This is a genomic window from Bradyrhizobium liaoningense, assembly GCF_018130825.1.
Classification (GTDB): Bacteria; Pseudomonadota; Alphaproteobacteria; order Rhizobiales; family Xanthobacteraceae; genus Bradyrhizobium; species Bradyrhizobium liaoningense_B.
The window spans coordinates 115,343-171,561 of sequence record NZ_JAFCJS010000007.1; the positions used below are offsets into that span (position 1 = coordinate 115,343).

At 64.9% G+C, this 56,219-nt stretch carries 53 protein-coding genes (1 of these 53 cut by a window edge); 38 read left to right on the forward strand and 15 right to left on the reverse strand.

The features are described from left to right. Nucleotides 1–234 precede the first annotated feature (234 nt). From JQ603_RS28045 to JQ603_RS28095, 11 genes are all read left to right on the forward strand, one after another. Nucleotides 235–2,364 (forward strand): acetate--CoA ligase family protein, encoded by a 2,130-nt coding sequence (locus JQ603_RS28045; protein WP_212344050.1) that lies wholly within the window; start codon nt 235–237, stop codon nt 2,362–2,364. 130 nt (nt 2,365–2,494) lie between these two features. Then, complete coding sequence (locus JQ603_RS28050; protein ID WP_212344052.1) at nt 2,495–3,337, forward strand: IclR family transcriptional regulator; 843 nt, start codon at nt 2,495–2,497, stop codon at nt 3,335–3,337. Nucleotides 3,338–3,450: 113 nt separating this feature from the next. Then, nucleotides 3,451–4,419, forward strand: a complete 969-nt coding sequence (locus tag JQ603_RS28055; RefSeq protein ID WP_212344053.1) for a Bug family tripartite tricarboxylate transporter substrate binding protein — start codon at nt 3,451–3,453, stop codon at nt 4,417–4,419. After that, entirely contained in the window at nt 4,416–4,898 is a 483-nt protein-coding gene (locus JQ603_RS28060; RefSeq protein ID WP_212344054.1) for a tripartite tricarboxylate transporter TctB family protein, read from the forward strand. Before JQ603_RS28055 ends, JQ603_RS28060 begins: the two co-directional genes overlap by 4 nt. Beyond that, complete coding sequence (locus tag JQ603_RS28065; protein ID WP_145680303.1) at nt 4,898–6,397, forward strand: tripartite tricarboxylate transporter permease; 1,500 nt, start codon at nt 4,898–4,900, stop codon at nt 6,395–6,397. Before JQ603_RS28060 ends, JQ603_RS28065 begins: the two co-directional genes overlap by 1 nt. A 55-nt stretch (nt 6,398–6,452) precedes the next feature. Next, nucleotides 6,453–7,253: an NYN domain-containing protein gene (locus tag JQ603_RS28070; RefSeq protein WP_211410471.1), complete on the forward strand. Its 801-nt coding sequence runs from the start codon at nt 6,453–6,455 to the stop codon at nt 7,251–7,253. A gap of 85 nt (nt 7,254–7,338) precedes the next feature. After that, nucleotides 7,339–9,141, forward strand: coding sequence for an adenine deaminase C-terminal domain-containing protein (locus tag JQ603_RS28075; protein WP_212344055.1), 1,803 nt, complete (start codon nt 7,339–7,341; stop codon nt 9,139–9,141). 155 nt (nt 9,142–9,296) lie between these two features. Continuing rightward, a complete protein-coding gene (gcl, locus tag JQ603_RS28080) occupies nt 9,297–11,081 on the forward strand; it encodes a glyoxylate carboligase (protein WP_212344056.1) in 1,785 nt (594 codons plus the stop codon). 11 nt (nt 11,082–11,092) lie between these two features. Next, nucleotides 11,093–11,878, forward strand: a complete 786-nt coding sequence (gene hyi, locus JQ603_RS28085) for a hydroxypyruvate isomerase (protein ID WP_212344060.1) — start codon at nt 11,093–11,095, stop codon at nt 11,876–11,878. A gap of 12 nt (nt 11,879–11,890) precedes the next feature. Beyond that, a complete protein-coding gene (locus JQ603_RS28090; protein ID WP_212344061.1) occupies nt 11,891–12,793 on the forward strand; it encodes a 2-hydroxy-3-oxopropionate reductase in 903 nt (300 codons plus the stop codon). 99 nt (nt 12,794–12,892) lie between these two features. Further along, entirely contained in the window at nt 12,893–13,276 is a 384-nt protein-coding gene (locus JQ603_RS28095; RefSeq protein WP_130367836.1) for a DUF1236 domain-containing protein, read from the forward strand. A gap of 57 nt (nt 13,277–13,333) precedes the next feature. Here the strand turns inward: JQ603_RS28095 and JQ603_RS28100 are convergent, their stop codons facing one another. The 3 genes from JQ603_RS28100 to JQ603_RS28110 form a co-directional block, all read right to left on the reverse strand. Further along, nucleotides 13,334–13,696: a VanZ family protein gene (locus tag JQ603_RS28100; protein WP_212344062.1), complete on the reverse strand. Its 363-nt coding sequence runs from the start codon at nt 13,694–13,696 to the stop codon at nt 13,334–13,336. A 78-nt stretch (nt 13,697–13,774) separates the two neighbouring features. Then, nucleotides 13,775–14,383, reverse strand: coding sequence for a thiamine pyrophosphate-dependent enzyme (locus tag JQ603_RS28105; RefSeq protein WP_212344063.1), 609 nt, complete (start codon nt 14,381–14,383; stop codon nt 13,775–13,777). Between the two features lie 10 nt (nt 14,384–14,393). After that, on the reverse strand, nt 14,394–14,945 hold the full coding sequence (locus JQ603_RS28110; protein WP_212344065.1) for a thiamine pyrophosphate-binding protein: 552 nt from the start codon (nt 14,943–14,945) through the stop codon (nt 14,394–14,396). A gap of 242 nt (nt 14,946–15,187) precedes the next feature. Here JQ603_RS28110 and JQ603_RS28115 point away from each other — a divergent pair, with 242 nt between their 5' ends. From JQ603_RS28115 to JQ603_RS28125, 3 genes are all read left to right on the forward strand, one after another. Continuing rightward, nucleotides 15,188–16,237, forward strand: coding sequence for a hydroxyacid dehydrogenase (locus JQ603_RS28115; protein ID WP_212344067.1), 1,050 nt, complete (start codon nt 15,188–15,190; stop codon nt 16,235–16,237). 116 nt (nt 16,238–16,353) lie between these two features. Continuing rightward, nucleotides 16,354–16,794: a flagellar basal body rod protein FlgC gene (locus JQ603_RS28120; RefSeq protein ID WP_212344069.1), complete on the forward strand. Its 441-nt coding sequence runs from the start codon at nt 16,354–16,356 to the stop codon at nt 16,792–16,794. A gap of 280 nt (nt 16,795–17,074) precedes the next feature. Continuing rightward, nucleotides 17,075–17,287, forward strand: a complete 213-nt coding sequence (locus JQ603_RS28125) for a hypothetical protein (protein ID WP_212344071.1) — start codon at nt 17,075–17,077, stop codon at nt 17,285–17,287. A gap of 3 nt (nt 17,288–17,290) precedes the next feature. Here the strand turns inward: JQ603_RS28125 and JQ603_RS28130 are convergent, their stop codons facing one another. From JQ603_RS28130 to JQ603_RS28140, 3 genes are all read right to left on the reverse strand, one after another. Beyond that, nucleotides 17,291–17,866: a GNAT family N-acetyltransferase gene (locus JQ603_RS28130; protein WP_212344073.1), complete on the reverse strand. Its 576-nt coding sequence runs from the start codon at nt 17,864–17,866 to the stop codon at nt 17,291–17,293. A 6-nt stretch (nt 17,867–17,872) separates the two neighbouring features. Beyond that, nucleotides 17,873–20,230, reverse strand: coding sequence for an Orn/Lys/Arg decarboxylase N-terminal domain-containing protein (locus tag JQ603_RS28135; RefSeq protein WP_212344075.1), 2,358 nt, complete (start codon nt 20,228–20,230; stop codon nt 17,873–17,875). 82 nt (nt 20,231–20,312) lie between these two features. Continuing rightward, complete coding sequence (locus JQ603_RS28140; protein WP_211401110.1) at nt 20,313–20,792, reverse strand: Lrp/AsnC family transcriptional regulator; 480 nt, start codon at nt 20,790–20,792, stop codon at nt 20,313–20,315. Nucleotides 20,793–20,936: 144 nt separating this feature from the next. Between JQ603_RS28140 and ald the strand changes: the two genes are divergently transcribed. Then, the gene (ald, locus tag JQ603_RS28145; protein ID WP_212344077.1) at nt 20,937–22,052 is read left to right on the forward strand and encodes an alanine dehydrogenase; all 1,116 of its coding nucleotides are present in this window, start codon (nt 20,937–20,939) and stop codon (nt 22,050–22,052) included. A gap of 3 nt (nt 22,053–22,055) precedes the next feature. Here ald and JQ603_RS28150 read toward each other — a convergent pair whose 3' ends face one another. The 4 genes from JQ603_RS28150 to JQ603_RS28165 form a co-directional block, all read right to left on the reverse strand. Beyond that, nucleotides 22,056–22,691, reverse strand: coding sequence for a 2-hydroxychromene-2-carboxylate isomerase (locus JQ603_RS28150; RefSeq protein WP_212344079.1), 636 nt, complete (start codon nt 22,689–22,691; stop codon nt 22,056–22,058). Between the two features lie 191 nt (nt 22,692–22,882). Beyond that, nucleotides 22,883–24,793, reverse strand: coding sequence for a flavin-containing monooxygenase (locus JQ603_RS28155; protein WP_212344081.1), 1,911 nt, complete (start codon nt 24,791–24,793; stop codon nt 22,883–22,885). Continuing rightward, nucleotides 24,790–25,431 (reverse strand): TetR/AcrR family transcriptional regulator, encoded by a 642-nt coding sequence (locus tag JQ603_RS28160; RefSeq protein WP_212344083.1) that lies wholly within the window; start codon nt 25,429–25,431, stop codon nt 24,790–24,792. The genes JQ603_RS28155 and JQ603_RS28160 overlap by 4 nt, the downstream gene beginning before the upstream one ends. Further along, nucleotides 25,428–26,921, reverse strand: a complete 1,494-nt coding sequence (locus JQ603_RS28165; protein ID WP_212344085.1) for an AMP-binding protein — start codon at nt 26,919–26,921, stop codon at nt 25,428–25,430. The genes JQ603_RS28160 and JQ603_RS28165 overlap by 4 nt, the downstream gene beginning before the upstream one ends. A gap of 173 nt (nt 26,922–27,094) precedes the next feature. Here JQ603_RS28165 and JQ603_RS28170 point away from each other — a divergent pair, with 173 nt between their 5' ends. The 7 genes from JQ603_RS28170 to JQ603_RS28200 all read left to right on the forward strand — a co-directional run bounded on the left by JQ603_RS28170 (nt 27,095) and on the right by JQ603_RS28200 (nt 33,377). Further along, nucleotides 27,095–28,354, forward strand: coding sequence for an ABC transporter substrate-binding protein (locus tag JQ603_RS28170; protein ID WP_212344087.1), 1,260 nt, complete (start codon nt 27,095–27,097; stop codon nt 28,352–28,354). Nucleotides 28,355–28,437: 83 nt separating this feature from the next. Next, nucleotides 28,438–29,340: a branched-chain amino acid ABC transporter permease gene (locus JQ603_RS28175; RefSeq protein WP_211401104.1), complete on the forward strand. Its 903-nt coding sequence runs from the start codon at nt 28,438–28,440 to the stop codon at nt 29,338–29,340. Then, a complete protein-coding gene (locus JQ603_RS28180; RefSeq protein ID WP_212344092.1) occupies nt 29,337–30,356 on the forward strand; it encodes a branched-chain amino acid ABC transporter permease in 1,020 nt (339 codons plus the stop codon). The genes JQ603_RS28175 and JQ603_RS28180 overlap by 4 nt, the downstream gene beginning before the upstream one ends. A 2-nt stretch (nt 30,357–30,358) precedes the next feature. Next, nucleotides 30,359–31,114, forward strand: coding sequence for an ABC transporter ATP-binding protein (locus JQ603_RS28185; protein ID WP_212344093.1), 756 nt, complete (start codon nt 30,359–30,361; stop codon nt 31,112–31,114). Further along, the gene (locus JQ603_RS28190) at nt 31,111–31,824 is read left to right on the forward strand and encodes an ABC transporter ATP-binding protein (protein WP_212344095.1); all 714 of its coding nucleotides are present in this window, start codon (nt 31,111–31,113) and stop codon (nt 31,822–31,824) included. The genes JQ603_RS28185 and JQ603_RS28190 overlap by 4 nt, the downstream gene beginning before the upstream one ends. A 164-nt stretch (nt 31,825–31,988) precedes the next feature. Then, entirely contained in the window at nt 31,989–32,207 is a 219-nt protein-coding gene (locus tag JQ603_RS28195) for a hypothetical protein (protein ID WP_018647704.1), read from the forward strand. A 111-nt stretch (nt 32,208–32,318) separates the two neighbouring features. Then, nucleotides 32,319–33,377, forward strand: coding sequence for a YeiH family protein (locus JQ603_RS28200; RefSeq protein WP_212344097.1), 1,059 nt, complete (start codon nt 32,319–32,321; stop codon nt 33,375–33,377). A gap of 141 nt (nt 33,378–33,518) precedes the next feature. Here JQ603_RS28200 and JQ603_RS28205 read toward each other — a convergent pair whose 3' ends face one another. The 5 genes from JQ603_RS28205 to JQ603_RS28225 form a co-directional block, all read right to left on the reverse strand. Then, complete coding sequence (locus tag JQ603_RS28205) at nt 33,519–34,391, reverse strand: ABC transporter ATP-binding protein (RefSeq protein WP_212344099.1); 873 nt, start codon at nt 34,389–34,391, stop codon at nt 33,519–33,521. Further along, the gene (locus JQ603_RS28210; RefSeq protein ID WP_212344101.1) at nt 34,388–35,290 is read right to left on the reverse strand and encodes an ABC transporter permease; all 903 of its coding nucleotides are present in this window, start codon (nt 35,288–35,290) and stop codon (nt 34,388–34,390) included. The genes JQ603_RS28205 and JQ603_RS28210 overlap by 4 nt, the downstream gene beginning before the upstream one ends. Continuing rightward, on the reverse strand, nt 35,287–36,708 hold the full coding sequence (locus tag JQ603_RS28215; RefSeq protein ID WP_212344103.1) for an ABC transporter substrate-binding protein: 1,422 nt from the start codon (nt 36,706–36,708) through the stop codon (nt 35,287–35,289). Before JQ603_RS28215 ends, JQ603_RS28210 begins: the two co-directional genes overlap by 4 nt. Before the next feature lie 181 nt (nt 36,709–36,889). Further along, nucleotides 36,890–37,663, reverse strand: a complete 774-nt coding sequence (locus JQ603_RS28220) for a Crp/Fnr family transcriptional regulator (RefSeq protein WP_212344105.1) — start codon at nt 37,661–37,663, stop codon at nt 36,890–36,892. A 225-nt stretch (nt 37,664–37,888) separates the two neighbouring features. Further along, a complete protein-coding gene (locus JQ603_RS28225) occupies nt 37,889–38,194 on the reverse strand; it encodes a gamma-butyrobetaine hydroxylase-like domain-containing protein (RefSeq protein ID WP_212344107.1) in 306 nt (101 codons plus the stop codon). Between the two features lie 194 nt (nt 38,195–38,388). Here JQ603_RS28225 and JQ603_RS28230 point away from each other — a divergent pair, with 194 nt between their 5' ends. The 16 genes from JQ603_RS28230 to mmsB all read left to right on the forward strand — a co-directional run. After that, complete coding sequence (locus JQ603_RS28230) at nt 38,389–39,162, forward strand: ferredoxin--NADP reductase (RefSeq protein WP_212344109.1); 774 nt, start codon at nt 38,389–38,391, stop codon at nt 39,160–39,162. A 102-nt stretch (nt 39,163–39,264) separates the two neighbouring features. After that, on the forward strand, nt 39,265–41,007 hold the full coding sequence (locus JQ603_RS28235; RefSeq protein ID WP_212344111.1) for a fumarate reductase/succinate dehydrogenase flavoprotein subunit: 1,743 nt from the start codon (nt 39,265–39,267) through the stop codon (nt 41,005–41,007). A 31-nt stretch (nt 41,008–41,038) separates the two neighbouring features. Next, nucleotides 41,039–41,272 carry a 4Fe-4S dicluster domain-containing protein gene (locus tag JQ603_RS28240; RefSeq protein ID WP_007593252.1) on the forward strand — a complete coding sequence of 78 codons (234 nt, stop codon included), beginning with the start codon at nt 41,039–41,041 and terminating at the stop codon, nt 41,270–41,272. A gap of 2 nt (nt 41,273–41,274) precedes the next feature. Further along, on the forward strand, nt 41,275–42,252 hold the full coding sequence (locus tag JQ603_RS28245) for a HEAT repeat domain-containing protein (protein ID WP_212344113.1): 978 nt from the start codon (nt 41,275–41,277) through the stop codon (nt 42,250–42,252). A 133-nt stretch (nt 42,253–42,385) separates the two neighbouring features. Then, nucleotides 42,386–43,558, forward strand: a complete 1,173-nt coding sequence (locus JQ603_RS28250; RefSeq protein ID WP_212344115.1) for a fumarylacetoacetate hydrolase family protein — start codon at nt 42,386–42,388, stop codon at nt 43,556–43,558. A gap of 433 nt (nt 43,559–43,991) precedes the next feature. Then, nucleotides 43,992–44,957: a galactofuranose ABC transporter, galactofuranose-binding protein YtfQ gene (ytfQ, locus tag JQ603_RS28255; protein ID WP_212344117.1), complete on the forward strand. Its 966-nt coding sequence runs from the start codon at nt 43,992–43,994 to the stop codon at nt 44,955–44,957. 114 nt (nt 44,958–45,071) lie between these two features. Then, on the forward strand, nt 45,072–46,616 hold the full coding sequence (locus tag JQ603_RS28260; RefSeq protein WP_212344119.1) for a sugar ABC transporter ATP-binding protein: 1,545 nt from the start codon (nt 45,072–45,074) through the stop codon (nt 46,614–46,616). Then, nucleotides 46,613–47,605: an ABC transporter permease gene (locus tag JQ603_RS28265; protein ID WP_212344120.1), complete on the forward strand. Its 993-nt coding sequence runs from the start codon at nt 46,613–46,615 to the stop codon at nt 47,603–47,605. The genes JQ603_RS28260 and JQ603_RS28265 overlap by 4 nt, the downstream gene beginning before the upstream one ends. Continuing rightward, the gene (yjfF, locus tag JQ603_RS28270; protein WP_212344121.1) at nt 47,602–48,582 is read left to right on the forward strand and encodes a galactofuranose ABC transporter, permease protein YjfF; all 981 of its coding nucleotides are present in this window, start codon (nt 47,602–47,604) and stop codon (nt 48,580–48,582) included. Before JQ603_RS28265 ends, yjfF begins: the two co-directional genes overlap by 4 nt. Beyond that, on the forward strand, nt 48,579–49,355 hold the full coding sequence (locus tag JQ603_RS28275; RefSeq protein ID WP_212344122.1) for a FadR/GntR family transcriptional regulator: 777 nt from the start codon (nt 48,579–48,581) through the stop codon (nt 49,353–49,355). The genes yjfF and JQ603_RS28275 overlap by 4 nt, the downstream gene beginning before the upstream one ends. Next, a complete protein-coding gene (locus tag JQ603_RS28280) occupies nt 49,352–50,278 on the forward strand; it encodes a Gfo/Idh/MocA family protein (RefSeq protein ID WP_212344123.1) in 927 nt (308 codons plus the stop codon). Before JQ603_RS28275 ends, JQ603_RS28280 begins: the two co-directional genes overlap by 4 nt. A 2-nt stretch (nt 50,279–50,280) precedes the next feature. Further along, nucleotides 50,281–51,360, forward strand: coding sequence for an aldose epimerase family protein (locus tag JQ603_RS28285; RefSeq protein ID WP_212344124.1), 1,080 nt, complete (start codon nt 50,281–50,283; stop codon nt 51,358–51,360). Then, nucleotides 51,357–52,238: an SMP-30/gluconolactonase/LRE family protein gene (locus tag JQ603_RS28290; protein WP_212344125.1), complete on the forward strand. Its 882-nt coding sequence runs from the start codon at nt 51,357–51,359 to the stop codon at nt 52,236–52,238. The genes JQ603_RS28285 and JQ603_RS28290 overlap by 4 nt, the downstream gene beginning before the upstream one ends. 73 nt (nt 52,239–52,311) lie before the next feature. Further along, on the forward strand, nt 52,312–53,385 hold the full coding sequence (gene chvE, locus JQ603_RS28295) for a multiple monosaccharide ABC transporter substrate-binding protein (RefSeq protein WP_212344126.1): 1,074 nt from the start codon (nt 52,312–52,314) through the stop codon (nt 53,383–53,385). Between the two features lie 184 nt (nt 53,386–53,569). Then, on the forward strand, nt 53,570–55,141 hold the full coding sequence (gene mmsA / locus JQ603_RS28300) for a multiple monosaccharide ABC transporter ATP-binding protein (protein ID WP_245003907.1): 1,572 nt from the start codon (nt 53,570–53,572) through the stop codon (nt 55,139–55,141). Further along, nucleotides 55,138–56,219 carry the 5' portion of a multiple monosaccharide ABC transporter permease gene (gene mmsB / locus JQ603_RS28305; RefSeq protein ID WP_212344128.1) on the forward strand. It continues 109 nt past the right edge of the window, so 1,082 of the gene's 1,191 nt are visible here — the first part of the coding sequence; the start codon lies at nt 55,138–55,140; its stop codon lies beyond the right edge, outside the window. Before mmsA ends, mmsB begins: the two co-directional genes overlap by 4 nt.

The window sequence follows — 56,219 nt, forward strand, 5'->3', positions numbered from 1 at the left end:
CAAGCTGGCTATTTTTTGCGGCGTTCTAAGGTGCGCCGCGACTTGACAAGTTGGCTTCTGGCATACCAAATGCCATCGCCAGCCATTTTTGATCCAAGCCGGCGGAGTAGTCTCAGGCTTTATGCCACTCCGTTCCGCGGCATGGAACAGAGCGCGGCGAATGGCAAGCATCACGGGCGGCCGCAACACGCGCGCGCTTTGCAAAGAACGAACTCAGGTCAAGGGAGAAGCCATATGTCCAATTCCAAAGATGCCGTCCGCAAGGTGCTCGACCAGGTCAAGGCGGACAACCGCACCAGCCTGACGGCGCCGGAAGGCAAGCTGGTCTGCGACGCCTACGGCATTCCGGTTCCGAAGGAAGGCGTGGCCAAGTCGGCGGGCGAGGCCGGCAAGATGGCTTCGTCCATGGGCTTCCCCGTCGTGATGAAGATCGTCTCGCCGGACATTCTCCACAAGACCGAAGCCGGCGGCGTCATCGTCGGCCTCAAGACGGCCGAGGAGGCCGAGAAGGCCTACGAGACCATTCTCGGTAACGCCAAGAAGTACAAGGCCGACGCCAAGATCGACGGCGTCCAGGTCCAGCAGATGCTGGCCGGCGGCACCGAGGTCATCGTCGGCTCGATCACCGACGGCTCGTTCGGCAAGCTGGTCGCCTTCGGCCTGGGCGGCGTGCTGGTCGAAGTGCTGAAGGACATCACCTTCCGCCTCGCGCCCGCGACCAAGGAAGACGCGCTCTCGATGCTCGACGGCATCCAGGCGCATGAGATTTTGAAGGGCGTTCGTGGCGGCGAGCCGGTGAACCGGACGGCGCTCGCCGACGTCATCGTCAAGGTCTCGCAGCTCGTCACCGATTTCCCCGAGATCGTCGAGCTCGACCTCAACCCGGTGTTCGCGACGGCGAAGAGCGCGATCGCCGCCGACGTCCGCATCGTCGTCGACTTCGCCTATGTGCCGAAGCCCAAGCCGCGCCCGACCGAAGAGATCGTCGCGGCCATGAACCGCATCATGCAGCCGAAGGCGGTCGCCGTGGTCGGCGCCTCCGCGGAGGATGGCAAGATCGGCAACTCCGTGATGAAGAACCTCATCAATGGCGGCTACAAGGGCGAGATCTATCCGATCCATCCCAAGGCCGCCGAGATCCTCGGCTACAAGGCCTATAAGAGCGTCAAGGACGTGCCGGGCGTGATCGACACCGCGGTGTTCGCGATCCCTGCCAAGTTCGTGGCGGCGGCGCTGACTGAATGCGGCGAGAAGAAAATCCCGGGCGCGGTGCTGATTCCGTCAGGCTTCGCTGAAGCCGGCGCGCCGGAGCTGCAGGCCGAGATCGTCGAGGTCGGCAAGAAGTACGACATCCGCCTGATGGGGCCGAACATCTACGGCTTCTACTATACGCCGGCCAACCTCTGCGCGACCTTCTGCACCGCCTATGACGTCAAGGGCCACGCAGCGCTGTCGTCGCAGTCGGGCGGCATCGGCATGGCCATCATCGGCTTCTCGCGCTCGGCGAAAATGGGTGTGTCGGCGATCGTCGGTCTCGGCAACAAGTCCGACATCGATGAGGACGATCTGCTCGCCTTCTTCGAGCAGGACCCGAACACCAACCTGATCGCGCAGCACTGCGAAGACCTCAAGGACGGTCGCGCCTTTGCGGAAGCCGCCAAGCGCGTCTCCAAGAAGAAGCCGGTCGTCGTGCTCAAGGCCGGCCGCACCTCGGCGGGTGCGAAGGCGGCGTCCTCGCACACCGGCGCGCTCGCCGGCAACGACCGCATCTACGAGGACGTGTTCAAGCAGTCCGGCGTGATCCGCGCCCGCTCCCTGCGCCAGCTGCTCGAGTTCGCCCGTGGCGTGCCGGTGCTGCCGACGCCGAAGGGCGAGAACGTGCTGATCATCACCGGCGCGGGCGGCTCGGGCGTGCTGCTGTCGGACTCCTGCGTCGACAACGGCCTGTCGCTGATGTCGATGCCGCCGGATCTCGACGCGGCCTTCCGCAAGTTCATCCCGCCGTTCGGTGCGGCCGGAAATCCTGTGGATATCACCGGCGGCGAGCCGCCGATCACCTACGTCAACACCGTGAAGCTCGGCCTGTCGGATGAGCGCATCCATGCGCTGATCCTCGGCTACTGGCACACCATCGTCACCCCGCCGATGGTGTTCGCCCGCAACATGGTCGAGGTGAAGAAGGAGATGGAGGCCAAGGGCTTTGTGAAGCCCATGGTCGCCTCGCTCGCCGGCGACGTCGAAGTCGAGGAAGCCGCCGAATATCTCTATCAGCACGGCATCCCGGCTTATGCTTATTCGACCGAGCTTCCGGTCGAGGTGCTCGGTGCCAAGTACAAGTGGGCGCGCGGGGCAGGGCTGCTCTGAGCCTAACTCTCCTGTCATCCCGGGGCGACGCGCAGCGTCGAACCCGGGATCTCGAGATTCCGGGTCTGGTACGCCGGGCCCGCGCTGCGCGCAGTCCCGGCGCACCATCCCGGAATGACGGACGCACGCGATGAGCAAGAACGTGATCCGGCGCAAATCGCTCGAAGCCCGGCCGCCATCGGAGGCCGAGCACGAGGCGCGTGACGGCGGCGTGCAGTCTGTCGACCGTGCGCTGTCGATTCTCGAAACCCTGGCCGAGGACGACGAGGGCTACCGCCTCAGCGATCTTGCCGTCCGCACTGGCCTGTCGGCCTCGACCGTGCACCGGCTGCTGGCGACGCTTGAAAGCCGCCGCTTCGTGCAGTTCGACCGCGCCCAATCCAAATGGCATGTCGGCGTGCGCAGCTTCACGGTGGGCGCCAGCTTCGCCCGGCGGCGCAATTTCTCGGCGCAGGCCGTTCCTTACTTGCGCAAGCTGCGCGATCTCACCCGCGAAACCGCCAATCTCGCCGTCGTCGACGACGAGTTCATCATCGTGCTGACCCGCATGGAGAGCCGCGAGATTATGCGCTCGCTGACCAAGGTCGGCGGCCGCGTCCCCATGGTGACGTCGGGCGTCGGCAAGGCGGTGCTCGCGACCTATTCGGACGAGGATGTCGGCGCGGTGATCCGCCATCACGGCATGCCGCGCCTGACCGAAAAGTCGATCGTGCGGCCGAGCGACCTGTTCAGGGAGCTCGAAAAAATCCGCAAGCAGGGCTATGCGGTCGACGATGAGGAGGCCTCTATGGGCCTGCGCTGTATTGCCGCAGTCGTCTACAGCGACTGCGCCGAGCCGCTGGCCGCGATCTCCGTCTCCGGCATGACCAGCCGCCTGACCGACGACAGGCTGCCGGAAATCGGCCAAATCGTGCGCGAAGTCGCTGCCGAGCTGACCGTCGCGCTCGGCGGGGTGATGCCGACCTCCGGCTAACCGGGAACCCAGGCCTGTCGCTGGACAGCATCGGCCGTTTTGGCTGATATGCGACCAAACGACACAATGCGGCAAACGATCAACACGTCCGCACCAGCCTGGAGAATGCCCCCATGTTTCAATTTCCCGCGCGCCTTGCCGGCGCAGCCGTCGCGCTGACCCTTGCGGCAGCCACACCGGGGTTTGCCCAGCAGCTCGAGCTCAAGCTGATGGCGCCGGCGGCCCCGGGCGGGGGCTGGGACCAGACCGCGCGCTCGATGCAGCAGGCGCTGGTGGCGTCCGGCGTCGCGCGCAGCGTGCAGGTCACCAACGTTCCCGGCGCCGGCGGCAGCGTCGGCATCGCCCAGTTCGTCAACGGCGCCAAGGGCGACGGCAACCAGATGATGGTCAACGGCTTCGTCATGGTCGGCGCGCTCGCCATGAACAAGTCGCCCGTCACGCTGGAGCAGGTGACGCCGATCGCGCGCCTCACCGAGGAAATCCAGGTGATCGTGGTGCCCGCGAATTCGCCGATCAAGACTGCGCAGGACCTCGCCGCCGCGGTGAAGGCCGATATCGCCAAGGTGACCTTCGCCGGCGGTTCGGCCGGCGGCGTCGATCATGTGATGGCGGCGCTGTTCGCCGGCGCTGTCGGCGCCGACGCCAAGAAGATCAACTACATCCCGTTCTCCGGCGGCGGCGAGTCGCTCGCCGCGATCCTCGGCGGCAAGGTCACTGCAGGCATTTCGGGGCTCAGCGAATATGAAGGGCAGATCAAGTCCGGCAAGCTGCGCGCGATCGGCGTGACCTCGGAGAAGCGCATCGCAGGCAGCGACATCCCGACCTTCAGGGAGCAAGGCATCGACCTCGTGATCGCCAACTGGCGCTCGGTGGTCGCGCCTCCCGGCATCACGCCGGAGCAGAAGAAGACCCTGAGCGACGCGGTCGAGAAGATGGTGAAATCGGACGCCTGGAAGGAGATCCTCAAGCAGAAGGGCTGGGAGGACGCCTATCTCGGCGGCGACGCCTTCGCCGACTTCCTGAAGAAGGAAACGGTGCGCGTCACCGACGTGCTGAAATCGGTTGGCCTCGTCAAATCATGAGCTCAGGCGATCCTGCGCAGCCGCGGCGCGTCGATCGCGCCGGCATTGTCATCGCTGCACTGCTCGCCGTGCTTGCGGCCGTGCTGGTCTGGGACGCGCGCGGCCTGCAATCCGCCGCGATGTACGGCATGGGGCCGGAGGCGATGCCGGTCGTCGTCGCCAGCGGCCTTGCGCTGCTCGCAATCGGCAATTTCATCGATGCGATGCGCGGCAATTTGCCGGCGCGCGAGAGTGCCGATCCCGTACCTGTCGTCCTGATCCTCGTCGGCCTTGCGCTGCTGATCGCCATCATCGGCTTCGGCGGCGGCTTCATCCTGGCAACGTCGGCGCTGTTCGTGACGACGTCTACGGCCTTTGGGCGCCGCGCCGTCCTCGTCGACAGCGTCATCGCCCTCGTGATGTCGACCCTCATCTATCTCGCCTTTGACCGGTTGTTGACGCTGAGCCTTCCGGCCGGCCCCCTGGAGCGACTGCTGTGATGGACACTTTTGCCGCCCTGGCGCACGGCATGGCGGTCGCCGTCCAGCCGATGAACCTGCTTTATGCGCTGATCGGCGTGTTCCTTGGTACGGCCGTCGGCGTGCTGCCCGGCATCGGCCCCGCGCTGACGGTCGCGCTGCTTCTACCCGTCACCTACAAGCTCGACCCCGGCGGCTCGCTGATCATGTTCGCCGGCATCTATTATGGCGGCATGTATGGCGGATCGACCACCGCGATCCTGATCAACACGCCGGGCGAGAGCGCCTCGATGGCGACCGCGCTCGAAGGCAACAAGATGGCCAAGGCCGGCCGCGGCGGGCCGGCGCTTGCGACATCCGCGATCGGCTCCTTCGTCGCCGGCACCATCGCCACCATCGGGCTCGCGTTTCTCGCGCCGTGGCTGGTCGATTTCGCCGTGCGTTTCGGCCCCGAGGATTACTTCGCGCTGATGTGCGTCGCCTTCGTCACGGTCTCGGCGACCTTCGGCGATTCCCCGATCCGCGGCCTCACCAGCCTGTTTATCGGCCTGACGCTCGGCCTCGTCGGCATCGACAAGCTGACGGGGCAGGCGCGGCTTGCGTTCGGCGTCCCTGAGCTGCTCGACGGCGTCGAGGTGACGACGCTCGCGGTCGGCCTGTTCGCGGTGGGCGAGGCGCTCTACGTCGCATCGCGCCGGCACCATACCGAGGAGAAGCTGGAGCCGGTGCGCGGCTCGCTATGGATGACGAAGGAAGACTGGAAGCGGTCATGGAAGCCGTGGCTGCGCGGCACCATGTTCGGCTTCCCGATCGGCGCGCTGCCCGCGGGCGGCGCGGAGATCCCGACCTTCCTGTCCTATTCCACCGAGAAGCGTCTCACCAAACATCCGGAAGAGTTCGGCAAGGGCGCGATCGAAGGCGTCGCCGGACCGGAAGCGGCCAATAATGCGTCGGCCGCCGGCACGCTGGTGCCGCTCTTGACGTTGGGTCTGCCGACCTCGGCGACCGCCGCGATGATGCTGGCGGGCTTCCAGCAATACGGCCTCAACCCGGGCCCGCTGCTGTTCGCCGAGCGGCCCGACCTCGTGTGGGGCCTGATCGCCAGCCTGTTCATCGCCAACATGATGCTGCTGGTGCTCAATTTGCCTCTGGTTGGCCTGTGGGTGCGGCTGCTCGCGATCCCGCAGCCGTGGCTCTATGCCGGCATCCTCGTGTTCGCCACCATGGGCACCATCGCGGCAAAGCCCTCGGTGGTCGAATTGTCGATGCTGGCCGGCTTCGGCGTGCTCGGCTTCCTGATGCGGCGGTTCGATTTTCCGATCGCGCCGGTCGTGGTCGGCCTGATCCTCGGCCCGATCGCCGAGAGCCAGCTCCGCCGCGCGCTCGCCATCAGCCTCGGCGACCCCATGACGCTGTTGCAGAGCCCGATCTCGGCAACGCTGCTCGGCGTCGCGCTGATTGCGCTGCTGGCCCCCTTCGTGCTCAAGGGGCTCGGCCGGTTCAAGGCGAACGAGGACTAGACGTTCCGACGCGTTGCGTCTTCAAATGCTGCGTCCATCTCGTTGAGGAAACGCCATGCCGTCGGAACTTCGTTCGCCGCGTCTCGCCGTCCTGATCGACGCCGACAATGCCTCCGCAAAGATCGCGGATGGACTGTTCGAGGAGATTGCCAAGATCGGCGAGGCCAGCGTTCGCCGTATCTACGGCGACTTCTCCAATGCGCGATCAAGGGGGTGGGCTGACATCCTGTCGAAGCACGCCATTATCCCGCAGCAGCAGTTCGCCTATACGACGGGAAAGAATGCGTCCGACATAACCTTGGTCATCGACGCCATGGATCTGCTCCACAGCGGCCGGTTCGACGGCTTCTGCCTGGTGTCATCCGACAGCGACTTTACCCGTCTGGCCGCCCGCATCCGGGAGCAGGGCGTCGACGTCTTCGGATTTGGCGAGCAGAAGACTCCGGAAAGCTTCAGGCAGGCCTGCCGAAGGTTCGTTTACACCGAGAACCTGCTTGCCGTCCCGACGACCAACCAGGACGCCGCCTCAAGATCGACGTCGCTTCAGCCGCTTGATGCGGCGACCCCCATCATCAAGAAGGTGATCACCCAGATGGAGAGCGAAGACGGCTGGGTCGCGCTCGGTGAAGTCGGCCGGCAGCTCGCCAATCTTGCCTCCGATTTCGATCCGCGAACGTTCGGGTTCCGCAAGCTGAGCGACCTGGTGCGAAAGACGAACTCGTTCGAGATCGACGAGTCAAAGGGCCGCTCGATGCGGATTCGGGTCAAACCCGCGGCCGCAGCACCGCCGAGAAGGCGGAACCCACGCAGGCCTGCGAGGGCGGGGGCTGCGGGTGGTTCGGCGCCTAAGGCGTAAGCAGGGCCTGCCGTTATATTTGCGCTTGCCCGCTATGGCGCAGGGCGTAACCATCGCTGGGCCATAACGCCACGCGAGGGTCCCGATGACCAGACTTACCCGCTTCGCCGTCGCACCGCTGCATTCGATGACCCGGCGTTTGGCCGATGTCGCCTCCGCGCGCGTTGCGCCCGATCTCGTTATCACCGGCGCGCGGGTGCTCTCGACCTATTCGGAGCGCATCCACTCCGGTCGCGAGGTCTGGATCACGGGCGGCCGCATCGCCGCGGTGAAGCCGGCCGGGGCGGCGAAGAAGGTCTGGCCCAACGTGCCGCTATATGACGCCGCAGGCGGTATCATCGCGCCGGGGCTGGTCGATCCCCACATCCATATCGAATCCTCGATGGTGACGGCCTGCGCCTATGCAGAGGCCGCGCTGCTCAACGGCACCACGACCATCTTCTGCGACAGCCACGAGATCGGCAACGTGATGGATGTCGCCGGCGTCGAGGCGATGCTGGAGGACGCACGCGAGGCGCCGCTCTCGATCTTCCTGACGGTGCCGAGCACGGTGCCGGCGACGTCGGCCGAGCTGGAGACGGCCGGCGGCGACCTCACGCCCGACAAGATCGCCGGCCTGTTCGATCGCTGGCCTGAGGCGGTCGCACTCGGCGAGAAGATGGATTTCGTGCCGGTGACCATGGGCGACGAGCGCAGTCATGCGATCCTCGCGGCGGCTTTGAAGCGCGGACGACCGGTGTCCGGTCATGTCTACGGCCGCGAATTCGTCGCGGCCTACGCGGCATCCGGCGTTACCGACACCCATGAGGCGATCGACCGCGACATCGCCGACGATCTGCTCGATGCCGGCGTCTGGGTTTTCCTGCGCGGGGGGCCGCCGACCACGCCCTGGCATTCGCTGCCGCAGGCGATCCGGACGATCACCGAGCTCGGGGCCTCGCACAAGCGCACGGCGGTGTGCACCGACGACCGCGACGCTGACGATCTGCTTCTGTTCGGGCTCGATTGGGTGGTGCGCGAGGCGGTGAAGGCGGGGATGTCGCCGGAGCAGGCGTGGTCGATGGGCTCGCTGCACGGCGCGACGCGTTTCGGCATGGAGGGCGACATCGGCGGCCTCGGCGGCGGCCGCCGCGCCGATCTCGTGCTGATGGACGACCAGCTCAAGCCGCAATGCACCTGGTATGGCGGCGAGCTGGTGGTGGAGAATCGCAAGATCACGCCCCGTCTCGATCAGGCATTGTCGCAGCGCTATCAATATCCGAAGGCGGCCTATGTGACCGTAAAACTGCCGGAGAAGATGAAGTTGACGCCGGAGCTGCCCGCGAAGGCCTGCACCGTCAATGCGATCAAGACCGCGTTGCCCGGCATCACCCTGATCCACGAGAAGGTCGCGATCGAGCCGGCAAAGGACTGGCCGTCGTTGTTTGCGCGCTATGGCCTGTGCTTCGTCACGGTGGTCGAGCGCCACGGCAAATCGGCGGGCAACGTCGCCTACGGCCTGCTGAAGGATTTCGGCCTGAAGCGCGGCGCAGTGGCCTCCAGCGTCGGCCACGACAGCCACAACATCATCGTCGCCGGCATCAACGAGGGCGACATGCAGGTCGCGATCGCGGCGATCAGGGAGCAGCAGGGCGGCGTCTGCGTCGTGGCCGATGGCAAGGTGAGGGCGCTGGTTCCGCTGCCGATCGCGGGGCTCCTGTCCGACAAGCGCGTCACGGAAGTCGCCGAGGAGGTCAAGGCGCTGAAGAAGGAATGGGCGGAAGCCGGCTGCACCATCCCCTACATGGGCTTCAATTTGATTCCCCTATCGGTCATTCCGGAAATTCGCATCACCGACAAGGGCCTCGTGCTGGTGCCGCAAATGGAGCTGGCGCCGCTGTTCGAGTGAAGCGGCTTTCACGCACCGTTTCATCTAACCGATTGAGACATCCGCGATTTTTCCAGCGGTTGCCGCATCGTGGAAAATAAAATCGATCTCGTTGAGATCGCATTCTGCGCATCTGATGATCTCGCTCGCTGACTTAAACCCGAGCGAGGTCCGATATGGCGAAGATGCGAGCTGTCGATGCGGCCGTGCGTATCCTGGAGAAGGAAGGCATCTCGACTGCCTTCGGTGTTCCCGGAGCTGCGATCAATCCGCTTTACTCGGCGCTGAAGAAGCGCGGCTCGATCCGCCACATCCTTGCGCGCCATGTCGAGGGCGCCTCGCACATGGCCGAGGGCTATACGCGGGCGAAGGCCGGCAATATCGGCGTCTGCATCGGCACCTCGGGGCCGGCCGGCACCGACATGATCACCGGGCTCTATTCGGCGATCGCCGATTCCATTCCGATCCTCTGCATCACCGGTCAGGCGCCGCGGGCGCGGCTCTATAAGGAAGATTTTCAGGCCGTCGACATCGAGTCGATTGCAAAGCCCGTGACCAAATGGGCCGTGACGGTGCGCGAGCCGGCGTTGGTGCCGCGCGTGTTCAGCCAGGCGTTTCATGTGATGCGCTCAGGGAGGCCGGGACCGGTGCTGATCGACATGCCGCTCGACGTGCAGCTCGCCGAGATCGAGTTCGACGACGAGACCTATGAGCCGCTGCCGGTCTACAAGCCCGCCGCGACGCGAAAGCAGGTCGAGAAGGCGCTGGAGATGCTCAACGCCGCCGAGCGGCCGCTGATCGTGGCGGGTGGCGGCATCATCAATGCCGACGCGTCCGACCTGCTAGTCGAGTTCGCCGAGATCGCCAACGTGCCTGTCGTGCCGACGCTAATGGGATGGGGCGCGATCCCCGACGATCACGTGCTGATGGCCGGCATGGTCGGCCTCCAGACCAGCCATCGCTACGGCAATGCCACGCTGCTCGAATCCGACTTCGTGCTCGGCATCGGCAACCGCTGGGCCAACCGCCACACCGGTTCGGTCGAGACCTACACCAAGGGCCGCAAATTCGTTCACGTCGACATCGAGCCGACCCAGATCGGGCGCGTGTTCAATCCCGATCTCGGCATCGTCTCGGACGCCAAGGCCGCGCTCGAGCTCTTCGTCACCGTCGCCAGGGAGTGGCGCCGGTCAGGCAGGCTTCGCGAGCGCCAGGCGTGGCCCGCGGCCTGCCGCGATCGCAAGAAGACCATGTTGCGCAAGAGCCATTTCGACAACGTGCCGATCAAGCCGCAGCGCGTCTATGAAGAGATGAACAAGGCGTTCGGCCGCGACACCACCTATGTCACCGTGATCGGCCTGTCGCAGATCGCCGGCGCGCAATTCCTCGGCGTCTACAAGCCGCGCAACTGGATCAACGCGGGGCAGGCGGGTCCGCTCGGCTGGACGCTGCCCGCTGCCCTCGGCGTGCGCGCGGCGTGTCCGGAGCGCGAGATCGTCGCATTGTCGGGCGACTACGACTTCCAGTTCCTGATCGAGGAGCTCGCGGTCGGCGCGCAGTTCAATCTGCCCTACATCCATGTCGTCGTGAACAATTCCTATCTCGGCCTGATCCGCCAGGCCCAGCGCGGTTTTGAGATGGACTATCACGTCCAGCTCTCCTTCGAGAACATCAACGCGCCCGAGATCGGCGTCTACGGCGTCGACCACGTCACGGTCGCCGAAGGTCTCGGCTGCAAGGCGATCCGCGTGACGGATCCCAAGGACACGCAGGCGGCATTCGCGACCGCGCGCGAATTGATGGCCAAGCACCGCGTGCCCGTGGTGGTCGAGTTCATCCTCGAACGCGTCACCAACATCGCGATGGGCACCGAGATCGACAACATCGTCGAGTTCGAGGAGGTGCTGGATCTGCCGCTCGACGAAGTCGGCACCACACGCGTGCTGCAGCCGGCGGAATAGGGGAGATCATCATGCCGAAGTTTGCCGCCAACCTCACCATGCTCTTCAACGAGATGCCGTTTCTCGACCGCTTCGCCGCGGCGAAGGCGGCGGGATTTGCCGGGGTCGAGTATCTCTTTCCCTATGATTTCGACAAGGCGCAGCTGCGCGAGCAGCTCGAGGCCCATGGCCTGACGCAGGTGCTGCACAATCTCCCCGCGGGCAACTGGGCCGGCGGCGAGCGCGGCATCGCGATCCTGCCCGATCGCACCGCCGAATTCCGCGACGGCGTCTTCCGCGCCATCGACTACGCCAAGGCGCTCGATTGCGACCAGCTCAACTGCCTCGTCGGCATCGCGCCTTCCGATGCCGATCCGCGCGAGCTTCAGGAGACGCTGGTCGGCAACCTGCGCTTCGCCGCGTCGACGCTGGCGCGGGAGAACATCAAGCTGCTGGTCGAGCCGATCAACACGCTCGACATTCCCGGCTTCTACCTCAACGGCACCGAGCAGGCGGTGCAGCTGATCTCCGAGGTGCGGTCGAACAACCTCTTCATCCAGTACGACATCTATCACATGCAGATCATGGAGGGCGATCTCGCCCGCACGATGCAGGAATATCTGCCCCAGATCGCCCACATCCAGCTTGCCGATAATCCCGGCCGCCACGAGCCCGGCACCGGCGAGATCAACTATCCCTTCCTGTTCCGTCATCTCGACGCGATCGGCTATCGCGGCTGGATCGGCTGCGAATACAAGCCGCGCACCACGACGCTGGAAGGCCTCTCCTGGCACGCGGCACAGACGTTTGAGACGTGAGGACATCCTGATATGATCGACATCGGCTTCATCGGACTTGGCACCATGGGACGGCCGATGGCCGGCCACCTCCTGGCCGCTGGCCATCGCGTTCTCCTGCATGATGTCGCGCCGGTCGCGCCTGAGCTGATCTCGGCGGGCGGCATCGCCTGCAAATCGGCCAAGGAGGTCGCGGAGGAAGCGGACGCCGTCATCATCATGGTGCCGGATACGCCGCATGTGGAAGCGGTGCTGTTCGGCAAGGACGGCGTCGCAAGCGGCGTCTCCAAGGGCAAGATCGTCGTCGACATGAGCTCGATCTCGCCATTGGCGACGAAGGAGTTTGCAAAGAAGATCGAGGCGCTCGGCGCCGATTATCTCGACGCGCCGGTGTCGGGCGGAGAGGTCGGGGCGAAGGCTGCGAGCCTCACCATCATGGTCGGCGGTCCGGAGCGGGCCTTTGGCACCATGAAGCCGGTTTTCGACAAGATGGGCAAGAACGTCACCCATGTCGGCGCCAATGGCGACGGCCAAACCACGAAGGTCGCCAACCAGATCATCGTCGCGCTGACCATCGAGGCCGTGAGTGAAGCGCTGCTGTTCGCATCGAAGGCCGGCGCGAATCCCGCGCTGGTGCGCAAGGCGCTGATGGGCGGCTTCGCCTCGTCGCGGATTCTCGAAGTGCATGGCGAGCGCATGGTGAAGCGCAATTTCGATCCGGGCTTCCGCATCGAGCTGCACCAGAAGGATCTCAATCTCGCGCTCGAAGGCGCACGCGCACTCGGCCTCTCGCTGCCGAGCACGGCGGTGGCGCAGCAATTGTTCTCGTCCTGCACCGCGCATGGCGGCAAGGCCTGGGATCACTCGGCCATGGTGCGGGCACTGGAACTGATGGCGGGCCACGAGATCGCCGCCGCCTGCACTGTTACGCGGTAACAGTCGCCAGTTTTGGTGTGTCCTTCGGCAAGCGGGAACCGGAACAATGATCCGGTCCCGCGGTTGAAAGCGAGGGACAATCACTGGAGACATCAGGACATGAAAACCCGTCTTGCGATTACGTTGGCTGCCGCGTCGCTGCTGGCTTCGAGCGCAGCCTTTGCCCAGTCGACGACCGAACAGGGCGCCCGAGATGGCGCGCGCGCGGGCGGCGATATCGGCGGCCCGGTCGGCGCAATGGTCGGCGGCACCGTCGGTGCTGCGGTCGGCGCAGGCCTCGAAATTCCGAACGCGGTGCTAGGCGGGATCCCGCGCAATGACTCCGTCGTGATCCACGAGCGCGTCGTCGTCGGCGAGCCGCTGCCTCCGACCGTGGTTTTGCGGCCCGTGCCGAACTATACCGAGTATCGTTATGCGGTCGTGAACGATCGCCGCGTGATCGTCGAGCCGCGCACGCGCCGCGTCGTCAAGATCATCGATTGATCGGCGCGATACAGGCTTTGAGGACGTGGGCCCTGCGGAGCGTCGCTCCGCGGGGCCTCAGCTTGTGAGGGCCGAGCTTGTCCGAAACCGGGTCATGACCCAATCGGCGACGGCGGCGAGTGCAAAGCCGATGCAGGCGGTGCCGGCATCGACCAGAAAATCCTCCAGTCGCGCATGGCGCCCCGGCGCCCAGAATTGCATGAGCTCGAGTACGCCGATCAGGATCACTGAAACGACCGCCACTGCGAGCCGCCGCTGCCGGTAGGCGAGGCCGAAGGCCAGCCCGACCAGGATGAACGCCAGCGCATGCTCGCCGTCCTGGCCGAGATCGGAATGGGGCCGCAGGCCCGGAGGCCCGAGCGTTGCAAAGGTCACGGCGGCGGCAAGCAGCCAGGCAAAGGCGCGAACAAGAATGGACATTCGCGCCGCTTAGCACGGATTGGCAGGGGCCTGCCGCGGGATGCGGATCAGATCGCCGTGTAGTTAATGACGAAATGTTTAGAGTGGCTCGCGCACGCCGATGCCGTGCATGAAGCGCTCCCGGATCTGCACGGGGTCACGCCGCGTGGTGCCGACGCCCGGCTTGTCGTCGATACGGATCGCAATCAGGCTCGGCTCGTCAGCCGACATGGCCTCGTCGACCAGGCGCTCGAAATCCTCCTCGTCCGCGGCCCACGAACTCCTGGCGAGCCCCGAAGCGGTGGCGATGCCGACGATGTCGGCGACGCCAGCGGCCGGCGTCGGTTGTGCGCCGGTGATCTGGTAGATGCCGTTGTCCATCACGATCATGATCAGGTTCTTCGGCTTCAGCGCCGCGATCGTCGAGAGCGCACCGAGCTGCATCAAGAGCGAGCCGTCGCCCTCGAGCGCGAAGACGGGGCGGTCGGGTTGCGCCAGCGCCACGCCGAGCGCGATCGGGAAGGCGAGGCCCATGCTGCCGAGCATGTAGAAATTCTGCGGGCGGTGGCCGGCGGCCCAGAGGTCGAAATTGGTGTTGCCGATGCCGCCGATCACGGCTTCCTCGTGCTTGAGCTTTGCGATCAGCCGCGAGGTCACATCGAACCGGTTCATCAACTTGGTATTGCCAGTGTTCATATTTGAACTCATTTGGCGGCGCTCACTTGTCGAACGTCTTGCCGCCCGTGAGCAGCGGGTTGAGGATCAGGGCCACCGGCGCCTGCGTGGTGACGGCCTGCTTGATCGAACGGTCGGCGATGAATTCGAGCTCGTCGAGCCGGGTGATGGTGTGATGCTCCAGCGCCAGCGAATCCAGCACCGGGCGCATGGTGCGGCAAACCAGCGACTGGCCGTAGTTGAACTCGCCGAGCGTGCCGCGCTCGGAGACGAACATGATCAGCGGGATCTGGTAGGGCACCGCGAGCGAGGCCAGCACGTTGGCGAGCGTGGCAAAGCCGGAGGTCTGCATCAGCACCGCGCCGCGCCGTCCGCCCATCCAGGCGCCGGAGACGATGCCGACGGCCTCTTCCTCGCGCGCGGTGGCGAAAGTGGTGAAGAAGGGATCGGCGTGCAAATTCTTGATCAGCGGCGTCAGCACGCGGTCGGGCACGTAGGGGATCAGGCTGATCTCGTTCCGCTTCAGGGTCTGCAGGACGATGCCATGCCAGCTTCTGTCGCTGGTCCCCTGTGTCTGCTGTTCCGCAATCGCCATTGCGTTCTCCCTCGAGCCGCGCATGCTTCTTGGTTCTGGCCGTCGCGGCGGTCTGCCGAACTTGACGCAGGCAGCGGGATTGTCAACATGTCCGGGCCGGCACCGTGATCTGCGCCAGACGGCCTGCCGTGACCGGCGCCGCCATGGCATAAGCGGCTATAACCAGAAAGCGGGAGGGGCACGGACGGGCGCGCATCGCGCTGACCTTGCGGGTCTCCCACGATAGAGCCGGAAGAGTCCTGATGTCCGTCAACAGCAAGCGCGTCTTCTACGTCAAATATCTGGCCAATCCGATCTATGTCGACATCCTGAAGGCGCGGCCGGACGTCCGGCTCGATCGCATCGAGAACGAGAGCCCTGAAGATTTCTACGCGCCGATCCTGAGCGCGGCCCATGTCTATCAGATCGGCGCAGCCCGGGACGAACTGGCGCCGCATTTCCACGTCGACGCCGCGTTCCTGAAGCGCACGCCGAACCTCCTGCTTGTGTCCAGCAATGGCGCGGGCTTCGACCCCGTCGATGTCGAGGCCTGCACGGCCGCCGGCGTCGTGGTCGTCAACCAGTCCGGCGGCAACGCCCATTCCGTCGCCGAGCACGCGCTGGCGATGATGCTGACGCTGTCCAAGCGGATCATCCAGTCCGATCGCCGCCTGCGCCGCGAGCGCGACGTCAACCGCAACGAGCTCGTCGGCAACGAGGTCGAGCACAAGACCGTCGGCATCATCGGCCTCGGCAATGTCGGCCGTCGCATCGCCGCACTGTGCAAGGGCCTGCTCGGCATGAAAGTGCTGGCCTATGATCCCTATCTCACCGCCGAGGTGATGGCCGAGCGGGGCGGTGAGAAGGTCGAGCTCGACGAGCTGTTGCGCCGCGCCGATTTCGTCTCGATCTCCTGCCCGCTCGACAAGAAGAGCCGCAACATGATCAGCACGCGCGAGTTCGCGCTGATGCAGCCGCATGCCTACTTCATCACGACCGCGCGCGGCTTCATCCACGACGAGGATGCGCTGCTGCAGGCGCTGCGCGACAAGCGCATCGCCGGCGCCGGCCTCGACGTCTGGTCCAGGGAGCCGCCGCCGCCGGAGCATCCGCTGCTCCAGCTCGATAACGTGCTGGCGAGCCCGCACACGGCAGGCGTCACGATCGAGGCGCGCCAGAACATGGGCCGCATCGCCGCCGAGCAGGTGCTGGAGACGCTCGACGGCAAGCGCCCGCCTCGCATCATCAATCCCGAGGTCTGGCCGCGCTACGCCGAACGCTTCAAGCAGGCTTTTGGCGTGACGCCGGGGTAGGGCGCGCGAAGGGCTATTGCACGCCAGCTATTGGTTACCGCGAGGGAAATACAGAGGGGCGCATCTTATCGATGGCGTGAATGAACGCGTATGACTTGTCCTGTAGATCAGGGAGCATGAGCATACTTTCGATTGCGACATCCGGACTTTCTGCGGCGAGCCTGCGCGTGAGCGTGGCTGCGAGCAATATCGCCAACGTCAACACGACCGGCTCGCTCCCAGCATCAGGCGGATCGAGCACGCCGGCCAGTTCGGGCATTGCTCCGACGTTTCCCGCCGCTTATGTGCCGCTGCGAGTCGATCAGGTCTCCCAATCGAACGGCTCGACGCCGGGCGGGACGGTTGCGACCGTGTCGACGGTCTCGCCGAGCTATACCGCCCAATCCGACCCGAACGCTCCCTTCGCAAACCAGGACGGCCTGGTCGCCGCGCCGAATGTCGATCTCGCCAGCGAGTTCGCTGAGCTGGCGACCGCAAAGTACAGCTTCATCGCCAATGCGAAGGTGATTCAAGCCTACGCCGAGACGGAAGACACACTCCTCGATATCAAGGCGTGATGACTGAGCTTGGCCCGGTCTCGCGGTAGGTCGTTTACCCCAGCTTTGCGCCGCGCTGCTGGAACACGGCCTCGCAGGTCATGAGGTCGAGATGGCCGCCGCCCGACAAAGTGCAAGGCAAAATCCTCATGGGCGACCGGCATTTGCCCATAGACCCGCGCGGCAGGTTCCGCAACGAATCTTCCGCTCGGACGCGACAGCCCTTGATCCGCGTCAAAATCTCCTTCCCCTGTCCGGCCTAAATGGGATTAGAGTGCCGCCGGGGCAGCAGGGAGGTCCCATGACAACTTTTGTGGTCAAGTTCATGAAGGATGTGCTCGGCCAGTACGGCCGCGAGATCGAGGTCTGCCAAGGCACGCTCGAGATCGATGCCGCCGACGAGGACGAGGCCAGGGAACGAGCGAAGGCGAAGTTCTGCAAGGACCAGGCGTTGCACCATTGGTCGCTGCATGCCGATCGCATCCACGTCAAACCGGCTGACTTTCCGTCGTAAGGCCTACCGGCCCGGCGCCGTGACCGGCGGGGGCGCCGTCGTCCCCGCGCCGAGCGAGCGTTGCACCATGACGGTGTCGGACCAGCGGCCGTGGCGATAGGCGACGCCGCCGAGCAGCCCTGCGCGCGCGAAGCCGAACTTCTCGTGCAGCGCCAGCGAGGGTGCATTGTCGGCATCGATATAGCCGATCATCTGGCGGAAGCCGGCCGCCGCGCAGGCATCGATCAATTCCTGCAGCAGAAGCCGTCCGACGCCGCGGCCGAGCTGCGCGTGATGGACATAGATCGAGTGCTTGGCTGTGTAGCGATAGGCCGGGCGCTTGCGGAAGAGCACGGCATAGGCATAGCCGACGACCTCGCCGCGCCAGGTCGCAACCAGATGCGGCAGGCGGGTCTGCTTCAAATTCTTGCGGCGGTCGCGCAAGTCGTCCGGCTCCGGCGCACCGGTTCCCTCGACGTCGCGCGGCACGCCAGTGCGGACGTGATGGCGGTAGATCGCCAGCATCGCCTCGACATCGCTCTCGCGTGACGGCCTGACCAGGACTGGTTCATCACTCGCGCGCGCAGCTGTTTCGTTCATCGGCACCTACTCGGCAACGACGTAAGTATAGAGCCCGATGCGCCCCTGGGCGTCGATCTCCTTGTAGACGCCCTGGATCTCGACGTCGAAGCCCGGGAACGTGTTGAAGCAGGTCTCGAACATCTTGAGATAATCGATCATGGGCTTGGCCCGTTCCGTCAGCCGCTCGCCTGGCACGATGGTGGCGATGCCGGGCGGGTAGACCACGAAGGGCGTGGTGGCGATCCGGCCCGCGATCGCCTCGATCGGCAGATAGTCGACGTCGTTCTTGAACAGGTAGCGCGCGGCATCGCGCGGCGACATCGCGATCTCGGGCATGTGCTCGGGCATGAACTGCCGCGCCTGGAGCGCGCTGACATCGGCGGCGCGGAAGAAGCGGTGCATGTCGCCGCAGAGGTCGCGCAGGCGCACGCCGGCGTAGCGCGCCTGCCGGCGCTGATAGAATTCCGGGATCGCGTCGGCCAGCAGCGCATTGTCGTCATGCAGCCTCTTGAACGCGACGAGACCGGAGATCAGCGTGCCGGCCTTGCTCGCCTCGACGCCGGGGGTGAGCAGGAAGAGCAGGGAGTTGAGGTCGTTCTTCTCCGGGACGATGCGGTTCTCGCGCAAATATTGTGCGACGACCGGCGCGGGGATGCCGTGCTCGGCATAGGCGCCGGTGGCACGATCGAATCCGGGCGTGAGCAAGGTCAGCTTGTTCGGATCGGTCATGGCAAAGCCTTCCGCGAGATCGGGAAAGCCGTGCCAGTTGGTATCAGGAGAGAGCTGCCACAGCGCGGGATTGGTCGCGAGCTCGTCGGTGGAGAGAGTCTCCCAGGCGACGTTATGCGCCGCGCCGGGGCGGCTGACATCGGGAATGGCGATGCGATCGGGAACGAAGGGTTCGAAGAACCAGCGGCGATCCGGATTTTGCTCCTTCTCCTCGAACTCCCGGCGCATCGCGCGGACCTTCTTGCGCAGCTCGATGCCGAGGCGGATCGTGTCGTCCCACAGCACTTCGCCGGAGCGGCCCTTCATCATCTGTGCGCCGACGTCGAGCGAGGCGAACAGCGGATAAAACGGCGAGGTCGAGGCGTGCTGCATGAAGCTCTCGTTGAAGCGGCGGTGCTCGACGCGCCGCTTCTGGCCGCGGATGTGACGGTCCTTGATGTGGATCTGCGAAGCCTGCGAGAAGCTCGCGAGCTGCTTGTGGGTGGACTGGGTCGCGATGATACCCGGCGCTTCAGGGGAAAGGTTCGCAAGGCCCATGGCGAAGCGGCCGGCATAGAGCGGGTGGAATTTCATGAAGCCGGCCCAGGCCTCGTCGAACAGGATGTAGTCGCAGAGATGGCCGATGCGCTTGATGATCATCTCGGCGCTGTGGATCGAGCCGTCATAGGTGCACTGCTCGACCACGGCGACGCGGAACGGCCGCTCCTTGCGCCAGGCATCGCGATCTTTCACCAGCGGGTGGTTGCGGATCGCCTCGCGCAGGGTCTTCTCGTCGAGCATGTCCCAGCGCATCGGGCCGATCAGGCCCCAGGCGTTGCGGACGGTCGGGACGTAGACCGGGATGCCGCCATTGATCATCAGCGCGCCGTGATGGGCGGCCTTGTGGTTGTTGCGGTCGAACAGCACGAGATCGCCGTCGGTGACGAGGGCGCCGAGCACGACCTTGTTCGAGGTCGAGGTGCCGTTGAGCACGAAATAGGTCTTTTCCGCGCCGAAGATTGCGGCGGCTTCCTTCTGCGCTTTCAGCGCCGGCCCCTCATGGGTAAGGAGGTCGCCGAGGTCGAGCACGGAATTGTCGAGGTCGTCGCGGAACACGGACTCGCCGAGATGCTCGACGAACACACGGCCGATCGGGCTGCGGTTGTAGAACACGCCGCCATTGTGGCCCGGACAGGTCCAGAGCTGGTTGCCTTCCTCGGCATAGTCGACGAGGGCGCCGAAGAACGGCGTCTTCAGCGTCTCGGCATATTGCTTGAGCCGGCTGATCAGGTTCTTGGCGATGAAGGGCGGCGTCTCCTCGGACAGGAAGACGTAGCCGTCGATGAAATCGAGCACTTCGACCGGCAGGTCCTCGAACCGCTTGCGCCGGATCAAGAGGATGATCGGGAAGTCGAGGCCGCGGCGGCGCATCAAATTGATCAGCGCCGAGGTCTTGCCCTCCAGGCCCTTCTTGCCCCAGTCCACCACCATGCAACCGATCGCGGCATCGGTCTGCACCGCCATCTCGGCGTCCTCCAGCTTGCGGGCCCGGACCACCTCGAAGCCGGAACGCTGGATCTCCTCGATGATCTGGTTGAAGCGGACGCCCTCGAGGTCGTCGGCGTCGAACATGGGTGCTGCGAACAGGAAGTTGAAGCGCTTGAAATAGTCCATGGTCCGTCCCGAATGTGCCAGTGGATACAGCTCTCGGCACATTCGATGACAGTTGGATGACAGGGGTGCGGGATCGCGTCCGCTAGCGCTTCACCTCGCCGAACACCACGGTCGGCACCGTGCGGTTGACGATCTCGCGCAGTGCGAAGCTCGATTGCACCCGGGCGACGCGCGGCAGGCGTGACAGCTCGGTGCGGTGAATGCGCTCGAAATCCTGGATGTCGCGGGCGAGCACGATCAGGATGTAATCGTCGGTGCCCGACATCAGGAAGCAGCGCACGACGGAGGGGCACTTCCCCACTTCCGCCTCGAACGCCTTCAGCGCCTCGTCGCTCTGGCTTTCGAGTGCGATACGCACCAGCACCGTCGTGGTGAGGCCGAACTGCGTCAGATCGAGCGCGGCCTGGTAGGCCTGGATGTAGCCGTCGTCCTCCAGCGCCTTCTGCCGCCGCGCCAGCGCGGTGCTCGACAGCCCGACCTTGTTGGCGAGCTCGGTGTGGCTGGCCCGCGCGTTGGTCGTGAGTTCCGCGAGGATGGCGAGGTCTTTCCGGTCCAGGGCCAAAGTCTTGTTTCCAGCGTGAAAAGATGTTTCCACGCCGGAAACCGGCGCGGGCTCAGTCAAACTAGCGGATATTTGCACGAAACCAAACCGTCCCTCTCGCTACGATCAACAACGGAATCAATTTCGTTGGCGAAGGAGCGGAAGATGCACGTCGGTGTTCCCAAGGAGATCAAGGTGCAGGAATATCGCGTCGGGCTCACGCCGGGCGCGGTCCGTGAATATGTCGCTGCCGGGCACCAGGTGACGGTCGAGACCGGCGCCGGAAGCGGCATCGGCGCGTCCGACGAGGTCTATCGGAAGGCAGGGGCTGCGATCGCCGACAGCGCCCGCGAGATCTTCGCCAAATCCGACATGATCGTGAAGGTGAAGGAGCCGCAGCGAAGCGAATGGGCTCAGCTCCGCGAAGGCCAGATCCTGTTTACTTACCTGCATCTTGCGCCGGATCCCGAACAGGCCAAGGGCCTGCTTGCTTCCGGCTGCACCGCGATCGCCTATGAAACCGTCACCGACGCGGCCGGCAACCTCCCCCTGCTCGCGCCGATGAGCGAAGTCGCCGGCCGCCTCGCCATCGAGGCAGCCGGCGCCGCGCTCAAGCGGTCAGCCGGCGGCCGCGGTCTGCTGCTTGGCGGCGTCCCCGGCGTGCAGCCGGCGCGCGTCGTCGTGCTTGGTGGCGGCGTGGTGGGAACGCAGGCCGCGCGCATGGCCGCTGGCCTTGGTGCGGAAGTCACCGTGATCGACCGCTCCATACCCCGGATTCGGCAGCTCGATGATCTCTTTATGGGACGCGTGCGGACGCGCTTTTCGACGATCGAGTCGGTCGAGGAGGAGGTGTTCGCCGCCGACGTCGTGATCGGCGCGGTGCTGGTGCCGGGCGCCAGCGCGCCGAAACTCGTCACCCGCGCCATGCTCAAATCGATGCGGCCCGGCGCGGTGCTGGTGGACGTCGCGATCGACCAGGGCGGCTGCTTCGAGACCTCGCACCCGACCACGCATACCGAGCCGACCTACGAGGTCGACGGCGTCGTGCATTATTGCGTCGCCAACATGCCGGGCGCGGTGCCGGTGACGTCGAGCCAGGCGCTGAACAATGCGACGCTGCCGTTCGGCCTGATGCTGGCGAGCAAGGGCTTTGCCGCGGTGCTGGAGAATCCGCATCTGCGCAATGGGCTCAACGTCCATCGTGGGCGGATTACGAACAAGGCGGTGGCGGAGAGTCTCGGGCTGGAGTTTGCTCCGGTGGAGAGCGGGCTGGCGGCGTAATTGTTATACCGGCTTGCGATGGCGGCTACCGAGCGCCGCCTCGATCGTCTCGGGCTTCTTGATGCGCTCGATCAGCATGTCGATGCGGTCGCCGCCCCAGAACAACTCGCCGTTGAACACCATGGTCGGCACGCCGAACACGCCAAGTGCCTCGGCCTCGTCAATGACGCGGTCGTGCTCGGCGCGGGCGGGGCCGTTGACGTAGGCTGCGAACTCGCTGGCCGAGCCTCCGCACGAGGTGATGACTTCGGTGATCGCGGCGAGATCGTCGATCTCCAGCTCATGGCTCCAGAATTTACGGAACACCGTGTCGTGGTAGGTGCGGAAGAAGCCGTGCCGCTGGGCGAACAGCATACCGACACTGGAATAGAAGGCGTCGTAGATTCGCCGCGGGCCCTTCATGACGAGCCCTTGCGCATTGGCATAGCGCCGTGCGTCCATGTAGGCGTAGCGCACCTTGCGCCAGAAATGCGGCGTCCGCTCCTCGACCTTGCCCATGAACTCAGCGATCCGTAGCGTGTAGGGCAGCCATTCCAGCGCGACGCCGTGCGTCTCTTCGAGCGCGAACAGGCGCTTGTTGGCCACGAACGCGTAGGGGCTCTTGTAATCGGTGTAGACGTGGACGATTGGTTTTGGCATTGGCGTTTCCTTCATAGGCGCGGCGCTACCTGCGAGGAGGCGAGGGGCCGCCGCATATTCCGTCATTGCGAGCGCAGCGAAGCAATCCAGAGTGCCACCGAGGAAGGATTCTGGATTGCTTCGCTGCGCTCGCAATGACGACGTGGCGAGAGTGCGGCGCCAACGCTACAACTGGTCCGTGGCGGCAGCAATTACCCCGTCGTCAGCCTGTACTGCCGCAGATCCGGATCATGCGTCATGCGCCAGTAGTCGACGAAGCGCCACGGCATCGCGGAGAACACGCGGCCGCTCGAATTGCGGTAGTAGGTCGTCATGCCCGGATGGGTCCAGATCATCGCCTCGTGCTCGGCATCGACCTTGCGGACATAATCGTCGAGCACGTCCTGGCGGACATCGATCGCGGCGACGTTCTGCTCGATCATACTGGCGAGACACGCCGAGATGTAGCGGCTCTGGCATTCCGACTGGAAGATGACGCTGCCGCCATGGGCCGGGCCTGAATTCGGGCCGAGCATGCAGAAGAAGTTGGGGAAATCAGGCACGGTGAGGCCAAGGAAGGCGGTCGGATTGTCGTTGCCCCAGGCTTCGTGCAAATCCTTGCCGTTGCGGCCGCTGATGTTGAGGCGCGCCGCCATCTCCGTTACCTTGAAGCCGGTGGCGACCACGATGATGTCGGCGGGGCGGTGCTTGCCGTCGGCGGTGATGATGCCGCCCTGGTCGAAATGGTCGATCGCGTCGGTGACCAGCTCGACATTGTTCCGCGTGAGCGTCTTGAACCAATTGTTGTCCAGCAGGATGCGCTTGCCATAGGGCGGATAGGTCGGCACGCATTTTGCGATCAGGTCCGGGCGGCCCTGCAATTCGGACAGGATGAAGTCAGTCAACTCCTGGCGGTGCCTGTCATTGCCCTTGTTGACGGCGCGCTCGGGATGCGGCCAAGCCGGATCCTTGCGCAGGAACGGCAGCAGGCCATCGCCGTAGCGCCAGAACATGTTGAAGCGGTACCATTGCACATAGAACGGCAGATGCGCGAGCAGCCAGCGCGCGCCCTCGCTGATCGGATCGGAATAGCCTTTCACCGGGCGTGCCCATTGCGCGCTGCGCTGATAGACCGTGACCGAGGCGACGCGGCCGGCGATCGACGGCACCAACTGCATCGCGGTCGCGCCGGTACCGATCACGGCGATGTGCTTGCCTTCGAGCTCGATATCGCCCGACCATAGCGCCGAATGCAGGATCGTTCCCTTGAAGTTATCTTCGCCCTTGAAGTGTGCCCGTGAGGGATCGTTGAGCTGGCCAATGGCCGAGACCAGCGCGGTGGATTCGAAAATCTCTTCGCCGTCCCTGGTCTTCAGCGTCGAAATCCACCGCTTCCTGTCTTCGTCCCAGCGCGACGATGTCAGCTCGGTGTTGACGCGCAGGTGCTTGCGGATGCCGTATTCCTCGGCGACCTTCAGCAGATAGCCGAGCAGCTCCTCGCGCTGGCAGAAGTAGCGCGTCCACGCATTGCGCGAGCCGAACGAATATGAATAGGAGTGGTTCGGCGTATCGACGCCGCAGCCGGGATAGCGGTTGATCCACCAGGTGCCGCCGAGCTCGGCGTTCTTCTCGACGATAGTGTAGGGGATGCCGAGATGCCCGAGCCCGACGCCAAGCGCGATGGCGCAGACGCCGGCGCCGACGATCAGCACATGCTGGTCGGCGAGCTTCTCGTTCGACGGCTGCTTGGTCCAACGCGCTTCGCGCGGCACAAAACCCATCTCTTCGCGCATCAGGGGCGCGTATTCCGGCGCGACGTTCTCGCCGAGGCAGGCGCGCATCATCCTCAGCAGCAAGCCCTCGCCGGGGTCGGTGATGACGGGCTTTGGCGTGCCGTCGGCAAACAGCCTGACCACGGCGGCGCGAATTTCGTCCTGGACCTCCCGGGGCACGCCGGCATCGGGATCGGGAATGAGGCGGATGTCGCGCTTGGGCAGGTATGGGGGCTCAAGCCATTTCTCGTCACCGGTCATGTGAACCAGCACCATCAGCAGGCAACGGATATCGCCCTCGGCGATCGCAGAGGCGAGGTCGAGCGGCTTGTGCGGAGATTCGATGTTCATGGCGTGTCCTGATCTCCGGAGGCAGTGAAAAGGCCGCGCGTCATCAGCTTGCGATAGGCGGAGATGACGTGATCGGGCACGGCGGTGACGCCACTTTCCGAATAGGAATAGCGGCGGCTGAGATAGCCGCGGGCGCCCATCAGCATGTGGACGATCGCCTCGAACTCCTCGTCGCTGTAATCCTCGATCGCGCCGGCAAGGCGGGCGCGGCGCAGGATCCGGACATAGGCGACCGAGATGTTGTCGAGATGCTTCTGGTAGCCAATCGGCGCGAAGAACTCGGCCTCGTTGAGAATGCGCAGGAATTCCGGGACCTCGCGGATGAAGTCGAAGAAGGCGGAGAAGCGCTCGATCTCCTGCCGCGCCGCGTGCGCATTGCCGGTGCGGGCGCGGATGAACTCGACCATGTCGAGGCCGATCTTCGGCAGCAGCTGGTCGAGCAGCTCCTGCCGGTTCTCGAAATGATTGTAGAAGGTGCCTTGCGCGACGCCTGCCTGTTCGGTGATGCGGGCGACGGAGGCTTCGGCATAGCCATACTTGCCGACGACTTTCGTCGCGGCGTCGAAGATCTTCTGCTTGGTCCAGGCATTGCGCTCGACGCGGTTGAGCTTTGTCACCTTGGCATTCGCTTGCGTCATTCAGACGTCTCCAGCTCGGCGCGCAGCACGCGCTTGAGGATTTTTCCGCTTGGATTGCGCGGCAGGCTGTCGCGGATGATAAGCTGCTTCGGCACCTTGAAGCTCGCGAGCCGCGCGCGGCAGTGCTCGATGAGGGCAGGGAGCTCGAGGCTGGCGCCTTCGGCGAGCACGACGATGGCGACGGGACGCTCGCCCCAGCGCGCATCGCGCAGCCCAATCACTGCGACCTCGCGCACCTCAGGCAGATCGTAGATGACGCGCTCGACCTCGGAGGAGGCGATGTTCTCGCCGCCGGAGATGATCATGTCCTTCTTGCGGTCGGTCAGGTACAGAAAGCCCTCGTCGTCGAGATAGCCGACATCGCCGCTGCGGAACCAGTCGCCGAAAAACGCGGACGCCGTCTTCTCGGGATCCTTCCAGTAGCCGCGCGTGATCTTCGGGCCGCGCAGGCAGATCTCGCCGTCGACGTTCGGCGGCAGCGTCCTGCCGTCCTCGTCGCGGATCTCGATCTCGACATGGGAAATGGCGCGGCCCGTGGAGCCGATCTTCTCGATCTCGCGCCCCGCCTCCATGAAAGTGTCCCCGCCGACGGTCTCGGTGAGGCCATAGGCATCGATGTAGCGCGCGTTGCGGAAGAGTTCCGAGAACGCGCGGATGCGCAGCTCCGGCGTCTTCTCGCCGCCGCCGATCGCCCATGTCAGGCTGGAGACGTCGTAGCGATCGCGGGTGGGGCAGGTGAGCATCGCCGTGGTCATCACAGGCGCGAACCAGGCGGCGTTGAGCTTGTCCTCCGCGATCGCGGCAAGCGCCGTCTCAGCCTCGAAACTGCGTTCGATGCGGATGAAGCCGCCATGCCAGAGCACGGCGATGCCGGGCAGGTCGAGCGCGCCGACGTGGTAGAGCGGGCCGACCACGAGAAGTCGCGTCTCGGCAGTGAGGCCGAGCGCGATGGTCTGGTCGGCCGACTTCCAGTAGAAATTATCGTACGAGAGCATCACGCCCTTGGGGCGGTCGGTCGTGCCCGACGTGTACATCAGCCGCATCAGGTCGAATGGCTGACGAACGTGCATGGAGGCGGGCGGCGCGTCGCCCGCCAAATGCGCGATGCTCTGGTGCGCGGTCTCATCAAGCACGACGATCCTCGCGCCCGCGGCATTCGCCGCCAATTCCTCATCGACGATGAGCAGCCGTGCGCCGGCATTGCCGACGATGTAGCCGACCTCATCGCGCGAAAGACGAAAATTGATCGGCAGGAACACCGCGCCGAGATGGCTGGTCGCGAAGACGAGCTCCAGGAACGCCGCGCTGTTCTTCATCAGCACGGCCACGACATCGCCGGCGCCGATGCCCTGCGCGGCGAGCCAGCCGGCCGCTTTCCGGATGCGCGCGTCGAAACCGGCGTAGGAAATCTCCTCGCCGCGGTATTTCAGCGCGGGCCGCTCCGGCGTGCGCCGGGCATGAAAGGCGATGAAGCTCGACAGATTGATCATTTTCGCTGGCTTCGGGCCGATTGCCGGCCTCGTTTCCTCTCCTCTGAATTCTGACTCATAGTTCATCTTTGGCTTGACGTCACCCCCTGCCTCTGAAATCCTTGGGAACACGGAGACGAGATGATCTCCGGCAAGGGACCAGGAAAACGCCGACCCGAAAGAGGGAGGGGAAAATGACGAGAACCCGCACGCCGGGCATCAGCCGCCGTTCAACACTGGCGCTGATGGGCGCCGGTGCGATGAGTTTTGCCGCGCCCTGGGTGGCGCGCGCCCAGGCCAAGACCATCAAGATCGGCATGCCGACGATCCTGTCGGGGCGTGTCGCGCAGCTCGGCACGTCCTCGCGCAATGCGGTGATGCTCGAGGTCGAGAAGATCAACGCCGCCGGCGGTCTTGCCGGCCGGCAGATCGAGATGGTGATCCGCGACTCCAAAGGCCAGCCGCAGGAAGCCGCCCGCGTCGCGCGCGAACTCGTCAACACCGACGGCTGCGAGCTGATGATCGACGCCGAGGCCTCGTCCGGCGCCTTCGCGGTGCACGAGGTCGCGCGCGATCTCGGCGTGTTCTGCATCCACACCAATTCCGAGACCTCGTCGCTGACTGCGGATCCCAAGCAGCACATTCCCAATGCGTTCCGCACCGCGCGGCAGGGCGTGCACGACTCCATCGTCGGCGGCAGCTATGCCGCGGCGATCGCCAAGGCGAAGGGCTTGAAGAAATGGGCGACCTGCTCGCCCGACTATGCCTATGGCCGCGACACCACGGCGGAGTTCACGCTGTACCTCAAGCGCTTCGCGCCCGAGGTCGAGATCATCAGCGAGTCCTGGCCGAAGCTGTTTCAGCCCGACTATACCGAAGTGGTCACCAAGATCCTGCAGGCCAAGCCGCAGGCGCTCTATTCCTGCCTGTGGGGCGGCGATCTCACCTCCTACATCGACCAGGCCAACATCTACGCGATGTTCGGCCAGATGGAGGTGTTCGCTGTCAACATGGCCGACTACACCGCGCTCACCGTGGTGAAGAACCTGCCCAAGGGCATCCACTCCGGCAACCGCTACATCAAGACATTCCCCACCACGCCGGAAAACGCCGCCTGGGGCGACGCTTACAAGGCCAAGTACAACGAATATCCGACCAACTGGTCGTGGGAGAACGCCACTGCCATCATGCTGATGGCGGAAGCCGCGAAGAAGGCGAACTCGGCCGACGGCAAGAAGATCGCGGAGGCGCTGAAGGGCCTCACCATCAAGTGCCCGTTCGGTGCCGACGGCACCGTGACCATGCGCGGCGACGACCACACGCTGGTCGGCTACGCCATCGGCTGGGGCACCACGATCCCGCAAGAGCCCTATGTGCCCGAGGTCAAGGCCGGCGACTGGAAGACCATCTTCGAACTCGAGGCCGAGTGGAAGAAGAGCAAGGGCTACACCTGATCTGATGTGCGGCGGAGGCGGGCGACCGTCTCCGCCTTTTGTTTTCCGCGCCACATCAGGCGCGCTGCAATGAAAGTGCTCCCGTGGATCTCGACGCGCTCGCCGGCTGTCTCTCCAGCTCCGCCTGCCTGGTGACGCAAACCACCAGCGGCCTCATCATCGGCATGCTGCTGTTCCTGGTCGCAGTCGGGCTGACGCTGATCTTCGGCGTGCTGAAGGTGGTCAATTTCAGCCACGGCGCCTTCTACATGTTCGGCGCCTACTTTGCGATGACGGCCTATCAGCTCACGGGAAGCTTCGCGCTGGCGATGCTGGCCGGCGCGGCCGGCACCGCGATCCTCGGCCTGATCTTCGAGCGCGTCTTCATGAGCCGCGTCTACGGCGCCGACGTCCTGATGCAGCTGCTCGTCTGCTATGCCTTCGTGCTGATCTTCGACGATGTCGTGCGCATCATCTGGGGGCCGGAGTTCAAGGCGATGGGCATGCCGGCGGCGTTCCAGGTGATGCCGCTGTTCATCGCCGGCGGCGTGGTGCCGCCTTATTATCTGCTGCTGATCGGCGTCGCGCTGGTCGCGGCCATCGTGCTCGGTATCGGATTGTCGCGCAGCCGCATCGGCAAGGTGATCCGCGCCGCCGCGCATAATCCCGGCATGGTCTCGGCGCTGGGCATCAACACAGGCCTGATCTATGGCGGCGTGTTTGCGCTCGGCGGCATGCTGGCGGGGCTCGCCGGTGCACTCGCCGCGCCGGTGCGGTCGTTGACCCCCGGCATGGGATTCTCCGTGCTGATCGAGTCCTTCATCGTCACCGTGATCGGCGGCATGGGCTCGATCCTGGGCGCGCTGATCGGTGCGCTGCTGCTCGGCCTCATCCGCTCGTTCGGCTCGCTCGGCTTTCCCCTGTTCACGGAAGGCCTGATGTACCTGTTCATGGTGATCGTGCTGGTCTCCAAACCCACCGGCCTGTTCGGCAAGGAGGCGGCATGACCGAGCTCGAGGCCGGGCGCACGCAGGCGCTAGCGCCGGTGCAGAGTGGGGCAGCGCTTCGCCGCTATCGCGACGTCCTGATCGCGCTGATCGCCTTCGCCGTGCTGGCGAGCCTGCCGCTGTTCACGGGCAGCAAGGCGCTGCTCGATTTCGTCATCCGCTGCTCGGCCTACGGATTGTTCGCGACCTCGCTCAATCTCTTGGTCGGCTACACCGGCCTGACCTCGTTCGGCCACGGCATGTTCTTCGGCCTCGGCGCCTACAGTTTTGGCCTGATCATGCAGAAGCTCGGGGTGTCGATTCCCGTGGCCTTCGTTGCGACGCTGGCGATCACGGCGGTGGTCGCGGGCGTCATCGGCGCGATCTGCGTGCGGCTGAAGGAGATCTATTTCGCCTTCGTTACGCTCGCCTTCCAGATGCTGATCCACTCGACCATCTTGTCCTGGGCCTCCTTCACCGGCGGCGACCAGGGCCTGCGCGGCGGCATTCCCAGGCCTGCCTTCCTCGGCATCAACCTGGCCAACCACATCCATCTCTATATCGCGAGCTGTGCGCTGCTCATCCTCGGCCTGCTGGCGATGCGCCAGATCGCGCAATCGCCGTTCGGCTACACCTTGCGCATGATCCGCGACAACGCCGCGCGTGCGAGCTTCCTCGGCATCGACGTCTGGCGGGCGAAGCTGACGGTGTTCGTGCTGGCGGCGCTGTTCGCGTCCATGGGCGGCATGGTGATGGCGCTGTTCGTCTCCGGCGCTTATCCCGAGTTCGCCTATTGGACGATCTCAGGCGAAGCCATCTTCATCAACATGCTCGGCGGCGTCTCGACCTTCCTCGGCCCGATGGTCGGCACCGTGCTCTTGCTGCTGCTCAACGACACCGTGACTCGGTTCACCGAGTACCACGGCATCGTGCTCGGCGTTGTGATCCTGTTTTTCGCGCTGGGCCTGCGCAAGGGCCTCCTGGATTTCGTTGCCGACTGGTTCGCGCAGCGCCGCGACCCAGGCGAGGGACGCTAGCCATGCTCGAGATCCGCAACCTCGCAAAATCCTTCGGCGGCGTGAAGGCGACCAACGACGTCTCGCTGGATTTCCCCGACGGCTCGCTCACCGCGGTGATCGGCCCGAACGGCGCGGGCAAGAGCACTTTCTTCAACCTGATCACCGGCGCGTTGAAGCCGGATTCCGGCCAAGTGCTGCTCGACGGCGTCGATCTCGCCGGCCGCTCGCCGCCGGAGATCGTGCGTCATGGCATCGGCCGCGCCTTCCAGGTCGCCAGCATCTTCAAGTCGCTGACGGTGCAGGAGACCATGCTGGCCGCCGTCAGCGCCGACCAGCGCACCTCCGCCCTGCTGCACAAGCGCTTTCCCTTGCCCGAGACGCGCGACCGCGCCGAGCATGTGATGGAGCTCCTGGGTCTCGCCGGCAAACGCAACCGTACCGCGGCGACGCTCTCGCATGGCGACCAGAAACTGCTCGACATTGCGCTCGCACTGGTGCTCGAACCAAAAGTGCTGCTGCTGGACGAGCCGACCGCCGGCATGGGCCCGGAGGAACGCTGGCGCATGATCGACAAGGTGCGCGAGCTCTGGGAGAGCCAGAAGATCACCGTCGTCTTCATCGAGCACGACATGGACATCGTGTTCAAGATCGCGCCGAAGATCGTCGTGCTCTGCTACGGCCGCATCCTCGCGACCGGCACGCCCGACGAGATCCGCAACAATAGCGCCGTGATCGACGCCTATCTCGGCACCGAGCATGCGGGGGCTGCCGCATGAGCGCCGCTGTCATCGAAGTCGCCGATCTCGACGTCTATTACGGCACCAGCCAGATCCTGTTCGGCGTCGGCCTCTCGGTGCGGCAGGGCGAGACCATGGCGCTGCTCGGCCGCAACGGCGCCGGCAAGTCGACCACAATGAAGGCGATCATGGGCCTTGCGCCACCGTGGCGCGGCACGGTCAGCCTGCGCGGCGCTGTGATCTCGGGCCGCAGGCCGCATACAATCGCGCGCGCCGGCCTCGGCTTCGTGCCGGAGGATCGCCAGATCTTTCCGGAGCACACCGTCGAGGACAATCTCGTCATCGGCCGCAAGAAGGGGCCGGAGGGCCAGGACGAATGGCCGATCAAGCGCATCTATGAGGTCTTCCCGCTCTTGGAGCCGCTGCGCCATCGCATCGCCGGGCGCCTGTCCGGCGGCGAGCAGCAGATGCTGGCGATTGCGCGCACGCTGATGGGCAATCCGGCGCTGCTCCTGCTGGACGAGCCGAGCGAGGGCCTCGCGCCGATCATCGTGCAGCGGATCGGCGAGCTGTTGCGGCAGCTCCGCCAGCTCGGCTCGACCGTGCTGATCGCCGAGCAGAACATGCATTTCTGTCTGGGCCTCGCCAGCCACGCCACCGTCATCGACAAGGGCCAGATCGTCTATGCGGCCGGGATCGACGAGCTGAAGGCCAATGACGCCATCCGGCGGCGTTATCTGGCCCTGTAGCCCGCGCCGCCGGTGTCCAAATAGGCCTGAAGAAGAAAACTATTGCCGTGGTGCTGCCGCGAGGAAGGAGTTTCCCCTCCGGAGGGTAAAAACGCCAATCGCTTCCATTGCTGTTTTGGGCCGAAACGACGACATTTCTGCCAGAAATCGATGGATCGGCAGCTATGGAACGCACCGCATTTGAGCCCTTCGGCGAGCAGCTGGTGTCCGCAACGGACGCCCAGCCGAAATCGCGCGCCTCGAAGCTCCTGCTGCGGGCCGGCACCACGCTGTTCTGGTCGCTGGTCGCCGGCATCGTGCTGGCGCGTGCGGCCTTCTTCGAGCCCGGCATCTATGACGGCTTCAGCCGCGTCGCCTCGCTGGCGAAAAGCCTGATCTTCTGATCCCGATTATTCCGGGCCGAGGATAGAACTTCTCTCGGCCCTGATATGTCGAAAACATATTTCCCAATCGGGTCGCGCTGCGTATAAATCCTTCTCCTCCGGGAGAAATTTGTGTCGCAGAATCAAGCATCCAGCCCGGCCGAGTCCAAGCCGGCCACCGCCGTCAGCCGCATTGCGGCGTTGATTCCGGGCATCCTCCTCTGCATTCTCGTCGCCGGCGTCTCGGCCCTGCTGGAGCGGGCGGAACTGGGCGTGTTCGAGCACCCCTATGTCGAGGCGCTGGTGATGGCGATCCTGCTCGGCATGGCGCTCCGCAGCTTCTGGAAGCCGGCCCCGCGCTGGCAGGCCGGCATCGCCTTCAGCGCCAAGCAGCTGCTCGAAGTCGCGGTGATGCTGCTCGGGGCCTCCATCAGCTTCGCCGCGATCGCGGCTTCGGGCATCGCGCTGCTCGCGTCGATCGCCGCGGTCGTCGTGGTCGCGCTCTGCGTCTCCTTCGGCCTCAGCCGGCTGCTCGGCCTGTCGACGCGCCTCTCGATCCTGATCGCCTGCGGCAACTCGATCTGCGGCAACTCCGCGATCGCCGCGGTGGCGCCCATCATCGGCGCCAACAACGACGAGATCGCATCTTCGATCTCCTTCACCGCCATCCTCGGCGTGATGATGGTGCTGGGCCTGCCGCTGCTGATCCCGCTGCTGCAGCTGTCCGCCACGCAATACGGCATCCTCGCCGGCCTCACCGTTTACGCGGTGCCACAGGTGCTTGCGGCGACGGTGCCGGCCGGCCTCGTCTCGACCCAGATCGGCACGCTGGTGAAGCTGATGCGCGTCTTGATGCTCGGGCCCGTCGTCGTCGGCCTCTCGCTGGTCGCCTCGCGCTGGCAGGCCGACGCCAAGAAGACCAGTGTCGGCTTCTTCCGCCTGGTCCCCTGGTTCATCCTCGGCTTCCTCGCGCTCGCGACGCTGCGTTCCCTAGAGATCGTGCCGGCCACGGTGGTTGGCCCCGTGACGAAGATCACCAGCTTTCTCACGGTGGTCTCGATGGCGGCGCTGGGGCTCGGCGTCGATGTGCGCGTGCTCGCCAATGTCGGCGGCCGCGTGACGGCCGCCGTGACGCTGTCGCTGATGCTGCTGCTCGGGATCAGCATCGCGCTGGTGCATTGGTTCAAATGATCAGGGCAAAACTGCCGTAGGGTGGGCAAAGGCGCGAAAGCGCCGTGCCCACCATGCATCCGCATTCGAGGTGAGGATGGTGGGCACGCTTCGCTTTGCCCACCCTACGAGACCGTCATCGCAGTTAGCGGGTCGGGTAAATCAGATCACATCCGCCAGCGAATGTCCGTGCAGCTCGATGTTCAGCCCCTGCATGCCCATGTCGTTGATCTCGCCGCCCATCGCCTTGAGGCTTTCCTCGCGGATCAGCGACATCAGCCCGCGGCGCAGCGCCAAAAACTCCGACGACATCATCATCGATTGCTGCCGCGGTCGCTCCAGCGGGATCGGGATCTCCGCCTTGATCGAGCCGGGCCGTGCGGTCATGCAATAGACGCGGTCGGAGAGGAAGATCGCCTCGTCGATGTCGTGGGTGACGAACAGCACCGAGATCTTCAGCCGCTGCCACATGTTGGTGAGGATCTGCTGCATGATGACGCGCGTCTGCGCATCAAGCGCGCCGAACGGCTCGTCCAGCAGCAGCACCTTCGGGCCCGTCGCGAGCGCACGGACGATGCCGACGCGCTGTTTCATGCCGCCGGAGAGTTTTTCCGGATAGTGCTTCTCGAACGCCTCGAGGCCAGCGAGGCCCAGCAGCGTGCGCGCGGCGCGCTCGCGCTGCGAGCGCGGCATGCCGCGCATCTTCAAGCCGAACTCGACATTCTCCCGCACCGTCTTCCAGGGAAACAGCGAATATTGCTGGAACACCATGCCGCGCTCGGCGCTGGGGCCGTTGACCCTTTCGCCGTCGACGGTGACGATCCCCGTGGTGGGTTTGAGGAAGCCGGCGACCGCATTGAGCAGCGTCGATTTTCCGCAACCGGAGGGGCCGACGATCGAGACGAACTCGCCCGGCTTCACATGGATCTGCGTGTCGGTGACGGCCTGAACCGGTCCCTCGATCGTTTCGTAGGCGAGCGAGAAGTTCTTGACCTCGATATGGCCCTTCGACGTGTTCGCAAGTATCTCGCTCATGTCGACCTCCACGGCATCACCAATTGTCCGGCGCCGCGGATGAGCAGGCTCGATCCCAATCCGAGCACGCCGATCGCGATCATGCCGAGCGCGATGTCGGCATACTGGACCAGCGAATAGGCTTCCCAGGTGAAGTAGCCGATGCCGTACTGGCCTGAGATCATCTCGGCGGCGATCAGCGACACCCAGGCGACGCCCATGCCGACGGTGAGGCCGGTGAAGATGTGCGGCAGCGAGGCCGGGAAATACACCTCGCGGAAGATCGAGCGCTCGCGTGCGCCGAGACATTGCGCGGCGCGCACCAGCACGGGATCGACCAGCGACATGCCGTGCAGCGTGTTGACCAGGATCGGGAAGAACGAGCCGAGGAAGGTGATGAAGACGATGCTCTGCTCGTTCGTCGGCCACAGCATGATCGCCATCGGCACCCAGGCGATCGCCGGGATCGGCCGCAGCACTTCCGCGACCGGGAAGATGATCTCATGCACCAGCTTGAAGCGGCCCATGATCAGGCCGAGCGGCACGCCGACGATGGCCGCCAGCGAGAAGCCGATGAAGATGCGCCGGCAGCTCAAGAGGATATGCATCAGGAATTTTGGATCGTGCATCGCCTTGGTGAAGCTCGCATAGACCGCGAGCGGCGAGGGCACGTTGGTGAAGCGCACGAAGAACACGACGCGATAGGTCGTGAGCAGGTGCCAGACCAGCAGGAACGCGATCAGGGAGGCGATGCCGATCGCGGTCGCACGCAGCCGGCCCTGGTTGAGCCGGTACCAGCGCAGCGCAAGCGTGCCGAAGGAAGGGGGCGTTGCGGGCGGCGTGACGGCGGGCACAGGGCCCGCCTCTGCAATTGCCGGCATGTTGTCCTCGGGATGTCTGACCAGCGCGGGACTGCTCACGTCTTGCCTCCACCGACGGCCGCCTTCACGGCGTCATCGAAGCCGAGCACCTTGCCGCCGATCTTGGCTGCATAGGCTTCGGCGTCCTTCTTCAGCAGGAACGGCGCGACATCGCCATTGCCGACCGCGAAGAAGGCCTGGTCGGCGAACAGCTTGATGCCGCGCGTGGTGTCGAAGACATAGGCGACGTTGATCTTCTTGCCCTTGGCCTTGAAGTCGGCATAGGCACCGAGCGTGCAGCTGGCTGACGAGAAGGGCATGATGCCGGCCTCATCGACCCAGACCTCGCCGGCCTTGCGAGGGTCGGCGATCGGCTTCTTGCAGAAAGCGTCTTCACCCGTGATTTCGTAGTTCTTGGTGCTCGCAAGCTGCGTGTCGTAGTCGAGCTTCATCTCGGCATAGGCCTTGCGGATGTAGCTGTCGTCGACCCACTTCTTCGGATCGAACTCCTTCATGCGACCGAGATTCTGCAGCACCTTGACGTCGGTCGCAGCTGCATCGATCAGAGCCGGCTTGATCGTGGGATCGGTGGTCATGTTGCCGCTGGGGCCTAAGAAGATGTAGACGACTTCCTTGCTGATGCCGGTCCATTCCTGGATCTTTTCCGCGGCCAGCTTCGGATCGTCGCGCAGCCACTGGTTGGCAGCGATGACCGCCTTGAAGTAGGCAACGACGACCTCCGGATATTTCTCGGCGAAGTCGGTGCGGACGACGATGCCGTGGAAGGTCGGCAGGTTCGTCTCGACGCCGTCAAAGATCTTGCGCGCAAAGCCGCGGAACGGCAGCAGCTCGGCGAAGGGGACGAAGTCGGCATGCGCGTCGATCTTCTTCTCCTGCAGGTTGGTCGAACCGACCTCCGGGCTCTGGCTGACCAGCTGGAAGAAATCGGACGCGTAGCCGCGGTCCTGCATGGCCTTCAGCACCATGCCGTGCGCAGCGGAGCCGAAGGGCACGCTGACGAGTTTGCCCTTGAGATCGGCGAGGTCGTAATAGGGCGAGTCCTTGTGGACGACGAGGCCGTTGCCCGAGCCGGACAGGCTGTAGGCGGCGACGCCGATCAGGCGGCTCTTGCTCTCCGGATTGCTCTCGAAGGTGAAGCCGTTCACGATCAGCGGATAGTCGCCCATCATGCCGATCTGCAGCTTGTTCGCCATCATCGCGTTGGTGACAGGCGGACCGGAGGTGAAATTCTGCCACTCCAGCTCGAACTTGATGTTGGCGTACTTGCCGTCCTTCGGCAGATATTTTTCGAGCAGATGCAACTGGCGGATGACGACGCCCGCGGTCACCGTGTTGGTCGTGGTGTCCTGCGTACCAATGCCGAGCGTGACGGTCTCCGCCGAAGCCGGCTGCGTGACGAGTAGCGCCAGCGACGTCACCGACATCGCGATCGAGAGCGTGGGAAGATGGCGGACCATTCTCATCCTCATTCGGTTGGATGTGCTGTGGTTGCCATGATTGGGTGAGGGCACCGGCAGGGCAAATCCGGAGTGGCCGCCGCAGTCGATTAGTTGCCGGGAAAAGCTGATTGCATACTCCTTGGGCAATCCTGCACTATAAAGCCGCTTGCCTGTGCATCGGCCGTGGTCGTGAGCCCCGTTAGTCCGAGGCCTGGCCGCGCATCTCCTCCAGCACGTCGGTCCGGCACACCACGATCTGCGACCGCTTGGTCACCACGATTCCCTTCTCCTGCATCCGCTTCAGGCTGATCGTGACCCATTGCCTGGTGGCGCCGACCATGTGGGCGATGTCGGCATGGGTGAAGGCCGCCGCGATCACGGTGCCGTCGGCGTCCTCGACGCCGTAGAGCTCGATGAGATGCAGCAACAGATGCGCAAGGCGCTGCGTGATCGAGCGCGTTCCCAGCATCTGGGCCAGGGCCGAATAGCATTTGCCCTTGAAAGTCAGGCCTTCGATGAGGCCGATGGCGAGGTTGGGGATCTCTGCGGCAAGGGACCGCAGCTCCTTTCCGGGCAGGTGCACGACGCTGCAATTGCTGGATGCGACGCCGGACCATTGATGCACGGTGCCTTCGAACACTTCCGGTCCGCCGACGAAATTGCCGACATGCCAATAGGCGAGCGTGATCTCGCGCCCGAGCGGCGACGTGTAGAACACGCGGATGCGGCCGCTCTCGATCAGCCAGATGCCGTCATGCTTGCCGCCCTGGCTGAACAGCGTCTGGCCGCGATTGAGCACCTTTCGCCGGCCCTGCTTCAGCACCAACTCCCGCTCGCGCGGCGAGAGCTTGTCCATCAACGGTGGTGGACCGCCGATCCATTGCTGGTTCTCGGTGAGCAGCAGCGAGGAACTTCCGGCAGGCCGGACTGCCGGGGGAGCAGCCCCGCGAACCGCATTGGCCGCCTGCAACATCACTGCCTCCGGAACGTTCAAATCGTTCTAAAGAGGAGCAATGTCCGTGCCAGATGGGGTGGGCCTCGCACGGAAGCGAGCATGTGGCAGCCCCGCGCCATTCACTCCGCTGTCATCGCCCGGCTTGACCGGGCGATCCAGTATTCCAGAGACAGCAATGGGTTACGGAAAGGCCGCGGCGTACTGGATGCCCCGGTCAAGCCGGGGCATGACACCGAATACTGGTCAGCGCCCAGCCAGGCTCAGCAGATACGTCTTCGGATAAATTCCCCTGTTATGGCCGTCCGAAAACGAGATGTTCAGCCCGTAGCCGAGATCGCCGATCTCGGTGATCGCGATGCCGGGAAATGCTTCCGGGAAGCGGCCGTCGAAACGGGCGCGGGTGCAGTGGGCGCATTTGCAGGAGAGGCGGAGTGTTTCGGCAGGGACGCTCAGCGCATCGTCCTGCGTGGTGCGGACGAGGAGCGAGGCGAGATCGGCGCTGGCTTCGTAGTCGGCCACGGTCGGTGCCACCAATGCGGTCATGGTCATGACGAACCTCCGGCTTCTCTCTACGCCCGAGCGGCTTCGCGCGAATAGCAACTAATTGCCGGCGCGAGCGTGATGGGGTGCCTGCTCTTCGATCACCGGCTGCGAAATGTGAAACTAATCGACCGGGAATGACACTTCCGAATTGCCGGACTCTCTTCTCTCCGAGACCTTGGCGTCATCGAGAAGGAGAGACCATGAGCGCATTTCAGAAGGAAAGGGTTTTGTCGGTTCGCCACTGGACCGAGTCCCTGTTCAGCTTCACCGCGACGCGCGATCCAGGCTTCCGCTTCCAGAACGGCCAGTTCGCCATGATCGGGCTCGAGGTCGAAGGCAAGCCGTTGATGCGGGCCTACAGCATGGCCAGCGCCAATCACGAGGAGGCGCTCGAATTCTTCTCGATCAAGGTGCAGGACGGCCCGCTGACCTCGCGCCTGCAGAAGATCCGGGAAGGCGACATCATCCTGGTCGGCCGCAAGGCCACGGGAACGCTGATCACCGGCAACCTCATTCCCGGAAAACGCCTGCTGCTGCTCTCGACCGGAACGGGCCTCGCGCCCTTCGCCAGCCTGATCAAGGACCCCGACGTCTACGAGAACTACGAGACCATCGTGCTCGCCCATGGCTGCCGCCAGGTCTCCGAGCTCGCCTATGGCGAACATGTCGTCGAGGGCCTGCGCAATCACGACTTCTTCGGCCCCTTGATCCGCGACAAGCTCGTCTACTACCCGACCGTCACCCGCGAGCCGTTCCGCAATCGCGGCCGCATCACCGACCTGATCGCCACGGGCCAGCTGTTCGACGATATCGGCCAATCCGGCCTCGATATCGAGACCGACCGCATCATGCTCTGCGGCAGCCCGGGAATGCTGGAGGAGCTGCACGCGATGTTCGCCGCGCGCGGCTTCGTCGAGGGCAATCACAGCCAGCCCGGCCATTTCGTGATCGAAAAGGCCTTCGTCGAGCGCTGAGGCGCAAATCGCATCCCGGCGACAACTAATTGCTATCGCCGGGACGCCGACTGAACAAATCTGATGCAAAGGCGCCGGGGATCGGCGAACCAGGAGCAAGTGATGGCACTAGATCAGATCGTCGACGGACTTTCGGAGGTTTCCTGCGATGTGCTGGTGATCGGCGGCGGCACGGCCGGCCCGATGGCGGCGCTGAAGGCGAAGCTGAAGAACCCGAAGGCCAATGTAGTCCTGCTCGAAAAAGCCAATGTCAAGCGCTCCGGCGCGATCTCGATGGGCATGGACGGGCTCAACAACGCCGTCATCCCCGGCTACGCGACGCCGGAGCAGTACACCAAGGAAATCACCATCGCCAATGACGGTATCGTCGATCAGAAGGCGGTCTATAAATACGCGCAGAACTGCTACAAGATCATCGAAGAACTCGACAGCTTCGGCATCCGCTTCCTGAAGAACGAGAACGGCGACTACGCCGTCAAGAAGGTGCACCACATCGGCACCTATGTGCTGCCGATGCCGAATGGTGAGACCGTGAAGAAGGCGCTCTATCGCCAGCTCCGCCGCGCCCGCATCCTGATCTCCAACCGCTACATGGCGACTCGGCTGCTGAAATCGAGCGACGGCCGCATCGCCGGCGCGATCTCCGTCAACACCCGCACCGCCGAGATGCTGGTGATCAAGGCCAAGGCCGTGATCCTCTGCATGGGTGCCGCCGGCCGGCTCGGTTTGCCGACCTCCGGCTACATGTTCGGCACTTATGAGAACGCCGCCAATTCCGGCGACGGCTACGCCATGGCCTATCACGCCGGTGCCGCGCTCGCGAACCTCGAATGCTTCCAGATCAACCCGCTGATCAAGGACTATAACGGCCCGGCTTGCGCCTATGTTGCGGGTCCCTTCGGTGCATATACGGCGAACAACGAGGGCTCGCGCTTCATCGAATGCGATTACTGGTCCGGCCAGATGATGCTGGAGTTCTACAACGAACTGCTGTCAGGCAAGGGCCCGGTGTTCCTGCAGCTCAAGCATCTGCACCCCGACACCATCTCCGAGATCGAATCGACGCTGCACAAGGTCGAGCGTCCGACGCGGGGCCTGTTCCAGCAGGGACGCGGCGTCGACTACCGCAGCGAGTCGATCGAGATGCACATCTCCGAGATCGGCTTCTGCTCCGGCCACAGCGCGTCCGGCGTGTTCGTCGACGACAATGCCCGCACCACCGTGCCGGGCCTTTATGCCGCCGGCGACATGGCGAGCGTGCCGCATAATTACATGCTCGGCGCCTTCACCAACGGTTCGGTTGCCGGCATCGACGCGATGGAATTCGCCGACAGCCACGACTTTGCGGAATTCGACGCCGCCGATGTCGCCAAGGAGCGCGACCGCGTCATGGCGCCGACCAAACGCGAGGACGGCATCCCGCCGAACCAGATCGAGTACAAGACGCGCCGCCTGGTCAACGACTACCTCCAGCCGCCGAAGGTCACACGCAAATACGAGCTCGGCATGCGCCGCCTCGCCGAGGCGAGGGAGGACATGCAGGAGCGCATGATCGCGCGCAACGCGCACGAATTGCTGCGCGCCCTCGAAGTGCGGTCGATTATGGACTGCGCCGACATGGCCGCGCACGCCTCGCTCTATCGCGAGGAGAGCCGCTGGGGCCTCTATCACTGGCGCACGGATTTCCCGGAGAAGGACAACGAGAACTGGTTCTGCCACACTTTGCTGTCCAAGCGCGACGGCAAGATGACCAGCGAGAAGCGCGCGGTCGAACCTTACGTCGTGCCGATCGCCGACGACGAGAAGGACCTCTACGACAAGCAGCGCATCCGCGCGACCGCCTGATCCACCAGAACACAGCAACAGGAGACAGCAAATGCCTCTCGCGTCCTATCAGACATCGGTTCCGGTGGTCGTCGACGACGCCAAATGCATCGCCGACAAGGGCTGCACCGTCTGCGTCGACGTCTGTCCGCTCGACGTCTTGCGCATCAGCGACATGACCAACAAGGCCTACATGGCCTATGACGAGTGCTGGTACTGCATGCCCTGCGAGGCCGATTGCCCGACCGGCGCCGTCACCGTCAACATTCCCTATCTGTTGAGGTGATCATGTCGAGCCCGTTCGAATCCTACGACGATCTTGAAGACGCCGACGAGCGGCTTCAGGCCGCCGATCCCGCCGAGCGCCGCGTCGCCATCATTGCGCTCGGACATTCCGGCGATCCCGCGGCGGTCGCGCATCTCGCCAATATCGTAACCGATCCCGATGCCGGCGTGCGCCAGCAGGTCGCGATGGCGCTCGGCGAATTCGATGGCCCGGAGGTTGCGAGCGCGCTCGTCAAGTTGCTGGTTGATCCCGAGAGGATCGTCGCGGCCGCTGCTGCCGACAGCATGGCCGCGTTCAAGGATCCCGCTTGTGCGGCAATCATCCTGCCGCTGGTCAAGCATGCCCATGCCTTCGTTCGCATGGGCGCGCTGCGGGCGCTGAAGGAATTGCGCTGCAAGGACACGCTGAAGCCGGCGCTGGAAGCGCTGCAGGATTCCGATGCCGCCGTGCGCGTGCAGGCGATCGGCGTGATCGGCTTTCTGAAGCTGGAGGAATCCATCCCGGCGCTGACCGCGCTGATCAACGATCCCGACGCCCATGTGCGCCGGGCAGCCGTAAGCGCGCTGGCGTTCTCGCAGATGAAGCCGGCGGCCGAGACCATCACGCGTGCGCTGAAGGATGCCGACTGGATGGTCCGCGAGATGGCGGCGGAAACGCTCGGGCTCAACGTCAACGGTTCGCTCGCCGCCGATCAACTGGTCGCGTGCCTCGGCGACGAGTTCTGGCAGGTGCGGCTGAAGGCGATCCGCAGCCTCGGCAAGATGAAGATCGAGCGCGCAGTGCGTCCGATCGGCCAGTGCATCAATCACGACCAGGCCAATTTGCGCAAAGAAGCCGCCGCCGCGCTCGGCGAGATCGCCCATCCCGACGGCGAGGCGTTCCTGGCCGTGATCGCCGACGATGCCGACCCTGATGTCCGCAAGAACGCGCGCTGGGCGCTGCAGCAGATCGCAGCCCGCAAGGCGCGCGCAGGCGCATAAAGGCGCGGGCAGGGCATAGCAGAGAGGCATCCTGCCGCTCTGGACTTCCCCCGCCAGACGTTTATTGGTCTTCGCCAATGGGACCGGCCGCTTTCGAACGCGGCTGGTACGAAAAACAGCGAGGACGCCGGCCATGACGACATTGTCCGTTAAAGACCTTCTCCCCGAAGATGGAACGAAGGGGACGCTGGTTGGCCGCGTCTGGCTGCCGCAGGCGAACGGCCCGGCTGTGGTCGCCGTGCGCGCCGACGGCGTCTTCGACGTCACCGCAAAATTCCCGACCGTCAGCGCGCTCTGCGAAGAGGACAACCCGGCCAAGGCGCTGGCGGCGGTCAAGGGCGAGCGCATCGGCGATCTCGAAGCCATTGTTGCCAACACCGCGCCCGATAGCCGCGATCCCAAAAAGCCATGGCTGCTCGCGCCGGTCGATCTCCAGACCTTGAAGGCCGCCGGTGTCACCTTCGCCATCTCGATGCTGGAACGTGTGATCGAGGAGCGCGCCAAGGGCAATCCGGCCTCGGCCGAAGCGATCCGTAAAGAGGTGACGCGCCTGATCGGCGACGATCTGTCAAAACTCAAGCCGGGCTCGGACCAGGCGATGCACCTGAAGCAGGTGCTGATCGACCAGAACGCCTGGAGCCAGTATCTCGAGGTCGGCATCGGTCCTGATGCCGAGGTCTTCACCAAGGCGCCGACCATGTCGTCGGTCGGCACCGGCATGGATGCCGGCCTGCATCCGAAATCGACCTGGAACAACCCCGAGCCCGAGCTCGTGCTGTTCGTGTCGAGCCGCGGCAAGATCGTCGGCGGCGCGCTCGGCAATGACGTGAACCTGCGGGACTTTGAGGGCCGTTCGGCGCTGCTGCTGTCGAAGGCCAAGGACAACAACGCGTCCTGCTCCATCGGCCCGCTGCTGCGGCTGTTCGACGACACTTTTACGCTCGACGACGCACGCAAGCTCGACATCAGCCTGAACGTGACGGGCACGGACGGCTTCGTCCTCGATGGCCATTCCTCGATCAGCAAGATCAGCCGCGATCCGACCGATCTCGTCGCGCAGACCATCGGCAAGATCCATCAATACCCCGATGGCTTCGTGCTGTTCCTCGGCACGATGTTCGCACCCGTCAAGGATCGCGATGCGCCGGGGCAGGGTTTTACACACAAGCGCGACGACATCGTCACCATCGCAGCGCCCGAGCTCGGCAAGCTCGTCAACCGCATGCGCACCAGCGACGAGTGCGAACCCTGGACGTTCGGCATCGGCGCGTTGATGAGGAACCTGGCGCAGCGGAAGCTGATCTAGTTTCTTCGCCTCTCCCCGCGCTTATCTCTCCCCGTCACCCTGAGGTGTGCGCTCTGCTGCGCGCAGCGCTGCAGAGCAAGCCTCGAAGGGCGACGGCCCGGCTGCATCTCGGCCGTTCATCCTTCGAGGCTCCCGGCGCGATGCTTTTGCATCGCGCCACTCGCACCTCAGGATGACGGAACCAAGTGTAGCGAGGCGATCCAGCTCCCATAATTTTCTTCATCTTCCCGTTGCATCACGGGAACAAAATCGCGCTTGGCGTGTCTTCAAACCGCCGCCGCCGCTCCCGCGCGTTTTCCGACAAATAGTCAAATAATATGACTAGTCGGAACCCATCTTCCGTGAAATAGTGCCTTCCGCCGCCCCAAAGGCCGGCCTGTGGGTGCCATGCTACCAATCGGCGCCCCGGATAACATCTTGGGAGACACGCCTGATGACCCCTAAAGCCCTCTTTGCGGCCAGCGCCATGGCCGCCTTGTTGCTCGCGCTGCCGGCGAGTGCCGGCCAGCTCACCATCGGCTTCTCGCAGATCGGATCGGAATCCGGCTGGCGCGCGGCCGAGACGTCGGTCTCCAAGCAGGAGGCCAGTAAGCGCCAGGTCAATCTCAAGATCGCCGACGCGCAGCAGAAGCAGGAGAACCAGATCAAGGCGATCCGCTCCTTCATCGCGCAGAACGTCGACGCGATCTTCCTCGCCCCCGTCGTCTCGACCGGCTGGGATTCGGTGCTGAAGGAAGCCAAGGAGGCCAAGATCCCCGTCGTGCTGCTCGACCGCGACATCGATCCCTCCGGCAAGGAGCTCTATCTCACCGCCGTCACCTCCGACAGCGTGCACGAAGGCGAGGTCGCCGGCGACTGGCTGGCGAAGACGGTCGGCAACAAGGCGTGCAACATTGTCGAATTGCAGGGCACGGTCGGCGCCAGCGTCGCCGCCAACCGCAAGAAGGGCTTTGACACCGCCGTCGCCAAGCATCCGAACCTGAAGGTGGTGCGCAGCCAGACCGGCGACTTCACCCGCGCCAAGGGCAAGGAAGTCATGGAGAGCTTCATCAAGGCCGAAGGCGGCGGCAAGAACATCTGCGCGGTCTATGCCCACAACGACGACATGATGGTCGGCGCGATCCAGGCGATGAAGGAAGCCGGCCTCAAGCCCGGCAAGGAGATCCTCACCGTCTCCATCGACGCGGTGCCCGACATCTTCAAGGCGATGGCCGCCGGCGAAGCCAACGCCACCGTCGAGCTGACGCCGAACATGGCCGGCCCCGCGCTCGACGCCATCGCGGCCTTCAAGGACAAGGGCACGGTGCCGCCGAAATGGATCCAGACCGAGTCCAAGCTCTATACGGCCGCCGACGATCCGCAGAAGATCTACGACAGCAAGAAGGGCCTCGGTTACTGAGGCGGGCTTCGCCGGACCGCATCTTGCGGTCCGGCACCCCCTTCGAAACCGCTGCGCGAGCGAATAGGCTGGGTGTCCGCTTCAATGGCGGGCGCCGGTGGGAGTGACGTCGCGATGGAAAACAGCCTTGATCCTGCTCTGCCGCTGCTGGAGGTGCGCGGGATCAGCAAGAGCTTCGGCGCGGTGCGTGCGTTGCAGGAGGTCGACTTCACGCTGCGCGCCGGCGAGATCCATGCGCTGCTCGGCGAGAACGGCGCCGGCAAGTCGACGCTGATCAAGGTCGTCACCGGCGTATTCGCCCGCGATGCTGGCATCGTCCGGCTCGGCGACCAAGAGGTCGCGCCGCGCTCGGCCAAGGCTGCGCTCCAGGCCGGCATTGCCACCGTGTACCAGGAGGTCAATCTGCTGCCGAACCTGTCGGTGGCGCAGAACCTGTTCCTCGACCGCCAGCCGATGCGCTTCGGCATCGTGCGCGAAGGCGAGATGCGCCGCCGCGCCAAGGCGCTGCTTGCCGATTTCGGTCTCGATATCGACGTCGCCGCGCCGCTCGGCAATTATTCCGTGGCCATCCAGCACGTCACCGCGATTGCCCGTGCGGTGGATCTCTCCGCGCGCGTGCTGATCCTGGACGAGCCGACCGCGAGCCTCGACCGCCACGAGGTCGAGATCCTCTTCGGCATCATGCGCAAGCTCGCCCGGCGCGGCATCGGCATCGTCTTCGTCAGCCACTTCCTCGACCAGGTTTACGAGATCTCCGACCGCATCACTGTGCTGCGCAACGGTCGCCTCGTCGGCGAGCGCGAAACCGCCTCGCTGCCGCGCCTCGAGCTGATCCGCATGATGCTCGGCCGCGAGCTTGCGGAAACCACCAGCGCGCGGGCGGCAACGCGCGAGCATCAGGTTCGCGAGGTGTGTGCGAGCTTCGAGAATTACGGCAAGGCCGGCTATGTCGCGCCATTCAGTCTCGAGCTGCGCCATGGCGAGGTCGTCGGCCTTGCCGGGCTGCTCGGCTCGGGCCGTACCGAGACGGCGCGGCTGGTGTTCGGTGCCGAGCGTGCCGATCGCGGGCAGGCGAAGGTGGAGGGCGCAGCCGTCCGGCTGCAGTCGCCGCGCGACGGCGTCCGCCACGGCTTTGGCTATTGCCCGGAGGAGCGCAAGACCGACGGCATCGTCGCCGAGCTCAGCGTGCGCGAGAACATCGTGCTCGCGCTCCAGGCCAAGCGCGGACTGCATCGGCCATTGTCGCGCCGCGAGCAGGACGAGATCGCGCGCCGTTACGTCAAGATGCTCGACATCCGTCCGCCCGATCCGGAGCGCCCGGTCGGCCTGCTCTCCGGCGGCAATCAGCAAAAGGTGCTGCTGGCGCGCTGGCTCGCGACCTCGCCGCGGCTTCTCGTGCTGGATGAGCCGACCCGCGGCATCGATGTCGGCGCGCATGCCGAAATCATCCGCTTGATCCGCGAGCTTTGCGACGACGGGCTCTCGCTGCTCGTGATCTCCTCCGAGCTCGACGAGATCGTGACCTATTCGGACCGCGTCGTCGTGCTGCGCGACCGCGCCCATATCGAGGAGCTCGCGGGCGAGGCGATCGACGTCGGCAACATTCTCGCCGCCATTGCCGCCGATAGCGTCACTGTTGCGCTTGAGGCCCACACATGACAGCGCTGCTGCCGCGCCGCGGCCTTGCCCAGATCCTGGCGCTGATCGTCATCCTCGCGGTCGATCGCGTGGTGTCGCCGCAATTCTTCGACCTGCGCCTCCAGGACGGCCGCCTGTTCGGCAGCCTGATCGACGTGCTCAATCGCGGCACGCCGGTGGCGCTGCTCTCGCTCGGCATGGTGCTGGTGATCGCGACGCGCGGCATCGATCTCTCCGTCGGCGCGGTCATGGCCATCTGCGGCGCGATCGCGGCAAGTCTTGCTGACAGCCACGGCCTGCCAGTCGTGCTGGCGGCTGCGCTCGGGGCCGGCCTCGTCTGCGGCTTGTGGAATGGCTTTCTCGTCGCCGTGCTCGGCATGCAGCCGATCGTGGCGACGTTGATCCTGATGGTCGCCGGGCGCGGCATCGCCCAGCTCATCACCGAAGGGCGCATCGTGACGTTCTCCTCGCCGGATCTGGTCTGGCTCGGCAATGGCTCGGTGCTCGGCCTGCCGGTGCCGGTCGTGATTGCCTTAGGGATGCTGATCCTCACCGGCGCGGTGGTGCGCGGCTCCGCGCTCGGTCTCCTGATCGAGGCGACCGGCGGCAATGCGCGCGCGAGCGAGCTCGCCGGCGTCGGCACCCGTGCCATGATCCTTTCGGTCTATGTCTGGTGCGGCGTCTGCGCCGCGCTCGCGGGCGTGATCGCGGCCGCCGACATCATGGGTGCCGATGCCAACAATGCCGGCCTCTGGCTCGAGCTCGACGCGATCCTCGCCGTCGTGATCGGCGGCACCTCGCTGTTCGGCGGCCGCTTCAGTCTCGTGCTGGCGGTGCTGGGGGCGCTGATCATCCAGACCATGAACACCGGCATCCTGCTGTCGGGCTATCCGCCGGAGTTCAACCTGCTGGTCAAGGCGGTGGTGGTGCTCGCGGTGCTGCTGCTGCAATCGCCGAAATTCTCCGGTCTCGCCGGGATCGCCGCGCGGCTGCGGGGGACCAAAGCATGAAAGGCCTGCCGCCGGTCCTCATCACCGCCATCGTGCTCGTCGCAGGCTTCGCGGCTTGCGCCGTGCAATTCCCCAACATCGCCTCCACCCGCGTGGTCGGCAATCTCCTCACCGACAACGCCTTCCTCGGCATCGTCGCTGTCGGCATGACTTTCGTCATCATCTCCGGCGGCATCGACCTCTCGGTCGGCTCGGTGATCGGCTTCACCACCGTGTTCGTCGCGCTCGCCATCGAGCGCTGGGGCGTGCCGCCGCTGGTCGCCTTCGTCGCCATCCTCGCGCTCTCGGCGGCTTTTGGCGCGGCGATGGGGGCGGTGATCCACGTCTTCGACCTGCCGCCCTTCATCGTCACGTTGGCCGGGATGTTCCTCGCTCGCGGCGCCAGCTTCCTGCTCTCGACGGAATCGGTGCCGATCACGGCACCGATCTACTCGACCGTGTCGGACTTCGCGCTGCGCATGCCCGGCGGCGGACGACTGACGGCGATCGCGATCATCATGCTCGCGATCGTGATCGGCGGCGCCTTGCTGCTGCATCTCACGAGGTTCGGCGCCAACGTCTATGCGCTCGGCGGCAGCCGGACCACCGCCAGCCTGATGGGCGTTGCCGTCGGCAAGATGACGATCAAGATCTACATGCTGTCGAGCCTGCTCGCGGGGATCGCCGGCATCGTCTTCTCCTTCTACACCAGCGCCGGCTATTCGCTCTCTGCCGTCGGCGTCGAGCTCGACAGCATCGCCGCCGTCGTGATCGGCGGCACGCTGCTCACGGGCGGGCAGGGCTCGGTGATCGGAACCTTCCTTGGCGTATTGATCCAGGGCATGATCCAGACCTACATCAATTTCGACGGGACGCTGTCGAGCTGGTGGACCAAGATCGCGACCGGCGTGCTACTGTTCGCCTTCATCGCGCTGCAGCAGGGTCTGGTCGCGCTGGCGCGCCGGCCGGCGGCGAAACGTGTGGGAGCGGCGTCATGACTTCGCGCATCGTCGTGATCCCGACCCGGCGGGCCCACTCCAACCATGCGGAGGTCGCCCGTTCGATCGGCGTCGACATCATCGCCGGCCGCTACGCGGAAGGCACGCGCCTGCCCGGCGATGCCGAGATGATCGCGATGTTCGGGGTGTCGCGCCCGGTGCTGCGCGAGAGCGTGAAGACGCTGGTCGCCAAGGGCCTGCTCACCACCAAGGCGCGGGTCGGCACCGTCGTGCGCGAGCGCGGCGCCTGGAACATGTTCGACGCCGACGTGCTGGCCTGGCACCTCGACGCCGGCATCGACAAGCGCTTTCTCAACGACCTCGCCGAGATCCGTCTGGCGGTCGAGCCGCGCGCGGCGATGCTCGCAGCAGTGCAGCGGTCCGAGGAGGACGTCGCCGAGCTCCGCCGCTGCATGGATCGCATGCGGCGTGAAGCCTCCGACTCGGTCGGCTTTGCCGATGCCGATCTCGCGCTTCACGTTGGCGTGGCGCGCGCCTCCGGCAATCTGTTCATGCGTTCTATCGGCCATGTCATCGAGGCCGCGTTGCGCGCCTCGTTCCTGCTCAGCGCCCCCGTCGAGCCGGAGGACCGCGACACCGTGCTGCTCTGGCACCAGAAGATCGTCGATGCCATCGCCACGGGCGACGCGGATGCCGCGTCCGAGGCCATGGTCTATGTCATTCACAACGGCATGCGCCGCCACGAGGGTACGGTGATCGAGACCGCCCCGGCCGAGTCGCTGCCGTCGGCAGATACCGGAGAACAAGCGTGACAGACCTTCGCATCGCCATCGTCGGCTTCGGCAAGATCGCGCGGGACCAGCATGTGGGCGCGATCGCGGCGACACCGGGCGCAACGCTCGCGGCGGTGGCGAGCCGCAATGCTTCGCTGCCGGACGTGCCGCATTTCGCCACCATCGAGGAGCTGCTGGACAAAGGTCCGCCGATCGACGCCGTCTCGCTCTGCACGCCGCCGCAGGTGCGCCGCGCCCAGGCCGCCACGGCGCTCGCAGCCGGCAAGCATGTCATGCTGGAGAAGCCGCCGGGCACCGGCGTTGCCGAGCTCGATCCGCTGACCGCGATGGCTGCGGAAGCAAAGCGGACGCTGTTTGCGACCTGGCATTCGCGCTACGCACCGGCGGTCGAGCCGGCCCGCGAATGGCTGGCGAGCCGCCGGATCAAATCCGTGCGCATCAACTGGAAGGAAGACGTCCGCGTCTGGCATCCCGGCCAGGCCTGGATCTGGGAACCCGGTGGCCTCGGCGTGTTCGACCCCGGCATCAACGCGCTCTCGATCCTGACCCGCATCCTGCCGCAGCCCGTGTTCGTCACCGCGGCCGAGCTTGCCTTCCCCGCCAATTGCCAGGCGCCGATCGCCGCGAAGCTGAACCTGACGGACATTGGCGGCCTGCCCATCACCGCCGAATTCGACTTCCGGCAGACCGGCCCGCAGAGCTGGGATATCCTCGTGGAAACAGATCAGGGCCGGATGACATTGTCTGACGGCGGCCGGCGGATGGCCGTCGACGGCAAGGCCATTGCGGATGCTCCCGATCAGGAATATCGCGAGCTGTACCAGCGCTTCGTCAAGCTGGCGGCGTCAGGCGCAAGCGATGTCGATCTGGCGCCGCTGCGTCTCGTTGCCGACTCTTTCTTGCTCGGCAAGCGCACGATCGTCGAACCGTTTGTGGACTGAACATGGCCGGCTCAAGGAAAATAGAACAAGACGTCTTCGGAACGCTGCCCGACGGCCGCAAGGTCGAGCGCATCGTGCTGCGCGGGGAGGGCGGCTTCGAGGCTCGCATCATCACCCACGGCGCGGTGATCCAGGCGCTGATCGCGCCGGACGCCAAAGGTGGCACCGACGACGTCGTGCTCGGCCATGACGCCTTCGCCGGCTATCTCGCCGAACGGAAGTTTTTAGGCGCCACCGTCGGCCGCTACGCCAACCGCATCGCCAAGGGACGGTTCTCGCTCGATGGCGAGACGGTGCAGCTTCCCGTCAACAACGGTCCGAACGCGCTGCATGGCGGGCTCGACGGTTTCGATCGCAAGCTCTGGGAGATTACCGAAATCGACGAGGGCGCCGAGCCCGCGGTGACGCTCACCTATTCGAGTCCGCATGGCGAGGAGAATTATCCAGGCAAGCTCGACGTGCGCCTGACCTATCGCGTCACCGGCCCGACCGAGCTGTCGCTGACGATGGAAGCGCGGACCGACCGGCCGACCATCGTCAACCTGACCAATCACAGCTTCTTCAATCTGGAAGGCGCCACCTCAGGCACGCCGATCCTCGACCACAAACTCACGGTCGCGGCCGAGAATTTCCTCGCGATCGATCCCACCGCCATTCCGTTGCCGGAGCCGCCGCGCAGCGTTGCCGGCACGCCGTTCGACTTCCGCGAACCGAGATCGGTGGGCGAGCGCATCCGCGAGAGCGATCAGCAATTGCGAAACGGCAGGGGCTACGACCACACCTATTGCCTCGGCCGCGAGGGAAAGCTTGCGCTCGCGGCGCGGCTCGAGGCACCGCGCTCGGGACGCGTCATGGAGCTGCTCACCAATCAGCCCGGGCTCCAGGTCTATTCCGGCAACTATCTCGACGGCACGATCTCGGGCAAGGGCGGCAAGCTGATCCGGCAATCGGACGCCATGTGTTTGGAGCCGCATATCTGGCCCGACGCGCCGAACCGGCCGGACTTTCCGAGCCCGCGCCTCGATCCCGGCCAAGTCTATCGGCATCACACCGTCTATCGCTTTGGGGTGAGGGCGCCATGACGGAACAGGTGCCGACTTCGGTTCTATCGGCTGAGCACTGTCATCTCGGCGAAGGGCCGACTTATGATGTGACCACCGACACGGCCTGGTGGTTCGACATTCGCGAGGGCAAGCTGTTCGAGGCGCAGCTAAGCAGCGGTTCTGTCCGCATCCACGCGCTCGGCCGGATGGCAAGCGCGCTCGGGCGCATCGATGTCGGCAGGCAGTTGATCGTGGCGGAGGACGGCCTCTACATCCGCGAGCTCGCCGACGGCGCGATGACGCTGTTCTGTCCGCTCGAAGCGGACAATCCGGCTACGCGGTCCAACGATTGCCGCGTGCATCAATCCGGCACGTTCTGGATCGGCACCATGGGCAAGAAGGCCGAGCCAAAGGCTGGGGCGATCTATGCGCTCCACCGCGGCAAGATCTCGACCCTGTTCCCCGGCATCAGCATTCCCAACTCGATCTGCTTCTCGCCGGATGGCGCCACCGGCTATTTCACCGACACCCCGCGCGCCATGCTCTATGCCGTGCCGCTCAATCCCGCGACCGGCTTGCCGCGCGGCGAGCCGGAGGTGCTGCTGCGCCATAGTGGTATCGGCGGCCTCGACGGCTCGGTGTGCGATGCCGACGGGCAGATCTGGAATGCGTGCTGGGGCGCGAGCCGCGTGGATGTCTACTCGCCGCAGGGCGAGCGTCTTCGCTCGCTCAGCGTGCCGGCGAAGCAGGCGAGCTGCCCCGCCTTCGTCGGCCCCGACCTGTCACGCCTGCTCGTCACCTCGGCCTGGCAGGACATGGACGCGGCGGCACGCGCCGCCGATCCGCAAGCCGGCTGCACCTTTCTGCTCGAAGCATCCGCGCGCGGTCGCGCGGAGCCCGACGTCAAGCTCGCATAGGAGACCAAAGGCAACCCACGACTACGTTCTCGACGAAACGAAGAAACAGTCCGACACCCAAAGGGAGTGAAACATGCTGAAACTGAAGACGACCTTCCTCGCGCTGGCGCTCGCCGGCGCTGCGACGATGGCCACGGGCCTCACCGCCACCGCGCAGGACAAGGCAACCGTCGGCATCGCCATGCCGACGAAGTCGTCGGCGCGCTGGATCGACGACGGCAACAACATGGTCAAGGTGCTGAAGGAGCGCGGCTACAACACCGACCTGCAATATGCCGAGGACGATATTCCGAACCAGCTCTCGCAGGTCGAGAACATGGTGACCAAGGGCGCGAAAGCGCTGGTGATCGCCGCGATCGACGGCACCACTTTGTCCGACGTGCTCAAGCAGGCGAAAGCAAAAGGCATCACCGTGATCGCCTATGACCGCCTGATCCGCGGCACGCCGAACGTCGACTATTACGCGACGTTCGACAATTTCCAGGTCGGCGTGCTGCAAGCGGAGTCGATCGTGCAGGGGCTCGGCCTGAAGGACGGCAAGGGCCCGTTCAACATCGAGCTGTTCGGCGGCTCGCCCGACGACAACAACGCCTACTTCTTCTACAACGGCGCCATGAGCGTGCTGAAGCCCTATATCGACAGCGGAAAGCTCGTCGTCGTGTCCGGCCAGATGGGCATGGACAAGGTCGCGACCCTGCGCTGGGACGGCGCCACCGCCCAGGCCCGCATGGACAATCTGCTCAGCGCCTACTACGGCAACAAGAAGGTCAACGCCGTGCTGTCGCCTTATGACGGCCTCTCCATCGGCATCATCTCCTCGCTGAAAGGCGTCGGCTATGGCAGCGCCGACCAACCGATGCCGATCATCTCGGGTCAGGACGCAGAGGTACCGTCGATCAAGGCGATGCTGCGCGGCGACCAATACTCGACCATCTTCAAGGACACCCGCGACCTCGCCAAGGTGACCGCCGACATGGTCGGTGCCGCGCTCGCCGGCAAGCAAGTGACGGTCAACGACACCAAGACCTACGAGAACGGCGTCAAGACCGTGCCGTCCTACCTGCTCAAGCCAGTCGTGGTCTACAAGGACAATTGGGAGAAGACCCTGCTCGACAGCGGCTACTACAAGAAGTCGCAGTTCCAGTAAGTCTCTCTCTTTCCCCTCTCCCCGCTTGCGGGGAGAGGGTTAGGGTGAGGGGGAGCCTCCGCGAGGGAGGTGACAGTGAGACTCGCGGAGACTCCCCCTCACCCGGATCGCATCTCGCGATGCGATCCGACCTCTCCCCGCAAGCGGGGAGAGGTGAACTAGCAGCGATCGAGGAACGTGAATCATGACCGCCATGCTGGAGATGCGCAACGTCAGCAAGAGCTTTGCCGGAGTGCAGGCGCTGCGTGATGTCAATTTCTCGGTTCAGGCCGGGCAGATCCACGCCCTCGTCGGCGAGAATGGCGCTGGCAAGTCGACGCTGATGAAGGTGCTGAGCGGCGTCTACCCGCACGGCAGCTACGAGGGCACCATCGTCTTCGAGGGCGAGGAGCGCCGCTTTCGCGACATCAACGATTCCGAGGCGCTCGGCATCATCATCATTCATCAGGAACTGGCGCTGATCCCGCTGATGTCGATCGCGGAAAACATTTTCCTGTCACATCCGCCATCGAAGTTCGGCGTCATCGACCGCGACGAAGTCTACCGGCGCACGCGCGAGCTGTTGGCGCAGGTCGGTCTCAAGGAATCGCCTGACACCCTGATCACCGATCTCGGCGTCGGCAAGCAGCAGCTGGTCGAGATCGCGAAAGCACTGTCCAAGCGCGTGCGGATGCTGATCCTGGACGAGCCGACCGCGAGCCTCAACGAGGCCGACAGCGCCGCGCTGCTCGAACGCCTGATGGCGTTTCGCGAGCAGGGCATCGGCTCGATCCTGATCTCGCACAAGCTCAACGAGGTCGCCAAGGTCGCCGACCACATCACCGTGCTGCGCGACGGCCGCACCGTCGACAGCATCGACTGCCATGCCGAGCCGATCCAGGAAGACCGCATCATCCGCAGCATGGTGAACCGCGATATGGCGCACCGTTTCCCGGAGCGCAGCGTGAAGATCGGGGAGCCCGTGCTCGACGTCGCGAACTGGTCGGTCTATCACCCCATCCATCCCGAGCGGCAGGTGATCAAGAACGTCAATTTCGGCGTCAGGCGCGGCGAGGTCGTCGGCATCGCCGGCCTGATGGGGGCGGGGCGCACCGAATTCGCCATGAGCCTGTTCGGCCGCTCCTGGGGCACCAATATCAGCGGCAGTATCAAGCTCGAGGGCCGTGAGATCGCGCTGCCGAGCGTTGCCGCGGCGATCGATGCCGGGCTTGCCTATGTCACCGAGGACCGCAAGCAGCTCGGCCTGATCCTCGCCGACGACGTGCGCAAGAACATCACGCTGGCGAGCCTCGACCAGGTCGCGCCGGGCAGGGTGATCGACGACATCGCGGAGCTGAAGGTTGCCAGCGACTACCGCAACCGCATGCGCATCCGCTGCTCCGACGTCTACCAGGAGACCGGCCAGCTCTCCGGCGGCAACCAGCAGAAGGTGGTGCTGTCGAAATGGCTGATGACCGATCCCAAGGTCCTGATCCTGGACGAGCCGACGAGGGGCATCGACGTCGGTGCCAAATACGAGATTTACTGTATCATCAACGAGCTGGCGGAGGCCGGCCGCGGCGTCGTGGTGGTCTCCTCGGAGATGCCCGAGCTGCTCGGCATCTGCGACCGCATCTGCGTCATGAACGAGGGCGCCTTCGTCGGCGAGTTCAAGGGCGCGGAAGCGACACAGGAAAAGATCATGCGCGCCATCATGCGCAACGAACGAAGCAACGGCGTGCCTGCGGCCGCGGAGATGGGAGTTGTGCGGTCATGACCGACAAGACGGTATCGCTGCCCGAGGAGCGCCGGCACGGCAGCTTCATCAAGAACAATTTGCGCAATTACGGCATGCTGCTGTCGCTGATCGCGATCATGCTGTTCTTCCAGGTCATGACCGGCGGCACGCTGCTGCAGCCGCTCAACCTCACCAATCTGGTGCTGCAGAACAGCTACATCGTCATCATGGCGCTGGGCATGCTGCTGGTGATCGTCACCGGCCATATCGACCTTTCAGTCGGGTCGGTCGCGGGCTTCGTCGGCGCCGTGGCGGCGCTGCTCATGGTGACCTACAAGGTCGACTATACGCTCGCCTTCATCGCCTGCCTCGCGCTCGGCGCCGCCATCGGTGCGGCGCAGGGCTATTGGGTGGCCTATTTCAAGATCCCGTCCTTCATCGTCACGCTGGCAGGCATGCTGGTGTTCAAGGGCCTCGCTCTCGCCGTGTTGCAGGGCCAGTCGCTCGGGCCGTTCCCGCCGACCTTCCAGAAACTGTCGTCCGGCTTTATTCCGGAGCTGCTGCCCGAGGCCGGCACGCTGCATCCGACATCCATGCTGATCGGCGCCGTGCTCGCGCTCGGCCTCGTCTATGCCAGCGCCAAGGGAAGGTCGCGGGAGCAGGCGCACGGCATCGAGGTCGAGCCTTACGCGTTTTTCCTCGGCAAGAGCATTCTGCTCGCCTGCGCCGTGCTCTATTTCACCTATCTGATCGCCTCGCATCGCGGCCTGCCCAACGTGCTGGTGATCATGACCGCGCTGATCGCGCTCTATGGCTTTGTCACCCGCCGCACCGTGATCGGCCGGCAGATCTATGCGGTCGGTGGCAACGCCAAGGCGGCGAGCCTGTCGGGCATCAAGACAGAGCGGCTGACCTTTCTCACTTTCGTCAACATGGGCGTGCTGGCCGCGCTCGCCGGCCTCGTCTTCGCCGCGCGGCTGAACACCGCAACGCCCAAGGCCGGCCTCGGCTTCGAGCTCGACGTCATCGCCGCCTGCTTCATCGGCGGCGCCTCGGCCTATGGCGGGGTGGGGCGCGTCGGCGGCGCGGTGGTCGGCGCCATGATCATGGGCGTGAT

Bases quoted from the DNA above. Each gene is read 5' to 3' on its own strand.
- JQ603_RS28045 (WP_212344050.1), top strand. From the start codon at position 235: ATGTCCAATTCCAAAGATGCCGTCCGCAAGGTGCTCGACCAGGTCAAG.
- JQ603_RS28050 (WP_212344052.1), top strand. From the start codon at position 2,495: ATGAGCAAGAACGTGATCCGGCGCAAATCGCTCGAAGCCCGGCCGCCA.
- JQ603_RS28055 (WP_212344053.1), top strand. From the start codon at position 3,451: ATGTTTCAATTTCCCGCGCGCCTTGCCGGCGCAGCCGTCGCGCTGACC.
- JQ603_RS28060 (WP_212344054.1), top strand. From the start codon at position 4,416: ATGAGCTCAGGCGATCCTGCGCAGCCGCGGCGCGTCGATCGCGCCGGC.
- JQ603_RS28065 (WP_145680303.1), top strand. From the start codon at position 4,898: ATGGACACTTTTGCCGCCCTGGCGCACGGCATGGCGGTCGCCGTCCAG.
- JQ603_RS28070 (WP_211410471.1), top strand. From the start codon at position 6,453: ATGCCGTCGGAACTTCGTTCGCCGCGTCTCGCCGTCCTGATCGACGCC.
- JQ603_RS28075 (WP_212344055.1), top strand. From the start codon at position 7,339: ATGACCAGACTTACCCGCTTCGCCGTCGCACCGCTGCATTCGATGACC.
- gcl (WP_212344056.1), top strand. From the start codon at position 9,297: ATGGCGAAGATGCGAGCTGTCGATGCGGCCGTGCGTATCCTGGAGAAG.
- hyi (WP_212344060.1), top strand. From the start codon at position 11,093: ATGCCGAAGTTTGCCGCCAACCTCACCATGCTCTTCAACGAGATGCCG.
- JQ603_RS28090 (WP_212344061.1), top strand. From the start codon at position 11,891: ATGATCGACATCGGCTTCATCGGACTTGGCACCATGGGACGGCCGATG.
- JQ603_RS28095 (WP_130367836.1), top strand. From the start codon at position 12,893: ATGAAAACCCGTCTTGCGATTACGTTGGCTGCCGCGTCGCTGCTGGCT.
- JQ603_RS28100 (WP_212344062.1), bottom strand. From the start codon at position 13,696: ATGTCCATTCTTGTTCGCGCCTTTGCCTGGCTGCTTGCCGCCGCCGTG.
- JQ603_RS28105 (WP_212344063.1), bottom strand. From the start codon at position 14,383: ATGAGTTCAAATATGAACACTGGCAATACCAAGTTGATGAACCGGTTC.
- JQ603_RS28110 (WP_212344065.1), bottom strand. From the start codon at position 14,945: ATGGCGATTGCGGAACAGCAGACACAGGGGACCAGCGACAGAAGCTGG.
- JQ603_RS28115 (WP_212344067.1), top strand. From the start codon at position 15,188: ATGTCCGTCAACAGCAAGCGCGTCTTCTACGTCAAATATCTGGCCAAT.
- JQ603_RS28120 (WP_212344069.1), top strand. From the start codon at position 16,354: ATGAGCATACTTTCGATTGCGACATCCGGACTTTCTGCGGCGAGCCTG.
- JQ603_RS28125 (WP_212344071.1), top strand. From the start codon at position 17,075: ATGACAACTTTTGTGGTCAAGTTCATGAAGGATGTGCTCGGCCAGTAC.
- JQ603_RS28130 (WP_212344073.1), bottom strand. From the start codon at position 17,866: ATGAACGAAACAGCTGCGCGCGCGAGTGATGAACCAGTCCTGGTCAGG.
- JQ603_RS28135 (WP_212344075.1), bottom strand. From the start codon at position 20,230: ATGGACTATTTCAAGCGCTTCAACTTCCTGTTCGCAGCACCCATGTTC.
- ald (WP_212344077.1), top strand. From the start codon at position 20,937: ATGCACGTCGGTGTTCCCAAGGAGATCAAGGTGCAGGAATATCGCGTC.
- JQ603_RS28150 (WP_212344079.1), bottom strand. From the start codon at position 22,691: ATGCCAAAACCAATCGTCCACGTCTACACCGATTACAAGAGCCCCTAC.
- JQ603_RS28155 (WP_212344081.1), bottom strand. From the start codon at position 24,793: ATGAACATCGAATCTCCGCACAAGCCGCTCGACCTCGCCTCTGCGATC.
- JQ603_RS28160 (WP_212344083.1), bottom strand. From the start codon at position 25,431: ATGACGCAAGCGAATGCCAAGGTGACAAAGCTCAACCGCGTCGAGCGC.
- JQ603_RS28165 (WP_212344085.1), bottom strand. From the start codon at position 26,921: ATGATCAATCTGTCGAGCTTCATCGCCTTTCATGCCCGGCGCACGCCG.
- JQ603_RS28170 (WP_212344087.1), top strand. From the start codon at position 27,095: ATGACGAGAACCCGCACGCCGGGCATCAGCCGCCGTTCAACACTGGCG.
- JQ603_RS28180 (WP_212344092.1), top strand. From the start codon at position 29,337: ATGACCGAGCTCGAGGCCGGGCGCACGCAGGCGCTAGCGCCGGTGCAG.
- JQ603_RS28185 (WP_212344093.1), top strand. From the start codon at position 30,359: ATGCTCGAGATCCGCAACCTCGCAAAATCCTTCGGCGGCGTGAAGGCG.
- JQ603_RS28190 (WP_212344095.1), top strand. From the start codon at position 31,111: ATGAGCGCCGCTGTCATCGAAGTCGCCGATCTCGACGTCTATTACGGC.
- JQ603_RS28195 (WP_018647704.1), top strand. From the start codon at position 31,989: ATGGAACGCACCGCATTTGAGCCCTTCGGCGAGCAGCTGGTGTCCGCA.
- JQ603_RS28205 (WP_212344099.1), bottom strand. From the start codon at position 34,391: ATGAGCGAGATACTTGCGAACACGTCGAAGGGCCATATCGAGGTCAAG.
- JQ603_RS28215 (WP_212344103.1), bottom strand. From the start codon at position 36,708: ATGGTCCGCCATCTTCCCACGCTCTCGATCGCGATGTCGGTGACGTCG.
- JQ603_RS28220 (WP_212344105.1), bottom strand. From the start codon at position 37,663: ATGTTGCAGGCGGCCAATGCGGTTCGCGGGGCTGCTCCCCCGGCAGTC.
- JQ603_RS28225 (WP_212344107.1), bottom strand. From the start codon at position 38,194: ATGACCATGACCGCATTGGTGGCACCGACCGTGGCCGACTACGAAGCC.
- JQ603_RS28230 (WP_212344109.1), top strand. From the start codon at position 38,389: ATGAGCGCATTTCAGAAGGAAAGGGTTTTGTCGGTTCGCCACTGGACC.
- JQ603_RS28235 (WP_212344111.1), top strand. From the start codon at position 39,265: ATGGCACTAGATCAGATCGTCGACGGACTTTCGGAGGTTTCCTGCGAT.
- JQ603_RS28240 (WP_007593252.1), top strand. From the start codon at position 41,039: ATGCCTCTCGCGTCCTATCAGACATCGGTTCCGGTGGTCGTCGACGAC.
- JQ603_RS28245 (WP_212344113.1), top strand. From the start codon at position 41,275: ATGTCGAGCCCGTTCGAATCCTACGACGATCTTGAAGACGCCGACGAG.
- JQ603_RS28250 (WP_212344115.1), top strand. From the start codon at position 42,386: ATGACGACATTGTCCGTTAAAGACCTTCTCCCCGAAGATGGAACGAAG.
- ytfQ (WP_212344117.1), top strand. From the start codon at position 43,992: ATGACCCCTAAAGCCCTCTTTGCGGCCAGCGCCATGGCCGCCTTGTTG.
- JQ603_RS28260 (WP_212344119.1), top strand. From the start codon at position 45,072: ATGGAAAACAGCCTTGATCCTGCTCTGCCGCTGCTGGAGGTGCGCGGG.
- JQ603_RS28265 (WP_212344120.1), top strand. From the start codon at position 46,613: ATGACAGCGCTGCTGCCGCGCCGCGGCCTTGCCCAGATCCTGGCGCTG.
- yjfF (WP_212344121.1), top strand. From the start codon at position 47,602: ATGAAAGGCCTGCCGCCGGTCCTCATCACCGCCATCGTGCTCGTCGCA.
- JQ603_RS28275 (WP_212344122.1), top strand. From the start codon at position 48,579: ATGACTTCGCGCATCGTCGTGATCCCGACCCGGCGGGCCCACTCCAAC.
- JQ603_RS28285 (WP_212344124.1), top strand. From the start codon at position 50,281: ATGGCCGGCTCAAGGAAAATAGAACAAGACGTCTTCGGAACGCTGCCC.
- JQ603_RS28290 (WP_212344125.1), top strand. From the start codon at position 51,357: ATGACGGAACAGGTGCCGACTTCGGTTCTATCGGCTGAGCACTGTCAT.
- chvE (WP_212344126.1), top strand. From the start codon at position 52,312: ATGCTGAAACTGAAGACGACCTTCCTCGCGCTGGCGCTCGCCGGCGCT.
- mmsA (WP_245003907.1), top strand. From the start codon at position 53,570: ATGACCGCCATGCTGGAGATGCGCAACGTCAGCAAGAGCTTTGCCGGA.